Origin of the sequence: Rickettsia rickettsii (genome assembly GCF_001951015.1) — a bacterium.
Lineage (GTDB): Bacteria > Pseudomonadota > Alphaproteobacteria > Rickettsiales > Rickettsiaceae > Rickettsia > Rickettsia rickettsii.
Genome location: NZ_CP018914.1, coordinates 1 through 57,671, shown reverse-complemented (window position 1 = coordinate 57,671; position 57,671 = coordinate 1). Strand labels below are relative to the sequence as shown.

The following is a 57,671-nucleotide window of genomic DNA, read 5'->3' as shown; positions in this document are numbered from 1 at the left end:
CCTTCAGATTATCGTAACGGTGCAAAATGGTATCATTTGGACGTTCACAAATGGATAATATTTTTAATGAGTAAAATCGGTTTAGCTTCAGAACTTGAACGTACTACAAAAGTACGTATACAGGCAAAAATGCAAGAAACTTTAAGCTATCTTAGTGAAAAACAAAAGCAAAAATTGACTTTAATGCAAACTAAAATAGATCATTTATTAGAAAATCTATGCTTAAAAATTAAAGAGCTTGAAGAATCATCTATTACTATCAAAGAACAATTTAAAAAATCTTTTGTAGAAATACAAGAATCACTTAAAAATTTAGCGGAGCAAGTAAGTGCTGCAAAGCAAATAACAGAAAAATCTTCGGAAAAACTATTAAAAATAGTTAATAAAAAAATTATTGATGCCGAACAATCTATTTATAAGCTGTATAATCAATTAAATACCTTAAAGGTATCTAATTAGGCATTATTTAAATAAAGATAGATATCGTGATTGCAAGCGGGTGTTGGTGTTTTCACATGGGTCCTGTTATGTCATGCCCGCCTACACAGGAATGACATCAGTATCCACGTGGACAACACCTTCTCACAATGACACAAACTATCATTTTTTACTTAACAAAGCCTCTAATTAGTTTCAATTTGAATGATAAAAATTTTAGGTATAGAATCAAGCTGTGATGATACAGCTGTTTCTATAATCACCGAAAATCGAGAAATCTTATCTAATATAATCATTTCACAAAATACAGAACATGCAGTTTTTGGAGGGGTAGTACCTGAAATTGCTGCACGTTCTCACTTATCGCATCTAGATAAAGCATTAAAAAATGTTTTAAAAGAAAGCAACACTAAATTAACGGACATTAGTACAATTGCTGCAACTTCCGGTCCAGGTTTAATCGGCGGTGTTATAGTTGGCTCAATGTTTGCAAGATCACTAAGCAGTGCTTTAAAAAAACCCTTTATTGCAATTAATCATTTAGAAGGTCATGCTTTAACCGCAAGACTAACCGATAATATTCCTTATCCTTATTTACTCTTGTTAGCTTCAGGCGGACATTGCCAATTTGTAGCAGTTTTAGGTCTCGGAAAATATAAAATACTAGGATCTACTATAGATGATGCCGTAGGCGAAGCCTTTGACAAGGTAGCCAAAATGCTAAACTTAGCTTTTCCCGGAGGACCTGAAATTGAGAAAAGAGCAAAACTTGGCGATCCTCATAAATATAAATTTCCAAAACCTATAATTAACAGCGGTAATTGCAATATGTCCTTTTCAGGACTTAAAACTGCCGTGCGTACTTTAATAATGAATTTAAAGGAAATTAATGACACTGTAATCAATGATATAGCAGCAAGTTTTCAATTTACTATAGGAGAAATTCTAAGTAGTAAGGTACAAGATGCTATTAGAGCATATGAACAAATAACAAATAATTTTGATAAGAAGAATATAGTTATTGCCGGCGGTGTCGCTGCTAATAAATATTTACAAAAAATATTAAGTAGCTGTGCTAAAACATATGGTTATCGGCTTATTTATCCACCTATCCACTTATGCACCGATAATGCTGCAATGATTGCATATGCAGGACTTGAGCGTTACAATAATAAGTTATTTACTCCTTTGAATTTCTCTCCAAAAGCTAGGTGGAGTTTAGAGGATATTAGTAATTAAAATTTATTTACTGATATCCTCTAAGAAGAAATATAATTTTTTAATATTGACACTTCTTAATTTAGTAGTATGATACATAATTACCATGAAACATGGCAATTATGTATATAAAAAAGAGGTAAGTTTATGAGCAATAGCAATTATGAAAACATACACAAAGCATTTAATTGTCTTTCAGAAGCAACCAATTCTGCCTATTCAGCCGTAAATACTTTTTTAACACTACCTAATGTATTTAATAAATATACTACTGTTATTTCTTTAATTTTTTCTAAAACAGCAAAATTAGACTCTAATATAACCAATATAATTAAAAACGGTGTTATTATATATGAGATATCAACAGCCTTAATAGGGGCCGTAAATACTTTTTATAAAGATAAAAAATTAGTCGATAAAATATTAAAAGACGGACAGAATGCTATTGATAAGCTTATTGAAACAACAACCTATTTATCACCAATAGTTACAGATATTACAAATTCTTACTTAGTTGATCCGTATAAAGAAGAAAAAGCACTATTATTTGACTTACAAATTCCTAACTCTACTAGTAGTGATTATTATAAATTATTAGGTACTGAAAGTATAACATTAGCTGAAATTGAATATTATTAATAGAATTTTTTTATTACTTTTTCTAGATTACCATACTCCTTTTAGTTATGGTCTTGTTGCATTGCTCGTTTTGTGTCATTCCCGCTTCCGCAGGAATGACATCAAACGCGTTTTTTGAGCTATACAACAAATCTTTTAATAGCTCGCAATGACAAAATCAATAATTATTAAACAGTGCCTTTAACAAGAATAGTGGATTATGCGATAATTCGTTATTCGGAAAAAATTAATCAACTTATTGTTACCTTCAATTCTTTATCCTTTGCATTTATTTTAACCGTTTTACCGCTACTTATTTCGCCTGCTAAAATCATTTTGGCTAAATTATTTTGTATTTCCCGCTGGATAAGACGTTTTAATGGTCTTGCTCCAAAGCTTGGATCATAACCTTTTTCGGCTAAATAATTTAATGCAGATTCATCAAATTCAAGAATAATATTTTGTGCTAGTAAAATTTTCTTTAAACTTTCAAGCTGTATCTTAACTATATCATGAATATTATTACGATTTAGGCGATGGAATAATATAATCTCGTCTAATCTGTTTAAAAACTCAGGTTTAAATACTGCTTTTACATATTCCATAACCTCATCCTTTACTTTATATGTATCTTCGTCCTTTTTCTGATTAACGAGTATCTCAGCACCTAAATTAGACGTTAAAACTATTATAGTATTCTTAAAATCAACTGTTATACCTTGACTATCTGTTAATCTTCCCTCATCAAGTATTTGCAGCATAATATTAAATATGTCGGGATGGGCTTTTTCAACCTCATCAAATAATATTACCTGATAAGGACGACGTCTTACTGCCTCCGTTAACACTCCGCCTTGATCATATCCGATATAGCCGGGAGGAGCTCCTATCAAGCGAGAAATAGCGTGCTTCTCCATATATTCCGACATATCTATACGAAGTATTGCATTACGGTCATCAAAAAGAAAACCAGCTAAGGCTTTGGTAAGCTCGGTTTTACCGACTCCGGTCGGTCCTAAGAATAAGAACGAACCAAGCGGGCGGTTAATATCTTGAATCCCTGCACGTGATCTTCTTACCGCATCACTAACACCTTTAATTGCCTTATCCTGGCCTATTACCGATTCTCGTAATTTCTGCTCCATCACAAGCAGACGCTCACGTTCACTTGATAGCATCGTATCAATTGGAATACCAGTAATACGAGAGATAATACTTGCTATATCACTTTCCGATACAATTTCTTTTAACAGCCCTTTATTATCAATACTTTCGGCTTCCTGAATCTTTTTCATAATCTCAGGTATAATTCCGTATTTTAGCTCACTAGCTTTAGCGAGATTAGCATCACGTTCGGCACGTTCAAGCTCGTTTCGGCTACGGTCTAGTTCTTCTTTAAGCTTTTGTGTTTGCTGTAGTTTAGACTTTTCAGCTTGCCATTTAGCTCCCATATCATAGGATTTAGACTCTAATTTTTCTAATGCTTTAGTTAAATGCTCTATTTTCTTTTTAGAATGCTCGTCATTTTCTTTTTTAAGTGCTGCAAGCTCTATTTTTATCTGAATAATACGACGGTCCAGCTCATCAAGCTCTTCTGGTTTACTTGATAGCTCTATTTTCATACGGCTACAAGCTTCATCAATCAAATCAATAGCTTTATCAGGTAAATAACGATCGGTAATATAACGGTTTGATAACGTCGCTGCTGCAACTATTGCACTATCGGAAATTCGCACTGCATGATGCAGCTCATATTTTTCTTTAATTCCTCTAAGTATTGATATAGTATCCTCAACCGTCGGCTCACTCACGTAAACAGGCTGAAAACGACGAGCAAGTGCCGCATCTTTCTCGATATATTTACGATATTCATCTAGAGTAGTAGCACCGATACAATGCAGCTCACCACGAGCAAGCATAGGCTTTAGTAAATTCGAGGCATCCATAACACCGTCGGTTTTTCCCGTACCGACTAATAGATGCAATTCATCGATAAATAAAATAATTTCACCGCTTGATTCTTTGATTTCGCTAAGCACTGCTTTAAGACGCTCTTCAAATTCGCCTCGATACTTAGCTCCCGCTATTAAAGCTCCCATATCAAGCTCAATAATACGGCAATTAATAAGCGATTCAGGTACGTCCTTACTAAATATTCGTTGTGCAAGCCCCTCTATTATAGCAGTTTTACCAACTCCAGGTTCTCCAATCAATACAGGATTATTTTTCATACGTCGTGATAGTACCTGCACCGTTCTTCTTATTTCTTCATCACGTCCGATGATCGGATCAAGCTTACCGCTTTCGGCAAGCTCTGTTACGTCTCTGCCGTATTTCTTTAAAGCATCATAACTATTTTCTGCCGATTCGGTATCTGCTTTTTTGCCTTTACGAAACTGTAAAATAGCTGTTGCTATTTTTTTATTATTAATTCCATTATTCGTTAAAATTTTACCGGCTATAGTATTATCATAAGTTAATGCTTCAAATATACGCTCTATGGTTACAAAGCTATCCCCACTGTCTTTAGCAATGCTACTAGCTTTTTCTAAAACTTTAAAAGCTTCAGCAGAAGAATAAACTTGTCCTCCTCCCTCAACCTGAACTTTTGGGATTTTATTTAGTTCTAGCTGAACTTGATCTTTTAATAAGTTTATATTACCGCCGGTATTATTAATAAGGGTTTGAATTATACCTGTTTCTTCACTTAAAAGACTAGATAATAAATGCAAAGGTAATATTTGCTGATGATCATTTTTAGCAGCAAGTGATTGGCTACTAGCTATCAATGATTTAGCATGTGCAGTAAATTTATCAATATTCATATAAATAATATATTTTAATTAATAAAGTTAAATATTTTTAACTAGACTATTTTTATATAATAATTTTTAATTAAAATAACAAGAGATGCACAACTACATATAGAATTTTATAATGCTTTCATCATTAAAAAAACAATTTGATAACGATAAGGAGTTTTTATTAAATCATACAAAAGAATTTTTAACCACACCCGGAATAGGCGTTACTTTAGAAACAAATAGAGCGAAAATTGAAGGGAAAAAAGGTGAAACTCCAATATTAATACGTGACGGTCGTAACAATCCCAATGAAAAAATTGTTTTAGGCACTAAAGCTTTTGAAATGCAATATTTAAATGCTATCAGAGGAGCGATAAACATAGCAAAGGGCAAAAATAAACCTGAGCTTGTGCTGAAATAAAATAAAGAAACAGTAAAATTTATTAATAGTTTTAATGCTTTGAATATGGAAAAATCACAAGAAAACATCTCAAAAAATAGGCAAGCTGAAATTGACAGTGTTGCTGAATTGCTAGGAAAAAGTGGTATTAAAAATGCTCATAAAAAATTAAATGTTGCTAAAGATTTTCAAAATTTCAATGATGAGCATTGTATATAGTCACTTTGTCAAAAGTCATCAATGATGAGGGAAAAGAGCATATTGTAGTCGAAGCGGAAGTAGCTTTTAAAGGCTTGACAGAAGAACAAAAGCAAGAATATCAAAATAGAGACGGTAAAAACTGGTATAATGTAATGCCTGAATGCGAGAGGAAGCTTGTTGATCAGTATACTGATACAATTTAAAACGGTAGGCATGTTATCCCAACCCAGTTACGACAAATTATTGGCATGAAAAACGCCTTTGAGAAAATTGGGACAATAACCGACAAAGACGGTAAAAATTTTGAAACATTGCTTACATCTAAACATGCAGGTACATTAGCCTCGATTTCAAATGATATAGATTCTAGACAAAAAATTACCGACTTAAATGCACGCCAAGCTCAAGAATGGCTTGAAGACGGCTTTACTCTTCATACTAATAAATTAAACTCAGGTCCTATAGGAGCTGGCAATGATCCCACAATTGTTGATCAGACAAAAAAATCTATGGAAAATGTCGGTGGGAAAAATACTAATACTCCTCTTAATTTATTTAGGCTTATAGGAGTAACAAATAACTTTGCAGGAGTGAGTTATACTTTAAACAAAATAGCAAAAAATTTACCGACTGAAAAAGGAATTGATGAATTAAAAGCACATATTAAACCGAGAAGCAAATTTGAACATTTTTTTAGGATAAATAAACCTACAGGAAATGAAGCAGAAACAATTAACAATGCAAATTTAACGGATCAGGAAAAAGAAATATTAAAAAAATGTAACATTAAGAAAAAATATTGAACAAGCAGATATTCCTTTTAGAGTATCCTTCGAGACAAAACTTCCTTTTATATCTTTTGATAAAGAAAATATTAATCTAAATATATCAGATGTCTTAAGTAATTTAACAGCGAAAATAAGACAAAATAAACAAGAAACTAAAACCACTAGTTTAATAAGGAAGAAATATGCACAATGTGTGCCAGCGGTAAAGATAGAGAAGGGCTTAATGAACATAATAAAATATCTCAAGCAGTATCAAAATATACCGGTATAAAAAGAAAACAGACATCGATAAACAATTACTTAAAAACTGTCATATTACTCAGCAAGCAGGTAGTATTTATGCAAGCGGTGCAACAATAGGTTGTTACGGCACTAAAAAAGAAAATAAAAGAGTCATTCCAAAAAGTAGAAAAGAAACACTTGCTGCTATAATGGCATTAACTGCTAAAACTAATAAAATTGCAGAAAATTGCAGACAAAAAAAAGTGGATAAAAGATAGATGCAGAATATGAAAAAAATCATCCTAGAGAATCTATCGCAATACGCAGTGATAGGAAAGTTGTTAAACCGTTAACTAAATGCAGTATCATAGCTTAAACTAAGTATAACCCCACCGGTTAAATTTAATAAAAGTCAAAAATATAGGTATGGAGGAATAATGTCAGAACTTACAATTGTAACAGGCGGTACTAGAGGAATAGGTAAAGCTACCGCTTTAGAATTAAAAAATAAGGGTCTTACGATAGTGGCTAATTTTTTCAGCAATTACGACACTGCTAAAGAAATAGAAGAAAAATACGGTATAAAAACCAAACGCTAGAATATTGCGGATTTTGAAGAATGTAGAAAAGCAGTAAAGGAAATTGAAGAGGAGTTTAAAAAACCGGTAAGTATTCTTGTAAATAATGCCGGTATTACCAAAGATAAAATGCTACATAGAACGAGTAATCAAGATTGGAATGATGTGATTAACGTTAATCTCAATTCTTGCTTTAATATGTCTAGTAGCGTAATGGAGCAGATACGAAACCAAGATTACGGTCATATAATAAATATCAGTTCAATTAATGCTCAAGCAAGGCAGGTTGGGCAGACTAATTACTCTGCTGCTAAAGCTGGAATTATCAGCTTTACTAAGGCCCTTGCTCGTGAAACTGCTTCTAAAAATATCACCATTAACTATATAGCTCCAGGGTATATTGCAACCGAAATGGTAGGAGCAGTACCCGAAGACGTGCTTGTTAAAATCGTTAATAGTATCCACAAAAAAAGACTAGGACAGCCGGAAGAAATAGCTAGAGCCGTGGCATTTTTAGTTGATGAAAATGCCGGATTTATCACAGGTGAGACTATTTCTATCAACGGCGGCCATAATATGATTTAAACAATTAACTAATAATAGATTAGAATATGAAAGAGATCGAATCTCTAAAGGAAGAGAACTTTTAAGTAAAAATGAATATAAGGAAGCACTTAATATATTTACCTTAAATTAAACAATATAAAGGTTTTCTAAATATCTATTATTATGAAGACATCACTTACTTGTGTTGGGGAGAGTATTATAATAATGTGGAACAAACAGACCTTTACCTTAAGGCAGTAGCTTCATTACGACAAACAGCTCTATATACATCTAAACCTAAAGATACTGATGTTTTATTAGGAAAAGCTTTTTATAAAGCAGGCAAATTAAGCGAAGCTGGTACTGTACTTAAGAAATATATATATCTTGTCCAGAGAATGAGGAAGAATTTCAGGAAATTCTCAGTCAAATAACTCCAGAACTTAATAAAACTAATAATTCACCGATGTTATCGAGAGATAGTAGTCAATTAACTTCGTTTAATAATAAAGATTCGCATGATATAATAGAAGTGAGTCAAACATTAAATGCATTAATAAGCATAATAGCTAAACATGACCACGATATAGCTCGACATGCGCAAGCAATTGCAGACATAAAAAAATGTTACAATCTGCAAATGTTGGGTATACTGCAGATATAAACAACCAAATTAAAGAATTGAAAGTCATTAACCCTAAATTAGAAGAATATTATAAATGTTTTAATATGGCTTTACAACAATGTATGTATTGCTGCTAGTGCTGTAAGTAGCGGCCTAGTAGTTCATGATGCAGGGTATTTAACGTGTGAGTGCCTCTTCTCTTATAAAATGGGTTTGTTATCTTGGCGACATAGCAGCGTCCGGTTTTTTAAATTCTATTGCCACTGCTCTAATAGCAGTTCTGCATGATGCCGGTGATAATATGTTTAACTCTAAGGAAGAAAAAAAACTATGATATGTACTTACTAAATTTTGTAAAATGATTAATAAACAATCTAATATAACCGTACCTGTAGGACAAGATCTACAAAGATTAGCTTTACTTTTTGCTAATTTAAGGAGTGTAGAAATCAAAAAAAATAATGAGACAGATTTCAGTAATTTCTTTACGACTAAATTGCCAATGCACAATAAATTTTTTCGTTATGATACCAAATAATATCAAAGAAATGAATAGTAATCCTATGGAAAAATTAGCGTTTCAAGATACTATTTCTTTGATTAGTTATATGTATCATCATGCAGAGGATATATTAAAGAGTTCTAAATCGTTGTTAAATCAAATTTTAACTACTACAAAAGAAGGTTAAGCACATCACATGGGATGATATAAAGAAAACTACTCCCGGCAATGTAGAGTACAATTTATGGCAAATGGAAAAGCAAGTACCTGAATCTGAAATAATAACTGAAAAAGCAAAAAGCGGACAGCTGCGAAGTATAAAGATATCTTGCTTTTCGGTTGATTGCTCAAAACCACTTTAAAAAAAATAGCGATTTCTTCAACCGGCATCAGAAGAGGAGTTGAAGATTTTCTTAATCAAAAATATTTTGCTGATAAATTTACTGAAGAAGAACAAGGTTGTTTTGTCTTATTCTTAGCATATAAAATATTTAGATATGGTAATAAGGTATGTCGCAAATATTTTAGCGAGCAACAGCCGGAGCTAATTACAAAAATTTTCGATGATTATCCTCATTTATTTTTTAGGAGAGAGGCAATTAACATATGTATTAAAAATAAAGATGGTAGACAAAAACCATTAGATGCAATAAAGTTAAAATCGTCAGATAAATTTCAGTATTCCCTAAGGTAGATGTTGTTGTAAACCTCATATTTGAAGAAGAACCTAAACCGAAGCACGTACCTAATGAACCTGAGCTGGTATTTAACTTAGAGCTCATACCTTTAAATATAGACGAAAATGATGATGTACTACCAACAAGTAATGTAGAAAATAACCACTAAATTTTTAAAATGACTAGCATATATCACATTCTTGACCGTGTTCCTGCTATTTATAAGCAGGACATGGAAATAGAGTATGAGCATTTGGCTATGCAATTAATTAAGTCCGGTAAATTACGGATAGATACCGATGATTGCTGCAATTTTGCAAGGTTTACCGAACCTGCTCTTAATATAAGCTTAATGGTTAGTCAAGAAGAGCTAACAAGCCCGCATTTAATCCCTGAAACTACCAAGCTTTTTCAAAATTTATACAGAAATTCCGCTTCAGATCAAAAAATAAAATCAATTTTCGATAATTTAAAAAAGCAAATACAAAAGCTACAGCCGGTTAAGAAAGAAGTAACCGAAATGCTAGCACGTATTTTTGTTCAGTCGGCTCATCCGATCGTAATAAAGTGGCTTCTTCTTAATAAGACGGAAGTATTTCTTACCTACTCACATAATATCGGCGATATGATGGATATGGTTAGCTGGCAACGAGTAGGCGGTAATAGCGGTATGCAAAGCACTAACGGCAAGGACGTAGCTATTTTTGTTTCATGCGGCGGTAATCCTTTTGCTGAAAACAATAAAGATAATCCGACTTACGGCAACGGCTTTGCTGCGGCAGCAAGACTTCAGATTATCGCAGCCCAAGAGCTTGGGCATTTTGCCGATATAAAGAGAGATGATAAAGGCAGGCAAATAACTCGCCATTCAGCTAATTTTTCCGGTACTAAAGCTACCGATAAAGTACGAATTGCTAGAAAAAATGATATAATACATTGTCATAATTTGCTGAGTAAGCTCCTTAAAGCAGGTATGAAAAAGCAATTAGATTATGAAACGAAACTTAAATTTTATAATGCAAATAAAGTTAGCGGCTTAAAAGTTTATGCTATAAAATTCATGATTTTTATATATAAATTTCGGCTTTTAAATTATAGCAGTAGGAATAATCTAATATTTGTAAGAAAATTTAAAACCGATGAATATATGGCATTAATGATTGATGCTATGTTTAAAGATATGCAAGCTAATTTATCACCGGCAGCTGACGTGTATAAAAATAAAAACCCTGAAATTGAAGAAGCGATAGCCTGCATTGAAGCCTTAGCAAGAGTACCGCAACAAACCATAAAATGGGGATATTTAACTACCAAAGAAACTATGCATGACCTGTATAAAATATATTATAACGAGGTTATACCTTCTTTAATTACTAGCTATAATGCTATCACCGGTGAAAATTATCAACGTGATTTTAAAAAGCCAAAAAGTAATTTCTTTTCTAAAATCAATATCTTTAGTAACAAAAAGTTAGTACTAAAACCGGTTAGGGAATTATGAGTATACTGATGTGAAATGAAGAATGGTAGACAAAGATTAACTTCAAAAAGAGCAAGGAATTCACAAGGCGATGAGGCATTGCTGCGTGGATATTGTTTTTTCGTCATTGCAAGGAAAATTACAAAGTAATTTGACGCAGCAATCTCAGGAGTTTGTTATTATTTCATGAGATTGCCACGCAGCCTACGGCTGCTCGCAATGACGATTTGGTATCCCGCACAGGAATGATATTTTTAGAACAATATCTTTAACTTTATGAACCTTTGGTGGCTATTATATTTGCTGCGTAAATTACAGTTATACGTTGCAAATAGCTCAATATTCTTATGAGCGGTAAGTAAACTTGCACCTACATTATAGCTGACTTTCGGTGTGCTGCTAATTGTAGTGTTCTCAAAGTAATTATCTGCCCAAATAAATCTAGCGTTCATCTTAGGTTGCTTATTGCTAAAGCTATTTTCTACAGAAGCATGTAGTCCCGGTACTATTTGAGTATCGTTTGATAATCTCTTAGGAGCGGTTAATTTTATGCCTGCAATCCCTGTAGTTAAGTTACCGGACTTACCCAGCGACATACATATTATTCACACCTGTACCGGTTTGCTGCAGTATAAGTATATCCATTAGGAACCAATCCATCTCCATTACTCATCCTCAAAATTGATAGGGCGGCTACATCATTCGCCGTGTGAGCCCCTATTAATATTAATCACAATATTTGTACAGAATGCCCTAGGGAGATTGTGAAAAACTATACCGCTTTCTCCTAAAGCATTTATAGTAATATTACCTTCAAGTACTACATCACCGATAAGAATTACGTTACGTCTAAGATCGAATGTCGAGCCATTAACGTTAGCATTACCGTTAATTGTAATGTCCTGAGTGCGAATATTATAAGTTCCCGAATCAAAATTAGTTTGTCTAGAATGAATATCATTATGCAATTTGTGTTCATGATTACCTTCAAACATCACTTTAGAAACTTGTTTGGTTTGTTGAGCCGATTTCATAAATATCAGGAATCTTTACGAAAGTTACCTCTCCTCTAATAGTTTTAGTAGTAGTAATATTACCGGTAAAACCTTTATTAACCCTTACCTTCCCAAAACTTATAAACTCTAAATTCCCTGTATCTATTACACTGCCGTTGCGATGTTTCATATCAACTTTTTCTTTAAATACAAGCTCAATAGATTCAACGGCACTAATATCATTACCGGTAATGGTTAGCTCAGAACCTGTTCCATTACCGCTTATAAGCTTTAGCTTTGCTTCTGCATTATTATTAGCGCCATATGCAAGAGGTGCTACTAAAGCATTTTGAACTGCCCTTTGAGTTTGCAGATTGTCAACGTTAGTTATATTGTTAATACTAACTCTTGTAGTTGGATTGCCTTCAATAATAGTAAATACCCCATTAAAACCATAAAGATTAATATCATTAATATTAATATTTTGGGCAACATTAACCATATGGTTATTTTCTGCGATAATAATATTGTCATTATCTTGTGGAAGATAATGGTTGTGATTATATCTTCAATCATTCATCGTACCTATATTAGAAGATGGATTTCCCGCCGGAATAATATCCGCCGCAAAGCCTCCCATGCTTGCAAGCAGCCCAATACTACTGGTTGCTAGTAAAAGTTTATTAAAAAAATTTTGTTCTTATTAGTTATAATTTCCCCTATAATTTATTGCTTTTAATGATTTTACCACTTAACTTATCGGTCATTATACACTATTTATTTACGACGCACAATAATTAATAAATAAATTTACTATTAGTTAATATTTATTAATTATTTACGATGGCATGATTTATGAAATTTAAGGGAAATAGGCTGGTTTAATGAAAGGTAGGGGTTATGGTGTTTGTTTGGTAGGTAATCGTCATTGCGACCAGGCATTGCCCGTGTGGATCAGTTTTCCGGTGTCGTCCCGTGGTCAAACCACGGGATGACACCGAGTGCGTTTTTCGATCCGCACAATAATGTCGTAATTTCCTCGCAATGACGTCAAAATAACATCCTATTCATCATCTATATTAGAAAGCTCATCTTGTAATTCTCGAGAAAATACACCCTCATCATCGTTAGAATCATTAGATTTCTTAAGAGAGTTTTTGAAATTATTTAGGTCTTTATTTCCAAATATTTCAATAGATTTTAAAGTCTCGTTTGGAATTATAACTATAATATTTTTACTTAATTTATCTAAATAATCAGTGGTAACGGCAACTTTCAGTACTCCTCCATATTTGCTCTGTTTGCTACTTACTACAAAATCTTTTAAAGATTTACTTTTAAAATAGTTTTCAGAAGTAAAGATCATTGTTATAAAAAATAGTACTAACGAGATAGTAGTACCTACGGCAAATCCTGCTAATAACCCTAAGAATCTGTCAATAAAACCGTTTCTCATAAATGAAATTATAGCAAGAAATTTATAAACTATAAAAACACATAAAATTAAAGCAATAACATAAGATATAACACCGGCAATAATTATGCTTATAACCTCATTATCCATATATTTCCCGATTAGGTCAGAAATATATGGATATAAAAAATATCCTAACATTATAGAAGTAATAAAACCGAGTATTCTAGTTGCAAACCCGATTATGCCTTGATATAAGCCGCAAAATGAGAAAAGAGTAATAATAGCAAAAATAGTAATATCAAAAAATGTGATCATTATTGTTAACTTCTATTGAATAATTGGATTTAAATCTTATATATTATATAATTAAAGTTTAATTTATGAGCGATAAAATTTTTCATAACTTATCCGGTAAAACACTAGTTGCTACACCGCATGTCATTACAAAAGGCATTTACCATAAATCCTTAATTTATATGTTATCACACACGGAAGAAGGAGCAATAGGATTAATATTTAACCGCTTAGTAAATCATATAGATTTAAAATCGTTTTTTAAAATAAAAAATGACGAAATAACAACCCCGGTTATGGTTCCTATATATCTTGGCGGACCCGTAGAACATGAAAAAGGGTTTTTTCTTCATTCTAGCGATTATAATAAAAATTTGTTATTGGATTTCCATAATGATTTAGCAGTAAGCTCTAATTTAGAAATTTCAGAAGATATAGCTTTCGGTAAAGGACCTAAAAATAGCTTATTCATTGTCGGTTATACAGCATGGAAACCAGGGCAGCTTGAAGAAGAATTAGAGACAAATCTATGGCTGGTTATGGATTGTAATAAAGAATTTATTTTTGCCGATAATCCTGAAAGTAAATGGCATAATGCATTAAAACACTTAGGCATTGATGAAATACATTTCTCATCACAAATAGGAAATGCTTAGAGATTATCTGTTAACCATTTTTCGGTAAGCCTAAGCAATAATGCTTTAAAAATTTTCCCTGACTGCTAATTAAATACACAAAATTAGAATGTTGTAATTCATATTTGTTTGTTTTTACATCAAATATTTTGGATGTATAGAAGACCTTAAATTGATCTGCTAATTGTTCAATATCTTCGACTCTCCCTGTTAAACCTATAAAATTATCATCTATTTTTTCTAAATATTTTTTTAATACTTCACTTGTATCATGCTCAGAATCTAGAGTAATAAAAACTACTTGTACTAAAATATTCTCTTTCTTCAAAATCTTAATAATATCTTCTACTCTTTTTAGTGTTTGATTGTCATATAAGGAATAGGTAGTACCAAAATAAATCAAACTTAAATGACCTTGCAAATGGGTACTATCAAATTTCTTTCCTTCTTGATCTATAAGAGTAAACTTAATTTTAGGCGAATCGTCCATACTACTAGTTTTCGCACCAATCTTAAGCTTAGACGGAGTTAATGAAGAATACAATAAACATAAAAATATTATGCCCGTAATCATAGCTAGGGCTATAAAAATTTTTATAATATACATTTGGTTTTTATTATTTCTCATAACCTAAGTAATTATTAATATTTATTTATAATAAAACTTATTCTTATCATATATGCAATAAAAATCATCTTTCAGTATATTAAATATCGTAATATCTAAATTGTGATATTTTTAGTTAAAATTAATTAATTTATTAACTAAATTGAAATTTTTTGAGTTAAGATTATTAAATAAAAAACAACTAAGAAACGGATTAATTATGTACAATTATACCGTTTATGTAAAACGTTTAAATGATAACTTTAAAAAACAAGAACATACGAAAATAGTAGATAGTACTATTTCAAATGCTAAATGACAACAACAATGCAACTCAACTGATACAAACACTCCTAAATCAAAATTCGTTTGAAATAACAAATAATATTGAACACAATAAAGCAGAAAATATGAGGGATATAATGATGTTGAAAAAAGAAGAAATAAAGGAAGCAGAAATGGAACATTTTATATCCAATATGTAAAGGATAAAAATTTTATCGACTTAATTAATAAAGATAGTGAGAAATATGAATCTATTATTGATAGGAGTAATAAAGCTATAATTATATTAGGGCAAGAGAAAGAAGATTTAAAGCTCATAGCTAATTTTCTTAAAGACGGTGAATTAATATTAGAAAGTAATGAGTATGGAGATTGGGACTGCTCAAAAAAAGTCTAACCACAAGTTCAAATATTTTAGATAGTTTTTATATAAAAAATGCAAAATATTTAACATATAACAGTTCTTATTTGGATGCTGCTAATTCATCCTCTGAATCTACTATTGACAAATTTTTCCTACAAAAAATTCTAAGTACGACTCCTACTAAATTTATATTAGTAATAAAAAATATTGAAACCAAAAACTCTAACTTTTCCCTTGTCAAAACCAATCTAGAAAAACTTGTCGGTATATTTGAACAATTTACTAAATTATATTGATATAAATAAAGGTAATTTATCTATAGTAGTGACTGATAGCCCAAGCAAGCAATAATCATACTCGTATATCTAAAATTATTGATGACACTATAAAACTCGGTAATTTTAGCGATGAACAAAAGAGTATCATTAATAAAATAAAAGATTCTATTTTTACTTCAAGCTAGCAAGCAAGCAAAAGACTATACAAAGCTATTAAAGATTAGAGATGATAATTATATCATTCTAGATGAATATAATAAAATAACAATCGACGGCGAAAATTTAACATATATTTTAAATTCTATAAATATAATTAATAAAGAAGTACCAATTATAGTATCAATGAGCTTAAAACATATATAGAAAATAATTAATTTAAGTTTTGAAGATGTTTTGCCTAAAACAGACAAATTGAAACAATTAATAGATATAGTAAATTATTATAAACAGTTAGAAGACAATGCCAAAACTATAGGCAATTTCTTAAAAATCGTTAAAAAATTAAATCAGCCTTTAGAAACACCGAAATCAGAAAATAAATTAGAGAATCTTCTAAATTACCTTAAATATTTATCTAAAATCAAATTTTCCAAAAAAGAAAATTTGGTTACACTTAATTCTGCAAAATGGTTTAACGATTTATTTACCTCGAGGCATATAATATAAAAGAAAAGTTATTAGAATCATTTAAGCATACAATATGCAAAGATAAAGATTCATTTTATAACAAATTAAATGAGACTATTGAAAATTTTATGAAGATATCAAAAATAACGATGTTTTAGACTTAAAAGCAATCAATAATATATATATAACTTAAAAAACTTTTTACAGCATATTAACAATTCTAGCACTGATGTTGAAAATTTAGATAATATTAAATTATTTTTAACAAAGAGTTTTAAGAATTTTAACAAAATATTAGGTATAACTATAAATAATAGCATTAGTAATTTAGAAAAACTAATAGGCTCAGTCAGCAAGCAAGAGGCTAAATCTCTTTGGAAGTATATTACCGCCTCTAAATCTATTACAGCAATATCTCAAAATCTCGATAAAGTAATATATGATAAGCTTTTACATCAGCCTGTGTTACCTGATCAAGCGCTACCTATTTATAATTTATTAGAAAAATTACTAAAAGAAACTCACAAATCTATTAATGATTGTTATAAAAACGAAAACTTATATAAACATCAATTAGCAAAAATTTATTGTCAACAAGCACAAATCTGTACACCTAATGGCTCAACAAAACTATCTAAAGACTCAATAGGATTGTATGAAAACGCTGCTAACCTTGGTTCTGAAGAGGCAAATATAAAACTTGGGAAGATTGAATTTAAGAGCGGAAATTATGTAAAAGCTTTAGAATATTTTAAAAATACTACTCATATATCTTATGCAAAAGAAGCTTTTAATGAATTATTACATCTAAAAGAATCAGAACTAAAAAAGAAAATACAGCAAAAGAAGCTAAATTAGCATCAGAAATAATTGAATTATATTCAAGCCAAGGTGATTTTTATAACCAATATAATCTAGATATATCAGAAAAAAGTCTGCAAGATTCACTAAAAGTATTTTGTCTTAATACGAAAGCTCTCATAGAAGAACAAGGAAGACCTAAACCTTATGGAATATTATATGATTTGTCTAAAGAGTTAACATCAATAATTTCTTCACCGTGTAGTCAACTTAAATTTATACAAAAAACTGAAAAATATAAAAATTTAGCAGAAAAATTTAAAGAAGAAAAACTAGAAACTAATTATACGAATATTACGACAAGCCGGTCACATGATTCATACTTTAAAGAACCTTTATTTAAGTTCGATTATTTACACCTTAATTCTTCATTTAGACCATATTATGATAATAATGAAGATTCTAGCAATATGTTAGGTGCTTGTTATAATTCCTCAGAGTTAGCCTCAATGAGAAAAATTTAATATCTCTTAATACAATTTTAATAGACAAGCAGAAATGTGGTGCTAGTATAAGAATAGCTATATTTAACGATGAATTAGATTATGACAAATAATCAATTTTCCGAAGATACCAAAAAAATTGCTGATCAAATAAAAGATGCATTAATGGGTATTAGTGACGATCTTGTACTTGAAAGTAAAGAGGTAGAGGAAATTTTTGAAGAATTAAGCCAAAATGAAGAATTTGAGTATGAGATGGAACGAATGCTTTCTATCTTAAATGAACAAACTATGGATTTAACTCAACTGCAAAGTCGGATTATCTTATTAATCCGTAAGTATTTAGGTAAAACTAAAAACTTAAAGCTTAAAATGGATGAGAAGCTCATTAACAAGAATGTTGCCGAAGTCAGTAATTATTTAATGCATCAGCATTCTAAAATAGTTAGAGATGCTAATAAAAACCTTACAAACCCAAAAGACAAATTACAAGGTTTAACCAAACAAGCTAGAATAGACTTAAAACGTTTATTAAAAAGCTTTGCCGTTTACCAAATTTATATGTTTATGAACCCAAAAAGAATAGCAGGCGAAACGAAGCTAATGAACTTCGCCTATAATATGATCAAAGGGGGCATGAAACTCGCTAAAAAATATGAAGGTGGCAAGGAAAAAGAAATTAAATCATATTCACCTAGACTTATTAAAAAACTTGAAAAAGCTCATGTCGGCTTTAAAAAAAGTGGCGGTATATCAATTTAACTATTGTATCTTTTTATACAGAGCTTATACTAAACTAACATTAATATTATGATAGGTATCAAGCTTTCAACTTAAATTATTCATGTAAACTTAATATTGCGGAACTAATAACTTGGGTACATCTTGGCTGCAGTACTCAAGAAAAACACCACGCTCAACCTGTAAAAATTAACATAAACTCTTTCTCTCAACTCCTCCCCTTGCTACTGTAACGGATAATATAAACGATACTGTTTGTTATGCAAAAATCGTACGGCTAGTACAAAAACTTTCTCAAGAAAATCACTTTAATCTTATCGAGTATTTAGCCGCACAAATATATGTGATATTATTTATCAAAATTTTATCGAATCTAAATTAGAAAAGATTTTTCTAAACGTAACAGTTACTAAATTAAAATCACCGGTTTCAGGAGTGCATGGCGGCGTTTCTTTTTCTTATTCAGGAAAGGAGACACTATGATTTATATTTCTATAGGCAGTAATTTAGGTAATAAACTTTTAAATATTAAAAAAGCTCTAAATTCACTAAAAAGTTGTAATTTTATATCGCTTAAGCAATCTATTATTTTTGAAACACAAGCTATTCTACAACCTGATGCAGATAAAGCTTGGGATAAATCATATTTAAATATGGTGGTGCAGGGCAAAAGTACTTTAACGCCTAGTAAACTTCTAATTGAGCTTAAAAAGATTGAAAAACAACTAGGTCGAGCAAGCTCTTACGATAAATGGTCTCCAAGAGTTATTGATTTAGATATCCTACTTTGGAATAATTGCCATATAGATTTACCTGATTTAAAGATACCGCATCCTGAATTATTAAACAAACCGTTTCTTATTCATCTTCTTATTCATCTAATTGCAGGTTTAAGCTTGGAATGTCGTTATTCATGTCCGATCAATAATTTTTACAACAATAAAACCTTTGCAGAAATAGCACATTTAATTGAAAATCAAGGAGTTATAGGCTCTCTTGTTTTAAATCCTCAATTTGTCGGTATTTTAAACATTACTCCTGATTCTTTTTCTGATGGAGGATTGAGTTTTCATAATGAAGGGGCTACAATAATTGAGCTTGGATCACAATCAACACGTCCTTCTGCTTTAATTATTAATGAAGATGAAGAATATGCAAGGCTCAATAATGTTCTTGAAGAGCTTAAGGAAGTTATAAAGGAAAAAGAAGTTATAGTCAGTATTGATAGTTTTACTCCTGAAGTAATTAAACGTGTTTTAAAAAAATACCCTATTTCCTATATCAACTTGGTTAAAAATAATCTAGATGATTATACATTACGATTAATTGCCGATTATAATTGTAAAATTATTACTATGCATTCATTAACTGTTCCACCGCAAAAACAAAAATGTCTTGATTTCGATAAATCTCCGCTTGCTAGCTTAAATATATAGACAGAGCAAGAAATAACAAAATTAGAAAATGTGGATTTGATAGAAAAAATATCATTCTTGATCCTGGAATTGGTTTTGGAAAATCCGTTTATCAAAATTTATATATTACAATATATTAAAGAATTTAAAAATCTAGGATGTGAGATATTGTTAGGACACTCACGAAAATCTTATATTTCCGCTTTTTATAATTCCAAAGCATCGGAAAGAGACTTAGAAATAATAGCAATATCAAAATATTTATGGAAAACGTAGTTGATTATTTACGAGTGCATAATGTTATAGAGCATAAAAAATTTTTTGTAGCAGACCATATGATTAACTATATCTTATGAAAAATAGAAAAATCATCGGTATAATGGCATGTGACCCACAAGGGGTGATAGGTAATAAAGGTCAGATGCCTTGGTCTTATACTAAGGAGTTTGAATATTTTTATCAGACGGTAAAAAATAATATTATAGTCATGGGACGAAAAACCTTTGACTCTAGACCCACAAAGATTTTAAAAAATTGTATTTGTATTGTTTTTTCAAGAAATACACCATTACAATCTTATAATAATATATTTTTTATTAAATCCTTAGATGATTTTTGGCAGGTAATAAAACCTTTTACTGATAAAAAAATTTTTATGGTTGGAGGGACAGAAATAGCAACTCTTTTCCTAGAACAAAATCTTATTGATGAATTTTTACTTACAAAAATAAATAAAAATTATGATGGAGATACTTTTTTGCCTCTTAATCTTTTAGCAGAATGGCATTCTGTAATAATAGATAAAACAAACAATTATCAGATTTATAAATTTACTAAGAGGAGGTAAGATGAAATTTTTAGAACAGCTTAATATAAAAATCTTGAGCAATATAACCTCTTAAATCATCCATTTTTCAATTATGGCATATGGGAAAACTTACTCATTCTACTTTACAAATTTACACAAAAGAATATTATCATCACGTTACAGCGTTCCCACGTTATATTAAGTGCAATACATTCCAAATGTAGTGATATACAAGCTAGACAAATATTACTTGGTAATCTTATAGAAGAAGAACAAGGTGAATCACCCGGAACTATGGAAACGTTTTGCTAAAGGACTTGGATGTTTAAGAAGCCAACACACTTCAGAACCTAAATTAGACTCAACTCAAAAACTTGTTCAAGATTATTAAATTAACAAAGGAATCTTTTGCTATAGGTCTTGGAGTACTTTATGCTTATGAGCGTCAGACTCCTAAAGTATCTGACTCTAAAATTCAAGGATTACAAAAATTTTATGGAAATTCAGATTACAGAACTTTACAGTTTTTCATTGTTCATAGTAAAGTTGATCAATGGCATACACAAGAATGTGCAAATTTGATTAATAATTTAAGCTCAAAAGAACAAACATTAGCATATCAAGGAGCAAAACTACTATGGCAATTTCTAGACGGTATAAATGCAACGTATCAATAATTTAACTATTATTCTTTCATAAAATGAAAAATATCTTCCTACATTCCTTAAGTCTTGAAAATTATCGTAATTTTAAAAATCTTGAACTAAAAACAGATAATACACCAATAATTTTAATAGGTGAAAACGGTAGCGGTAAAACTAATATTTTAGAAGCTATATCGCTATTTTATCCAGGAAGAGGGCTGAGATCAGCAAAACTTGCCAATGTATGCAAAACTTCAGAAGATCATTGTCTAGTTAAAGCTCTATTGCAAAGTAAGCTAGGACTTGCAGAATTTACCACCCAATTTAAACGTAGTTCTAATAGAAGGATAACTGAGTATAACGAAAGTAAAATAGCCAATAATGAGTTAAGTAAATTCACTAGCATGGTATGGCTGACTCCACACATGGAAGGAATCTTTACAAGCGGTAGCAATGATAGAAGAAAATTTCTTGATAGAATAGTTTATAATTTTGATCCAAAGCATGCAGAGCTAGTGAGTAAATACGAATATTACATGCATGAGAGAAATAAAATTCTAGTAGAAGATATAAGAGATGATAATTGGCTTAAAATTATTGAAGAAAAGATGGCTGATATTTCTAACCATATTGCTAATAATCGCTTAAAAACCTTAGAATTTATGCAGCAAGCAATAGATGATCTTGAAAATGAATTTCCAAAAGCCGATTTATCGATTGACGGCATTGTTGAACAAAAAATATTAAACGGCAAAGAAAATATTGTTAGTTTTATTACTGCAGAACTTTATCAAACAAGAAGCAAAGATAAACTACTTGGTCGCACTAGTTTTGGAGTTCATAAAAGTGACTTTTTAGTAAAGCATCAAAAGAAAAATATCTTAGCCAAATTCTGTTCTACCGGTGAACAAAAAGCTATATTAATTGCAATAATCCTTGCTGAAATGAATTATGCTATAAAGCTAACTAAAATAGCACCGATTTTACTTTTAGATGAGGTCTTTGTGCATTTAGACGACAAAAGACGTCAATATTTAATCGAATTTTTGACCGGCTTAAACATGCAACTATGGGTTACCACTACCAATCTAGAGGGAATAGAAAATTTTGCAAATAAAGCACAATTGATTAAGTTATAGTTTGTTTAATAATGTCATTCCTGCGGAAGCAGGAATCCAGAAAAAAAGTATTAAATACAGCAAATTTTTGAAATTAAAAGCTCGATTTATCTCGCTTTATGCTGGATTCCTGCTTCCGCAGGAATGACATTGAACACTTTTCTCACACCATGTAACAACACCCGCTAAAAGCGGGAATGAAATCAAGAGTATTTTCTGATCCATACAATAAAGCACTATCCCAATCAGATTCACAAGAAAAATTTCATCCTTCTTGATTTTTATCGCACCTCTTAAAAAACCAAAATAACTATTATTATTTTTCATAAAATAAAATTGCACTTCACTTACATATTATATGAGCATTAGTTAAATTTAAAGTTTTTTATAAATATATTGCTTAATCTTTTGAAAATGCTTAAAATTGATTTTTAATTTATGTAAATACTATGACAAAACAAGCTAATAAAATATCCTATGATGAAGTACCTTATTCTCCATTTACTTTCAGTTATACCTCCCCACCTTATTTAAGAACTATCGGCAAGCTATTCGGGCTAAACCCTCCACCTCTTGAAACTGCTAAAATACTTGAACTCGGTTGTGGAATCGGTGTTAATCTGCTTAACTTTGCTGAAACATATCCTAAATCACAATCTCTAGGTGTTGACTTATCCAAAACACAAATAGAATTAGGTAAAAAAATTATCAGTGATTTGAAAATAAAAAATGCCGAACTAAAGGCATTATCTATATTGGACCTTGATGAGTCATACGGTAAGTTTGATTACATAATTTGTCACGGCGTATATTCATGGGTACCTGAAGAAGTACAAGATAAAATACTCAAAGTCTGTAATAAACTGCTAAATCCGAACGGCATAGCTTTTGTAAGCTATAATACGCTCCCGGGCTGGAATATGCAGAGCACAATACGTGAAATGATTATGTTCCATTCAGAGCTATTTAATACTAGCCATGATAAATTACAGCAAGCTAAATTACTTTTAAAGTTCATCAATGACTCATTAGAAAGCTCCACAACGCCTTATTCTAATTTCTTACGAGATGAAACAAAATTATTATCTGCATATACGGACTCATATGTGTTACATGAATATTTAGGCGAAATTAATACAGGTATATATTTTCACCAATTCATAGAAAAAGCTCAAAAAAATCATCTAAATTACTTAGGTGATACGTCGCTTACTGCAATGTTTATCGGTAATTTACCTACTCAGGCAGCAGAAAAGCTACAAGCAGTTAATGATATTGTTCGTACTGAGCAATATATGGATTTTATCACTAATAGAAAGTTCCGCTCGACATTATTATGTCATCAAAACATACCTATAAACAGAAAAATTGAATTTAATAATTTAAAAGAGTTTTTTACTAGCCTTAATATTAGACCGGTAATTCTAGAAAAAGCTGTTGATTTAACTAACGAACAGGAAAATGTTAGCTTCTATTACGAAAATTTACCTGAGCCTTTTATTTCAACCACTTCGCCGATCATGAAAGCTATTTTATATGTATATGCCGAAAATATTAGCAATCCGATAAGCTTAGAACAAGTAGCAAAAGAAGCTTTTAAAAAGCTTGGTAAATATCAATTACAAGATTTCTTAGCAGCATTAGAACAGCATTTTATCATATTCATTTTTCAAGGTTATCTCAAAATATTTGAGACAAAACCTCATGCTATAGCAACTATAACTGAAAAACCTAAAACTAGCGAATTTGCAAGATACCAAGCAAAACAAGCATATTTTAATAATGTAACTAGCGTGTTTAGCGTCACTAATAGACTTAACGATATGGTAGGTATACCGATACATGAAAAATATATTTTAGAAATGTTAGACGGTACGCATAATATTGATGATATTAAGAAAGGCGTTCTTGAAAAAATTAATTCAAAACTTTTAACTGCTCGTGACGATAAAGGACAGGAAGTAACAGATCCAAAATTATTAAAAGAATTTGTTGACTATGCAGTTAATACATCCCTTGAGAAATTCCGGATGAATTATCTGTTAGTAGAGTAATTAAAATGTTCGTGTCAAGTCTGCTTTGTTGAATGGATCAGCTTTTTCGTTATTGCGAGTAGTCGTAGACTACAGCCAATCCATAAAAAATATAATCCGAGTAAATGAAGAGTAGCCATACGAAGCTCAACTTGGAAAAGAGCAAGGAGCCTGTAAGCCGAGGAGCAGAGCGTATACTTTTAACACGTGAGCATCCGAGGATTTACAAAGACTACACAGTCAATTTTTCAAGTTGAACGAGTATAACTATGCTACTAATTTTTCACGCAATACTTCAACTAACTTATTAATTGCTTCGGTTGGGTGGATGTTTTCAAGGATAGCAAGCTCGCCTGCAAGTCTATTTAAAGCTGATTCGTAGAGTGTTCTTTCACTGTAAGAACGATCATTATCAACATTTTTATGTAAGTCCCGTAATACTTCGGCTATAGCTACAATATTACCTGAGTTAATTTTGCCTTCATATTCTTGGGCTCTTCTACTCCACATTCTATTTCCTTGTTTTGGTTTACCTTGAAGAGTTGAATATATGACATCTAAATCTTTTCTGCTTGCAACCGCTCTAAGACCAACAACCGCAGCTCTACTAACAGGCACTTTTAATGTCATTTTATCCTGCGAAAAGGAAATTACATATACTTTAATTTCAGTACCTGCAATAGTATGATATTCTATATTTGTTATTTCACCAACTCCATGTGCAGGATAGACAATTCTCTGGCCTATTTTAAACTCAGATTTTTGTTCGGATTGTGTTGTATTTGCCATTATTAATTCCTCCGTAGTGGTTTTAGTGCCTAAGAACTTAATGTTAGACTATTATTTTCTATAGCATAACACATTTTTCTTTTATTATAAAGTAGAGATTTTTATTGAAATAAAATTGATACGATCTTATTGTAGATAATATTAATAAGTTAAAGGAATAAATATGCGAAGTATTTTTACTATACTAATATTTTTATTATTTTTGAGTAGCTGTTCAGAAGAAAAAGCACAAGATAAGAAACATGAGGAAAAACAAATAATAGAGCACGAAACTCAAAATAACGAAACTTATAAAGAAACGAATCAGGAAGCCGTAAATTCTGAAAATACGGCTGAATCAATAGTTCCTGCTAATGATAATAATCAGACTGATGAAGTATCAACGCCGGCTTCACACAAACAAAAAAATCCTGCAATAAAACCTGTTAAAGTCACTTTTAAAGTTGATGATAATGATATGGTTCTTGGTAACAAAAAATCAAATGTTATAGTAGTCGAGTATTTTTCTCCTACCTGTCCACATTGTGCTTATTATCATAAAACAATTTTTCCGGAACTTAAGAAAAAATATATTGATACTAACAAAATTGCATATGTGGTTCGTGAATTTATTGCTACTAAACAAGATTTAGATGCTGCAATTTTAGCCCGCTGCAAGGGGGATACAAATAGTTTTACACAACTTCATAATATCATATTAATACAACAAGATAAGTGGGCATATAGCAATAAATACAGAGAATTATTAACTGATATAGGACAACTTGGCGGTATTTCGCCGGAAGAATATAAACAATGTTTAAATAATGATAAAATTACTGCAATACTAATTGCTAATACCAATTTTGTAGCAAAAGCACCCCAATTTATAGGTACTCCTTCTTTCTTCGTTAACGGAGTACAAACAGGAAGTTATAGCATAGATACTATTTCCACAGCAATTGATAAAGCTTTAGAGGAGCAGAAAGAAAAAGCAAAAAATGAAATGAGCTTGTAATTTAGATCGTCATTGCGAGCAGTCGTAGACTGTGCGGCAATCTCGTTAAATATCCTGAGATTGCTTCGTCGACGGCTATGGCGTCTTCTCGCAATGACGGAGATAAACTAATGAATACGGAAAAACTAAAAGATATCAAAACAAGAATTAAAGACTTAACAACTACTAAGTTTTCTAATCCTAAAATTCGGCAAGAAATTAGTCCATTCACTATCGCTGTAGATTTAGTTTCAGGTACAATGGTAGGTGTCGTAATTGGAATATTTACGGATAAAATTTTTAATTCTAAACCTTTATTTCTTATTATATTTACAATAATAGGAATGATTGCCGGCTTTAACATTATAAGGAAAAAAGTAAATAATAAAAAGTAAGGAAATGACTCATAGCCCTTTAGCACAATTTGATATCAAAAAATTAATAGACATCAAAATGTTCGGTTTTGACGTCAGCTTTACTAATTCGAGTATCTATATGTTACTTGCTAGCATCTTAGCTCTAACTTATTTTTACTTAGCTTTTTATAAGCGGAAATTAGTACCTTCTAGATTACAAGTGAGTGCTGAAATAGTTTATAATCTTGTAGCTGATATGTTAAATCAGAATATAGGAGTAAAAGGACGTAAATTTATTCCGTTAGTTTTTAGTTTATTTATTTTCATTTTATTCTGTAATTTACTTGGTATGACACCTTATAGCTTTACTGCTACTAGTCATATTATCGTTACTTTTACCTTGGCAATTCTAGTATTTTTAATAGTAACTATAGTCGGTTTTGTAAAACACGGCTTACGTTTTTTAACCCTTTTTCTACCTCATGGTACTCCTTTATGGTTAGCACCGTTGATGATAGTAATTGAACTATTTACATATTTAGCAAGACCGGTTAGTTTATCATTGCGACTTGCCGCTAATATGATGGCAGGACATGTTTTATTAAAAGTAATAGCCGGTTTTACCGTGTCATTAATGATTTACTTGAAATTTCTGCCAATCCCTATTATGGTGATACTAATTGGGTTTGAAATTTTTGTTGCAATACTTCAAGCTTATATTTTTACTATTTTATCTTGTATGTATCTTAATGATGCTATTAATTTACACTAGACTTTTTACACAACTTGCTTCTAAAGGTAATTTGTACGTCAATCCGATGCTTGAATCCTCACGTACTTTTTTGTACTCTGCAGTTCTGTGCTTCGTGTTGCCTGCAAATTCCTTTTTATTAGCTTCGTTGTGCAAAAAGCCTATTATACAGATAATTAGATAAAGTTTTTTGATTAATTAAAAGTGAGTTTTTTTATGGACATGGTTTCTTTAAAATTTATTGGTACAGGACTTATGGCTATCGGCATGTACGGTGCAGCTTTAGGCGTTAGTAATATATTTAGCTCTCTACTTAGTTCAATAGCACGAAACCCTTCGGCTACAGAAAACTTACAAAGAATGGCTCTGATCGGTGCAGGTCTTGCTGAAGCAATGGGACTTTTTTCCTTTGTAATTGCTATGTTACTTATTTTTTCTTAAAATTCATTTTTAAATAAGATGCCTCAATTTGATATTGCTACCTATTATTCACAAATTTTTTGGCTTATCGTTACTTTCGGCTTATTGTATATCTTTGTTTATAAATTTATAACTCCAAAAGCTGAAGAAATTTTTAATAATAGACAGACAAATATTCAAGATAATATTACACAAGCCGATACATTGACCATAGAAGTAGAAAAGCTAAATAAATATTATAACGAGGAAATAGACAAAACAAATGCTGAAATAGATAGACTAACAAAAGAAAAAATAGACTCTTTAGAATCAGAATTTTTAATTAAAAAAAAGAATCTGGAGCAAGATTTAAAAAACGCTATAAATCAAAACATTGAAGATATAAATTTAGCTGCTAAGCAATTTAGAACTAATAAAAGCGCAGCAATCATAAAGCTTGCCGTTAATATTATTGAAAAAATAGTTGACACTAAAGCAGATATGAATTTACTACAAAATATAAAAGTAAAATAATGAATTTCCTAGATGAGAGCTTCTGGCTTGCCGTTAGTTTTATAATTTTTTTATATTTAGTTTATAGACCGGCAAAAAAAGCCATTTTAAATTCTTTAGATGCTAAGATTTTAGAAGTCCAAGAAAAAGTTCTACAAGCTGAAAAGTTAAAAGAAGATGCTGCTTTGCTCTTTAAACACACCAACGCACAAATAAAGAAATTAGAAACTTTACGCTCTCAACTGATAGAAGAAAGTAATGAAGTTACCAAGAAAATCATTCAAGAAAAAACTAAAGAAATTGAAGAATTTTTAGAGCATAAAAAATCTGATGCTATACAGTTAATGCAAAACCAAAAATCAACCGCAAGTAAAGAGCTACAAGATGAATTTTGTGATGAAGTGATAAAACTTGTATCCGAATATTTTCAATCAGTTAAGCTTTCAGAAAGCAACATTGCTAAAAATTTAATGGATAAATCTTATTTTCCTCAGGATGAGGATAAAGCTACATAGCCACACTAACCACTAGCTAGCAATTTATTTAAAATTGTTTCATCATTAACACATATCCTTCCTAAGATTGAGAACTTACTATTCCACTTATCTTTAGCAACATTAATATATATTTTATTTAAAACATTCTTTTGTATTTTTTGTTTAATTTCTAATGTAACTTCCTCAAAATCGCCTCTTTATAATATAAACTCCCTAGTTTCATTATTTTTTATAAATTCTGGTGCAATTTTTTTGAGATAAGTTTTTAGCCTTGTAGTGACCTAAACCTAAAGTTTGACGTACATTAAATAAGATTGTTTATAGAACTCTATAGCTTCGTATGTATTATCTAATTTTCATAAATCACTCCGATATTATTAAGAGAGCTAGCAATAAAAGAAGGATGAACTAATTCTTGATCGATTTTTAAAGCTTTCTTATAATATTTTAACGATTCTTCAAATTTACATAATATATATTCATTATAATAACCCATTTTTTGATATAAATTTGCCTTTCTACATTTATCCATTTCAATATCATCATTTAATATTTTTACTACATGGGGATAAAATATTTTAGAATTTTCCCAGTCTTCACTTGGAACACCTGTTAATATTGGAAATAAATCATCTAAGATTTCTGCTAGTCTTGTATAAATCTCTTTTTCATCTATCGCATGTTCTTTATTTTATTTATATATTGCTTTGTTATAAATTGCATTAATCTATGTAATTGTAAGCCGGCTTGTCTATTTTGGTATGTTAGATTCATTATCGATAATGCTTCTAACCTTTTTATAGGTTCTTGTAGCTTTTCTTTATCTATTAAAAATAATTCTTCGAAAATCTCTATACTAATAAACTCAGGGTCTAAATCTGCAGAATATTGTAAAATATCTGCCAAGCTAAAGGTGATTTTTCTAATAATTGTAGTAATAAAACGGTTTCTATATGATCATCTTTGCTATTTTTAAAGTAATTAATGTAATCATTTACTTTAAGTAATTTATTTGCTTTTAAATATGCTACTGCTTTAGATAGCCTATAAGGTGATGCAGCATCGTTACTACCAAAGTCTTCTACTAATTTATCAATATCTTTCTTGTTTAATCTATTTTTTAGAGATTTCTTTAAATATAATATCGCTTCTTTTTTACTAAAAGACTCTACTAATATAATATTTTCTATATCATCACTTAAATTATTATTTTTAGTAGTAATTATCACTTGTGCCTTATCATTAAGTATATTAATTATACTGTTAAGATAAGGCTCTATATCTTTATGATCTTCAACATTATCAAAAATAAATAATATAGCTGAATTTAAATTAGCAATCCTCTCATGGACTAATCTTATTATGTTTTCTTCCTTTTCATCTATTACGTAAATAGTAAATTCTTTAACAAGTTGTCTATATGCTTCAAGGACTTTGTCTGCAGAATCTACGTTAATAAAACGTACTATTTTCTTTTTCGCTTGTGTTTGTCTATCTCCATATTTTATAGCTAGAGTGGTTTTACCGGCTCCAGCGAAAGCACTAATTGTTACAAATCGTTTTTCGTTTAAAGTTTCTTCTATTTGTTGTAATATTTCATTATGGACAATCAAATTATAACTTCAATTAACCTTAAAATTTGCTCTCTTAAGTCATCTACTTTAACTTTAGGTAAGTTTGTAAAGATATAATATTTGCAATATTGAGGTTCATATAGTTCTTTTATTACTTTTAACTATTGTTTTATTAAATTTGGTATTTCTTTTTTATCTATACTCAATTTGCTCAACTGTGCTAGATACCAATCACTACTGCCCTTATTATTTGTATTTGCTATATCTATTTTATACGATAATGACCTTTGTAAGAAAGTTCAAATGTTCCCTAAGGGGTTATGATCTCTTTTGATGGGCGACCTTGTGCGGCATTATTTTCTAAATGCTTATAAACATCTAAAAATTGTCCGGTTGCAATATTACCGTTTATAAGCTGATCGATTACCTCTAAGAAGCTTCCAAATGTCGTTGCAGTAGCATTTTTATATATTAGATTGCTTGCTAAAGGTAATAAATATCAAGTGCTTTATTAATATGCGGATTACAGACATTTACAAAATTTGGAGCTGATAAATAAGTTGTTATATTTAAAATTTTTACGTCAAAGGTAGTTTCATGGCTATACATACATCTGCGACTAAAGATTTTCTGTAGCTAACCCGGGCTATCGAATGTGATTGCCTTTGCTTTTGGATAATGAAAATCTCTATGAGCAAAATATAAACTAAGCTCTGCGAGCCATACACCTAAAGAATGACCTGTGAAAGATAAATTATAATTATTCTCTTCAGCATATTTGGTAATCTCCTTTGTAGCTTCATATGCGGCCGCTTGCTGGTCACTATCTGTCCACCTAAAATACTTTTAAAATGAGCTTTAAACGGTGAATTAGTTTTGAGCAAATCTAATTTTTCAAATGTAGTACCTCGATAGGTAAGTACAATTTGTTTTACTTTTTCATTTACATATGCTACTGCGTAATATCTACCTATTTCAGGCTCCAGTCTTTTAATTGTTCATTTCGGGTTTTGACCTTTTCATTATTTTCTTTTTCTACAGCAAACTCTACAATATCATTTTCCGTAGAATCCATATAAGCATGTAAACTAAATAACCCATGGACAAAGTCGGTAGGGTGGTGCTTTATAGTTTTGATTATTTAAGATCTTATATTATAGGAAAATATAGAATGGTGACCCCTACGGGACTTGAACCCGTGTTCCCACCGTGAAAGGGTGGTGTCCTAACCGCTAGACGAAGGGGCCTTAATTTTAAAGTAAGCAATATAGTTAGTCATACCGTGGCTATGACCACGGCATGACATTAAGTTAGAAGTTTTATATAACACCTTTGCAAATATTGCAAGTATAAAAATTATAGGTTTACCTTAAGCTTAACACTACCTTGATGACTTCTATAATGTTTATTTAGATAATAATTATAATCCAACGAAATAGTAGTATTTTTGATACTGCCTATAATACCCGTTCCTAAATTATAGGATGTTTTCGGTTGCTTCGGTATTAGATAATTATGTTTGAATGTATTATCAAATATTTTAACAACTCTATTTATTCTTTGGGTTTTCTCTTTAAAATTATGTTCTACCGCTCCTTGGAATGTTAGACCTAAATTATTAAATTTTAGAGCATCTTTTAAAGGTACTGTGACTTTAGTACCGACAATTCCGGACAATATATTATTCTCTTTCATTGTAAGAGCTATTTCTTGTACGTTAACACCGGTTTCATTATATACCCCATCTCGTGACTTCCCGTATCTTAAGCCGATATTCGGGGTAATAACGAGCTTGCCCTGCAAAAGATAATTATAATGCAGTAATGCTTCCGCATTATAACTATGATTACGATGTTTTACATTACTTTTAATTTTAGTATCACCATATGAATAAGTTGTTTTATCTTTAATAAAGTTTTTAGAAGCAGATACTAAAGCTTGTAGTGCAAAATTCTTCGGTAATTCTTTTTGTCCGTAAATAGAAACCACATGACTATTAATAAGTTCTTTATCATTATTTTTACTATTTTTAAATTTAAATACTGAATGAACATTACTATAAGCTATACCTACGATATTATTGTCGATTTCAGCATCGAACCCGATAGTAGCACCTTTGTTAGTACCTCTATAACCGGTCATATTCTCAACGCGTCCATGATTATTAGTGCCGTACATACCACGCATCCACAAACCTCTTTTTATATGAGACTCTTCTTCATCACCGGCTCCCACTGCCATATTATTAGACATATTCACATCTAATCTGTTACGAATCATATTATTTACAATAGTATTAACAACTTTCGCTTGATTTAAAGTAGGAGCGTTTTCTGAAATTTGCATTTGCATTTCTTTTTTTGCTTCCTGTTCAAGAGGAATAACCTTATCAACTTCCGTTATTTTAAGATTACCCCCATCGGAATCGGATAATTGTCCTATTGTTTCTTCTTCCTCTTCAAATCCTGAATCATAACTTTCTTCATCTTCGCTACCATCGCCTAATGCTAAACATTCCTTTTCTCTATCGTCACTTAATGCTAATGCACTCTCATTACTTGATGCAAGTGCAGGTAATGAAGATAATTGTCTACTTACTTCTGTGTCTTCTTGTTCTTCATCTCCTGCAGGTAAGGTAGATTCTGATTTACCATCTGCAGGTAATGAAGATAATTGTCTACTTACTTCTGTGTCTTCTTGTTCTTCATCTCCTGCAGGTAAGGTAGATTCTGATTTACCATCCGACACTAACATTTCTTGTAGCAATAACTGAGCAAGAATATCTGTAGCTTCTTCGCGAAGTAACGAAGAAATTTTTTCATCATGTTCTTGTAATTGTGAATTTATTACTAAAAGCATTTTTTCATCTAATTCCTCTACATCCTGTATACGATTACTTATATAAGCCATTGCTTCTTTAATATGATTAAGTTCCTCACTTCTAGAACTTGAGCCAGACAATTCTTCTATTTCTTGTATTTTATTGCTTAATACTCTTATATAGGTATCTACATAATCTTTATTAATTTCTATATTTAGAGTATCTACCGGAGCTACAACATCACGACTACTCAAATCATCATTAGAGAAGCTGTTTATGCTACCAACTGAAGATGAACATGAAAATACCGGCTTACTCTCAGTTACCTTAGGTTTAGATTCAGTATCTAGATCTAACCAAATCTTTTCTTTATTTAAAGTATCTAACTCCAATTCCTTTTTAGATTTTAATTCCCCTAATTGCATATTGTTTAAATCCTCTAAGCCACTAACCGAAGGTGAACGGGATAGATTTGATTCTGCACCACTAAGTACACTGCTTATGTCATCAATTGAATAGGAACGTATTGATACATCTGTGCTTGAAGACTTTTCATTTAAAGAAAATTCTGCTCCTATGGCTTTCCTTTTTGCTTTTAATTGTGATTCTTTTAAAGATAAGTCTAGTGCTTCCATAGCTAACCGCTTAAATTCTAGGTTTTCTGGATCTTGATATTGATTCAATTTGGCAATAGCTTGCTTTTCCTTAACTATTCTAGCTTCCTCTACTTCTAATAGTTTATCTTCTAAATCTAAATACTCTAATTTCTTATCAAGCTCGGCACTTCTGAATAATGGTATAGGTAATTTTCGTTTACTAGTATTCGTGTAACTTATAGATGGCTTAGGTTGCTCTGTCTTATATATTGTTTCTGATGCTAAATTCTCATCACTAACCGACTCATATATAGTAGATAAATTAGATAATGGCTGTGTACCTTTTGTAATAGTACTATCAACCAAATTTAGTCTACCTTGTGATCTATCATTTATTATAATATTTTTATGATCTTCTCGAAATTGTTGAGCTTGCGGAGAGTTATATAGTGACCCTACATTTATAGGTGGGGTTACAGCTAAATTTTTTGGTAAGCTATCCATATTAGCAGTCGGCATAGAATGACTATTTCCCCCATTTGGATTAAATCCAATATCTACATCTGTTTCTATATTATCAAAGTGTTTATCTGCTCTGCTTTTAATAGCATCCAATTTTTTTTCTGCTTTTGCATTATAAGCTTTTATATCTTCCGGTTTGCGTATTAATACCTGCTGTAATTCTTGAGAGATTTTAATTGCTTCTCGGTAATCATTTTCTATTTCCTGTAAAACTAAACTAAGTGATTTTCGTTGTGAAGGACTGGTTGTTTGCAGTATTGCGGTTCTCTTTGCATCTAAAAGGCTTATAAGCTGAGTTGCCTTTTTTGTGAATCCACTAACTACACTTAAACTAGACTCCTTATGATTCTCATTTCCCCAAGCGTGGCCAAATTCTCCCTCTTGATCTACTGTTCTTTGCTTTGAGGTTTCTCCATTTCTTTTCCTTTTTCTGTTCTCTGAATAATTTGTGTGCAAAATTGACTCTACTTTTGATACAGCTCTCTTTATTATATTACCTTGTTTTTTCTTACTAGAAACTAAATAGGTACTTTCTTCAGTTAAAGTTTCTTGAGGTGCATAATGTAAATCTAGCCCTAGATCATCCTGCACACCTAAAGTTTCTGTACGCATTTTTTCTGATTGCAGTTGTTGTATCTCCGGAATACTTCCACTTACATTATTTTTCCTCGATGAGTCACTTTTAGCAACAGTTGTATTTTGTGTTGGCGTTATTAAATCAAGAGTTTCTATAGTTAACGTATCAGATTGTTTTAGATTCTGAACGAACGCGTCGCCAGCTAAATCTAAATATTCTAATCCTCTTTTATTAAGCGTTGGACTTGAAGAATATGGTGCAGAATTTTTCCAATTGTTGTCAGATCTCAAGCTTTCATCTGTAGTTGTGGTTTGTAACAATGCTGATTTTTCTTCAAAATTTGATGATATTACACTTTTAGCTGAAGACGAGGGTGATAATACTGGAGTACTGCTTTTTCTTGAATTCTCTTCATACTCTGCATAAGACTGAGATATTTCCGCTTGCTCATATACTTTTTGAGTTTCTGGAATTCTAGCTTGCTGAATTTCATATAATTTCTCGAACAAACCTTCATATGCCTTTATACCGGCAAGATGTGCAATCTCATCTAATTTTTGACTAAATTGATCCGCACTAAACTTTCTCATTTCTGTTGCTAAACTATCTATTACACTATCTATTTGAGCTTGATTTGACTGATTTGGCTGTATTCTATTCAAATAATTAATGTATTGTGAAACCTTAGCCTCATAAATATCTTTTGAATGACTTGGAATAGGGTCCTCTATTTCTTGATTCGGCAACATTACTGTATAAGGTTGCTGCTGAACTTTTATTGGCACTAAGTACCCCTCTTCATCCTCTGGTTGTTCACCTAAAATTCTCTGAACCCCATGACTTAATGGTATAGTTGGCTTTGCTTTTGGCGACTGCTTATAAGTAGGACCGGTAGAACTATTATAAACAACAGGAGTTAATAACTTTAGATTTTCCTCTATCTTATTTAATTGTTCAGAATCACCATTCATTTTATCTTGCATGGCTCGTAATGCAGTTCTACTTGTTTCTTCTTTTGCACTAGCAGCTACTTCTTTAGCTTTATCTGATGCCGTTTTTACAGCTTTTTCTTGTTTCTTTATTTCTGATAACTGCTTTTGTGCTTCTTGTTTTTTCTTTTCTCTTTTTGTTCCAGCATTACTTTTTCTTGCATTATCTCCGCTTGATTTATTTTTATTAAATATACTTTGCCGAGCCTCATTAATTCTTGCTTGCTGTGCTTGAAACGCACTAACTTCAGTTGACGCCGTTGTAACCGGAACTGTTTCCTGCGATTTTATCGAAACTTTATTTGCTGGAATATCTATTTTTTCTATTTTCTGAAATAATCTATCTGCTTTATTGTTTTTACTTGTTAACTCTTTTTCAAGTTTCTTTATTTTATCTTTATTTTTACCTATTTTGATTTTTGTTTCTATCTCTTCAGCTCTTGACTTGAGTACTTCTGTTGTTTTTTGTGTTGAAGTTAGCTGCCTATACAACTTCTGCAATCGTTCTTTATCTTTTTTACCTGTGGTATCTTTAATAGCCTGTGTTACTTCAGCTAACTTGATTCCTATCATCTCATTAACGCGTGATATATTACTTACCATTCCTGCTACAATTTCAGTACTGCCTTTTTTTATAGGCAACGGTACAAATGTTGGCTTCGGAGGAACTTCTGATTTAACCTGTGAGCTAGATTGCACTGCCTGTTGTTGCGGGTCGCTACTGCTAAACGATAATCTTCGTGCTGCCTTTGAGTTTGTGTTTGGTGGTGTATTAGCTCCTAAACTATCATTTGGTTTAGAATCTGAAGTAGGCTGATACGGAGTCACCGGTGTTGATGATGGAGTACCAGGTGCCGTAGTATAATGTTCAGGTGATATCAGGGTAGTATTTGGTGTATTAGGTGCAGTGATAAAACTATTTGAAGCTGGGCTAACAGTAGGCGAAGACGCTGTTATTATAATCTCTGGTTTTTGAGGCATTTGTTCTGTCGATTCAGGAGTATAAGTATTTTGACTTTGTTTTGTTTTTTCAATGCCTGCAAATGTTTTGCGTCTAGTAATTGGTCGTACTTTTCTTGCTTTCCCGACATCAGACTTACTACGTGCTACCACTTTATAATGATCCTCTATAGGAACATCTTTTAATGGATTAGATGCCTTAGGTTTGTTAGATATTTTCATTTCTCTTATTTCAGATGGAGTATATGTGTTTATTTCTGGTTCCGGTACAATTACTGTTCCTATCTGCTTCCTATCTGCTGCGGGGTATTTGTCGTATCTTTGTGTCCTTTTAATTGTGACACGTGATTCAACAATTTATTACTGAGATCGATACGAAATGCTTCTTTACTCATCGCCATACCCTCAAAAGGTATTGCAGCTCCTACTGCAATAGAGGCAAGCAGAGAATATTTTAAAAATCTTGATTTTTTTAGTAAATGTTGTTCTGTTAACTTATTCATTACAAATATCTCAATTTAAATTAAAATTTCATGTACATATTGTAATAAATAAGTTAATAAAAAGCAATATATTTGTTAATTTATCTTAACTTATAATTACAAGAGAATTTTGTTCTAATGATTGAAAATATAACAGATATAACGTATAATGTATTTTTAACTTTTGATAGGAAACACTGCGATATTTTAAAATAACTTTGGAAACAGAGTATAATAATTTAAATATTTGGTATTTTGTTAGTTTTATTTACGGTATTATTGTTTATTTTTCGCTTGATTTTGAGTTTCCATTGACAACAATTTTTTTCATTTTTTGTGTTTGTTTAATATTAACCTTTACTAGAAATTCTAATATATTTTTACAATTTACTTACTGAATGATTATTGCTTTTATTTTTGGCATATTCATCTCTGAATATCATGTAACAAATTTACATAGCGAAATGCTTTATAAACAATTAGCGGTAAAATAGAATCGATAAAACCGACTATTATAGGAGGATAAGTAGTATTAAGTCGCATAAAGATAGAAAAAATTAATCGTAACTTACAAAAAGTTAAAAATTAGTATACCGAAAAAATATATACAAGAAATTAGGGTAAATAACCGAATTACTTTGCTTACTAAGCTCTATAAGCCACAAAATAGTATACTACCCGGGGGTTATGATTTTGGCTTTTACGCTTATCTATAGGATATTGGAGCAAACGGCTATGCGATGTCTGAGCCGCAAATTATAGAACGTAATGAAACAAATTTTGATAGTTTTATTTATAGAGTGCGTTCCTATATTTATAATAATTTAATAGAAAAGATAAAGGGAATTTTGCAGCTGCAATATTACTTGGCAAGACAAAAGGTTTAAACAGGCAAATAATGCAGGATATGAGGCAAAACGGTATATCACACGTGCTTTGTGTTTCAGGATTACATCTATCTTTAGTTGTGATGATTATTTTCCTTACTACAAGGTTTTTATTAAATCTTTCAAATTATTTGGCATATAATTTCAATATAAAATTAATCTCTGCTTATTGTTCGCTAATAGGAAGCTTTGGTTATTTAGAACTAAGCGGTATGCAAATAGCAGCGACTAGAGCTTTTATTACTGCTGCAATTTTTATTTACGGTATTATATTTATCGGACGCTCTTGCTTTCCCCTTAATTCACTTGCAATTGCGGCTTTTATAATATTATCGTTAAATCCCGAATATATTTTTCATCCAAGTTTCCAATTATCTTTTATCGCCGTATTATCGCTTGTTGTCGGTTATGAATTTTACTTAAAGAATTCATGGTTACTTGGAGAAAAGAAAGGCATTTTTGGAGCAGTAAAATTTTATACAGCCTCAAATATTTATTCAAGCTTCTTAGCAAGCATCATAACGGCACCTGTAGTAATTAATCAATTCTTTATATTTGCTACTTACTCAGTACCAACTAACCTCATTGTCGTTCCGATAACGTCATTTTTTCTTATGCCTCTTGCTTTGTTATCTCTGCCTTTTACCATGATCGGGTTTGATAACTATATCCTAAAGCTTATGGGATTCTTTATTGATATAATAATAAAATCAGCCGCCTATTTTAATAGTTTACCGGCTGCTGTATAGTATTTCGGTTATATTACCAATTTCAGCATATTACTCTTTTTTATTCGGCTTTTTTGGCTTTGTATATGGAAAACTGCTTGGCGTTTGCTTGGTCTTGCAATCATGGCAATATCTTTTATATTTATGTCCTACTCCCCAAAGCCGGAATTAATATTTGATGCAAATCATATGGCGGTAGGCGTTAAAGATAGAGAAAATAAACTAGTAATACATGCTGATAAAATACCTGCTTTCAATAGAACTTACTGGGCTAATTGGTTTGGACAAAAAGATAGTATGGTGTTACCTTTAGAGAATAATATTTTTTAACCAACTACGGACAAAAAATTGTCATTAATAAAGATAATCATTGTGAGAAAGCCGAAATTCATATTAATCTCAATTATAAATCTAAGTGCCGCGGGAGCTTAATAACGATTAATAAAGATTTTAAAAAAAGCCCTATTATACTTATCTTTTGCAATAAAAAGGAATGTACGTAAAATCTTAGTACCGGACTGTTCTTGTTCTATGTCATTCCCACTTGGCATTGTTATGTGGATACTAAGTCGTTATTGCAAGCGACTGTAAGGAGCGTGGCAATCCAGAAAAATAATAAAAAAATGTTAAAAACTAGCATTTTTTACTGGATTGCTTCGTCAAAACTTACAGTTTTTCCTCGCAATGACGACTCAGTATCCACATAACAATGCCAAGTGGGAATGACATAAACGAGCCATATAACAAGGTCCAGTTTTTAGCTAGGATGACATCAAAGTCTTTTTAAAAACTATCCAATACTTTAGGTAAAATCGAATAATGCAAGTTACACACAAAATACTAAAAATCCCCTCAAAAGGATATAGAAAAATCTTGAGTCTTTTAAATGAAAAAGGACAAGCAAGACTTATAGGCGGCTGCGTACGTGATGCGTTACTAGATCTCTTGCATAACAAAACTAATAAAGAGGAATTTGAAGGAGACACGGAACGCAGAATCGCAATGTACATAAACGTACGTGAGGATTCGAGTACCAGATCGACGTACAAATTACCTTTAGAAGCAAGTTATCCAAGAGATCGACTTGAGAAAGGTAGCCGCGATATAGATATAGCTACTAATTTGACACCTAGTGAAGTAACAAATATTTTATCTGGAGCTAAAATAAAAACTATTCCGACCGGTTTAAAATTCGGCACGATTACGGCTACTTTAAATAATGAAAAATTTGAGATCACGACTCTTAGGAAAGATATTGAATGTAACGGCAGACATGCCAAAGTAATATTCACCAACGATTTTGCCGAAGATGCCGCAAGACGAGATTTTACTATTAATGCTTTAAGCTATTGTCCCTTTAAGAACGAGATATATGATTATTTTGAAGGGTTTAAGGATTTGCAGCAGGAAAAGGTTGTATTTATAGGGGAAGCTCTAGATAGAATTAAAGAAGATTATTTGCGAATTCTACGCTTTTTTCGGTTTTCTAGCTATTATGCGAATCAGCTTGATGATGGCAGCTTTAAAGCATGTAAAGCTTTAAAAGACGGCTTAAAAACTTTATCACGAGAGCGAATTAAAAGCGAAATGGATAAAATTATTGTTTCAAAAAGAGCAGCACAAATTTTAAAAGCTATGTTTGAAATAGGAATATTAGAACTAATATTCTCTATCCAAAATTATGAAATAAAATTTTTTGAGCAGGCAAATGATTTTAAATTAGAATTAGTTACTCGATATGCACTCTTATTATATTGTCAAAAAGATTTAAATTTAAAGGTCTTTCTAGATTGGAAATTCTCAAAACATGAAGCAATGCAAATATTATCAATAACGAACTTTCTGAATGACGCTAAATTTAACATGAAAAAAATTTGGTTTGAAAAAAAGAATTATAAGGAATATTTATTAGCAGCTAGAATAATCGGTAAATTAAATCATTCACAAGTAAAAGAATTTATTCTTAAATATGATGCGTTATTACGTCCTAAATTCCAAGTAAATGGTAATGATTTGTTAAATATGAATATAGAAAAAAAAAAGATAGGAGCAAAACTAGAATATCTAAAAAATTTTTGGATAGAGCAGGATTTTAAACCTAGTAAATTAGAGTTGTTGGCGAAATTATGAGAGCTAGTAAGTCAAACCGTCATTGCGAGGAAAAATTGAAAATTTTGACGAAGCAATCTCGTGCCAAAATCCTGAGATTGCCATGCTCCTTTCAGTCGCTAGCAATGACGATTTGGTATCAATGCAAGCAAACCTTCACAGAGATGACATACCTAGCATTACTATTCCTTACATTCCTCAGCCTTACTAGCTATGCTAAGCCTAAGATAGTTGTAAGTATTACGCCAATCGGCAGTATTGTTTCGATGCTTGTTAAGGATAAAGCGGATATCGAGAGCTTAGCTATTAGTAGTGACTGTCCACATCATTATAATTTAAAACCTAGTGATTTAGTAAAAGTCAAAAATTCTGATATAGCAATTTATATTAATGAACAATTTGACGGTTTTGCCGAGAAATTAATTGATAATCATAGCAAAAACATTATAAAAATCAGTGATATTAAATCTTTAACCACTATAAAAGATAATTGGCATATTTGGCTTGATCTTAATAATGCTGTGATTTTACTAAAGGAATTTGCACAAATATTTAGTGAAAAATTTCCTGAGCTACAAGACGATATTAATAATAACCTTTCAACAGCACTTAAAGAATTAAATAAGCTACAAGAGATTAAAAATAATGAACTTGCAACGATAAAAGACGTAATTTTATTAAGTGACAGTAGCGAGTATTTTTTTCTTAATACTAATATTAAAACTGCAAAATTATATAGCGAAAGTCAAAAAAGCCTCCGATATATAAGCAAGCTAGAAGATTTAATTAAAGAGTCTAATAACAAATGTCTTGTTTTAAGTAATGAACAAAATTTACGATTATACGACAAATTAAACGCTAAAATAATAATATTAAATAGCGAAAACTGGAATGTGCAGAATATAGGTTCCAACACTTTTCAGAATCAATATTTACAAATGATTTATCAAGTTAAAAAATGCATACACTAAATAGCGAAGAAAAGACAAAGAAGCTTGCAAAGCTTTTAGCACAAAGCTTAAAACCAAATGATATAGTTTTACTTAACGGTGACCTTGGAGCAGGTAAAACATTTTTTTGTCGTGAAATTATTAAATATTTTTGCGGTGAAAATACAAGCATTATAAGCCCTACTTTTAACTTACTGCAAACGTATAAAGCATCTAACTTCACTATATATCACTATGACCTGTATCGTCTTAAATCACCTGAAGAAATTTATGAACTTGGATTTGAAGAGGCATTAAACGGCAATTTAATTTTAATAGAATGGTCTGAAATTATTAAGCATTTACTTACTCCGCCTTTAATCGAAGTAAATCTAGAAGTATTAGATAATAATAAACGTTTATGTAGTATAATAACAAATCATAAAGAAAATTCACAAGAATCTTCCCTTATTGATTTTTTACAAGATTCTCCGCTATTCGATACAAAACTTGATATTCAAAGAGATAAAAGCCCTACTAGAAAAGTTAAGTTATAATTATGAACTATTTAATTTTTCTTTTAACTAATTTATAAACTTCTCCATCATTTCTTTTTCCTATAAGAAAGATATTTAATATCTTATTTAAAAAATCCTTACTCTCTTCCTCTAATAAAAAACCACTTTTACTCGCATTTTTTGCTTGCATTGCCCAATACATATCTTCAAGCTGATTAATTTTCTCATATTCTTCATGTGATATAAGAACAACTATGAGCTTACCGTATTATTAAATATCTAACTAATCAATTGTCATGTAATAAAAACGCCTTTTCAATAGGAAGTAATTTTAATTCCGGTAACATCGGCATAATTAAATCTATTCCGGCTTTTTCGTTACTATTACCGTGTACCAATATAAAAGAACCATTTTGAACTTTTTCGCCTTTAGCAAGCCATGCATTACTCCCAAGCGGAATAAGTCCCAAATCTTTTAATTTTTCTATTAATGTTTGATCGGAAACTAATCCAGGAAAACGAAAGAAAGGTGACGGAGCAATATTATAACTTACTAATATTTTCCCTACTTCTAATACTTCATTTTCAAAATCATCTTTATTGGAAAGAAGGAAATTATCTTCAAGAGGTTTATCTTTAAAATAAGGATGACTAAATGAATGATTAACCCATGTTATTTGTAAATAACCGTTTTCTTGTTGTTTTAATAACCATAAGAATTCTTCTGTATGCTTATTAAGCCATAATCCTGAAACACATATAGCAATCGGAATAGGTTTATTTAGTTTGATCGATAATTCTACGAGCTTTTTAAAAAAATCTTCTTCAAAGCTTTTGGAAGAAGGACACATGTCAATTGTCAAGAACTGTCCTTTTACTTTATACATGCTACTCGTAGCACCGTAATTTTGTTGTATATAAGGTGTAGAGCTATATTTATTTAAAACTTTAATATACGGAGTTTTACTTAATTTTTTTAGAAGATTTTCTTTTTCTATTTTATTCGTAGGTAAAATTACCAGCTCTTGTAGGGCTATTTCAGTTTTAAAAGAATTCGGATCTACTAAAACAAAATATGATTTTTCATTATTTAAATAAGAACGAATAGCAATTCTTATTTTTTTATTTTCAGCAATTACAGGCAAAAATACCGGTTTATAATCAGTTATAATTACTGCTTTTTCACTTGCATAGCTTAAACTAAAAAACAATATTACAAAAATAAAACTTAAAATTCTTTTAATTTATTCGTCTCCATAACGCTCGTATAAAATTCCGCAATTTTCTCTTTTACAGCTAGAGGATCGTTCATTAAATTAACAGCACCTCTAAACTCTGCTGAATTCGGTAAACCGCTACTATACCAGCCAATATGCTTACGTGCAATAGGTACGCCTACAGATTCACCATAATAATCAAGTATTGCCTCATAATGCTTGGTTACGATATCTAGCTGCTCTGCTATAGAGGGAGCAGATTTTTCTTCACCTGTTTTAAGATAATGATCAATTTGTGAAATAAGCCAAGGTTTGCCATATGCTCCTCTACCGACCATAATACCGTCTGCACCGGATTTTTGTAGGGCTTCTTTTGCCTTAGCAAAATTAGTAATATCACCATTAGCAATAACCGGAATCTTTACCGATTCTTTAACTGATCGTATAAAATCCCAATCGGCATTACCGGAATAAAACTGGCATCTAGTTCTACCGTGAACGGTAATCATCTGAACACCTGAGCTTTCAGCAATTTTGGCTAAAGTCGGAGCGTTTTTCGTATTATCATCCCAACCCATACGCATTTTAACGGTTACCGGCAGCTTAACCGCTTCAACGGTAGCTTCAAAAATTTTAGCTGCCAGCTGCTCATCCCTCATTAGAGCCGAGCCTGAATAACCGCCTACTACTTTTTTCGCCGGACAGCCAAAATTAAGATCGATAATTTTTGCCCCCATACCCTCATTCATTTTAGCAGCTTCTGCTATCACATTCGGCTCACAGCCTGCTAGCTGTACGCAAGCACTTGTTGCATCATCACGCATAATGGCACTTTTTTTTAGTGACTGCCTAGATTCCACAATCATTGCTCTACTTGCTACCATTTCAGAAACTACAAGCCCTGCACCAAATCTTTTCACTAATCTTCTAAATTCCAAATCCGTAACACCCGACATTGGAGCTAGTATAATATTTGAAGAAAGCTCAATATTGCCGATTTTGATCATAAAAACCGTTATAAAAATAAACACTCATGATATCATAATTAAGTATTTTTGTCTAATATTACTAATTAAGAATAGACAAAAGCCGATTAATCTATTATAAGCTTAAGTTATATTGCCTTATACCCTAATAAATGAAAGAATAGTATAGACGAAGATCAACTTGGAAAAGATCAAGGAGTCTGTAAGCCGAAGAGCAGAGCGTACTAATACGTGAGTATCCGAGGACTTACAAAAACGACGAAGCCAAATTTTCAAGTTCATCGAGTATATACGGCCACGTAGCTCAGTCGGTAGAGCAAAGGACTGAAAATCCTTGTGTCGTTGGTTCAATTCCAACCGTGGCCACCACTGTTCCTTACTTTAAATCCCGTTACGTTATTTTATATCTTCAATTAAATTTCTATTGCATCTGTAAACTTATTTTTGTAATTTTAATTAACTTTAGGTTAATAAGGATAAATTATGTTTATACGTATAAAAAAATTTTTGGAATGCATAAAGAATCAACACCTGAAGAATCAGATGAAATATTATATAATCAACTAATATCTTTACTAGAAAAATTAACGTGTGTAATACACGCAAAAGATGAAGATAAAAAAGAAGTTGAAAAATTAATTGATAAAATAAAAAATACTAATTTATTTAATCAATCCGATGAGGATGGTAATACAGCCTTAATTTTAGCTGCTGATGCAGGTTTAGAAGAAGGTTGTTTAAAACTTATTCCCAAGATGTCTGACGAGGCTATATTAATACGATCGAGAATATACGTGGTCAGCCTGCATTAACAAAGGCTATGTGACGTGATTTAGATAATGTTTGTATAGAGCTTATTCCAAGAATGTTTGAGGAAAATATTAACTCTATTGATAAATTCGGAATGACATTGTTAATGCTTGCATCCAAAAAAGGCATAATAGCAGTTTCTCTAGAGTTTATTAAGCTGCTGCCACCTGAGATGATTATTCGTGCTGATAATAATGGGAATATGGCTGCAAGCTACGCAGATACGGACAAAGCATTTGCCGAGGTAAGGGAATTATTGCAAGAAAAACAACAAAACTTATTAAAAAATTTAGCTTCATTTCTAAATAAAACTTTTTTATAACAATGGTTTAGATAATTTTTTTAAAATTGCATATGCTACAAAATTCTATAAAAAAGTGAAAGTAAATAAGGAACTATTAGCATCTTATTTACAAGAACAAAATAATAATCCTGAATCTATTATAATAACTATGAATAATTTTATGAAATTATTCCCATTTGCCATTGCAGGAGTATATACAACCGGAAATTCAATAGGATTCTAACCCCCCTTTTTTACATTTATCATGCTTACCAAATGAAGCAATATGTTGTATTATCTCCCACTTAGAAAATGAAAAATGGGAGATAGATGTTGAGTTGTCTGGAAAAAGTAGCGCTTTAATAAAAAGGGACAATTTTGCCTTCATCTTTAATTTTTATGATGCTTATAAATTTTGTTATACAAAAAAGTATTACTTAATATACTGTCGCTTAGTGGAGCAAATCGTCTATACTCTTCTGCTTTCAAAAATTGCTCTTTCATTTTATCAAGGATTCGCATCCTCACCCCTCAAAATAAAATTCAATTCTTGAAAGCATTTGAGTATACTTGCCTCCACCATTTAAATTCTGCTTATTTAATTACTCCCAGTTAATCAGTTTTTTAAAGTAATTAATTTTAATATAACAAAAAGTAAATTTCATTACTTTTTAAAGCTCTTATGTTCAATACAAAATCATTCTTATCATAGATAAAAAATTTAACTAAGTTTAGATATAATACAGTGCCAAGAATAATTGAACGAAATAAACCAAGCAATGCTTTTAAAAGTTGTTTATCGATTATAAGTATAATTTTCGGTATGGTAAATTGAATAAATTTCTAATTAATTTTGTAGTAAGAATATTATGTGTAAAGTTTTTTAACTAAAATAAATTCTATTCTTAATTCCCTATTTATACCCTTTGGATAAATTTCATGTAATTAAGTCTTTGTCTTTAATAAAAAAATCTAGATATGGCTCAATAATAGCTATTTCTACTGTTTTAGTGTTCATAACGGCTTAGTTCTCATTAGTTAAACTTAAATGATTCAAATTTGATCACCAAGAAGCTAAGTTAAAGCCCGATTGGTGATCAGGGAGTTAGAAACACCGTCAACAAGAACAGCTGAGTAGTTTTTAGGCTTAAAGTTAATACTCTAAGCCCTGAACATGACTACTACCTCCCCGACCGTAAAATATCGAGGAATAAACCAATTTAACGGTGATTTTACCACCTGTTGATGGAGGTTTCTATACTCCAGAACAACCTTAGCTGTTCCAAGATGATTCTAAGCAAAACTTTAAACAAGTCAATATGATTATTGATTTCAAAAATTGGTATTGCTCGCATGACTCGTTTTATGTCATTTCTGCGAAAGCGGGAATGACATCGAGTGGGTTTTTCCCATGCAACAAAGCTTACAGTCATTTGCAATGACGATATCAATCTTTATTTTGTAATACCTTTTATGCTATCTGTAAAACAAGATTAAAGCGAATAGCGGGTTATCCACTCGCGTTGTTATAATACAAGGCTATCATTAATCGTTTACTCCTAGTCCTGCAAGCATTATATTATCCATTCTCATCACATAGTCATAAGTTGCAGAATAACCTGAATTTATTAATGCTTCTTTTTGTTCAGCTGTGATATCAAAACTTAAAGCTGATATATTATGATCATCAATAAAAACTGTTCTATCATGATTCTGAAAACAACTTATCAAGTCAAAGCTTGTGAGAACTTCAGCTAATGCATATAGTTGATCCACAACATTAGTAGTATCCACAAACTGTTTAGTTCTGTACCATTCTGATAAGCTTCTAATATTTCTTTATTGATTGGTTTAAACCCAAGAGTTTTATAATTTTTATTATCTGTTTGAGGGAGGCTTCGTGCTGCAATTTTATCATCAAACATCTCAACCAGGTAATTATTCGTAACTCCACCATCCACATATGTTGAAACTACTTCTTGAACAGTTTTTTGTACGGGCTGAAAATATATAGGAAAAGCCCCTGAAGCGTATACGAATTTTACGACTTTCTCATCAGGAGCATTTTCATAAGATAGAATTTCCGGAAATTGAGTACTGAGATTAGTACACACTACGTATAAATCTATATTTGTTTTTTGACTGTCATGTAGCTGTTTAAAAGTAATATCGGGGTCAAATCCCTTGTTTTCCTCAAAAATTCTTCTAGATATTTCTCAGAATTTAACCCTCCGTAGAATACAAGATTATACATTTGGTGCTATTTACTAGTATGATCTGAAAATTTATTAAAATCAATTTTCTTAAGTATATCCTCAATTTCTTCCGGTTGATATCCTAGTGCTATGGAGAAAGCAGCTATTGCACCACCGGAAGCTCCAACTACTTTCTGGATATTTTTTTAAACAATCTTTGTCTTTTAATGCATTTAGAGCCCCTGCATACGCGATAACTTTTACTCCACCACCTACAAAGGCTAAGTTCTTTATTTCTAACATTTTCAATACCTACATTAATTTAATTCTTCTTAATAAAACGTAAATTAATATTTGTGACTTTTTATCTATTTTTTTCCCAGATCTTACAATCAAGTAGACGTTGTTGCGTGGATCGGTTTTTCCGTCATTGCGAGGAATTTGCATAGCAATTGACGAAGCAATCTCAGGAGTTTGTTATTATCATGAGACTGCCACGCAGCCTACGGCTGCTCGCAATGACGACATCATTCTTTACTTAGCAATACCTTTTATTCCACCTGTAAATTTTGTTGCATAATAAAACTATCACTTATATACTGTCGCTAATGATTAATTTGCTTAAAGTTATATGGTAAGTAGTAATTTTTATAAAAATCTAGGGCCACGAAAACTAACAGCAATTATAGATTTTTTACACGATATTATAGCACCTCCTAAGATTGAAGATATAGCTATTCATGATATTAAAATTCTGCAGGAAGCATCACCAAATGATATTAGCTTTTTAAGCAATCCTAAATACTCCGAATTTTTAAAAACTACCAAAGCTGCTGCTTGTATAGTGCCGAAAAATTTTACGGGAGAAGCAAATCCAAATACTGTTTTATTACACGCCCAGAACTCATATTTTGCTTACGGCAAATTAATAGATTTTTTTTATGCTCCTATTAAATCATACCCTACTAAAATAATGAAATCCGCTATTGTTGCAGATTCAGCGACTATCGGAAAAAATTGTTATATAGGTCACAATGTAGTTATTGAAGACGATGTTATTATAGGTGATAATAGTATTATAGAAGCTGGAAGTTTTATAGGTAGAGGAGTAAATATCGGCAGAAACGCTAGAATAGAACAACATGTTTCAATAAATTATGCAATTATAGGCGACGACGTCGTAATACTTGCAGGTGCAAAAATTGGACAGGACGGGTTTGGATTTTCTACCGAAAAAGGCGTACATCACAAAATATTTCATATAGGAATAGTTAAAATCGGCAATAATGTTGAAATTGGTGCAAACACTACTATTGATAGAGGATCACTTCAAGATACAATTATAAAAGATTTATGCCGCATAGATAATTTAGTACAAATAGGGCATGGCGTCAAAATAGGTAAAGGCTCTATTATCGTAGCACAGACAGGTATAGCAGGAAGTAGCACGATCGGTAAATATTGTGCTCTTGGAGGGCAAGTAGGAATCGCCGGACATCTAAATATAGGCGACGGGGCACAGGTAGCGGCACAAGGCGGTGTAGCACAAAATATAGAAGCAGGTAAAATTGTCGGCGGCAGCCCTGCAATTCCTATTATGGATTGGCATAGACAATCTATTATTATGAAACAATTACTAAAGACCTCTAATAGCAAATTAAAAAAGTAGCTTGCTATTGAAAAGAGCTTTGTTGTTGCATGAATACCTGAGTCGTCATTGTGAGCAGCCATAGGCTACGGTGGCAATCCAAAAAAATTAGCAAAAAGTGCTGATTTTAGTACTTTTTACTAGATTGCTTAGTCAATTATTTCATAATTTCCTCGCAATGACGGAAAATTTACATTAAAGAAGAGATCTAAATAAATGATCATAGATATTACCGAAATCATGGATTGGATACCTCATCGCTATCCATTTTTATTAGTAGATAGAGTACTTAAAATCGATCCTAACAAATCAATAACAGGTATTAAAAACGTTACTGTTAACGAACCGCAATTTACAGGACATTTTCCGGCAAGACCTGTTATGCCCGGTGTTCTAATGGTTGAGGCTATGGCACAATTAGCTGCTATATTAGTTGCTAAATCTTTAGGTTCTACTAAGAATAAAGAAGTGTTTTTAATGACTATCGAAAATGCAAAATTTCGTAGAATTGTTCAGCCGGGGGATACTATGCATATCCACGCTGTTATTGATCAGCAAAGAGCTAACGTATGGAAATTTTCAAGTACGGTTACGGTCGAAGGTGAAATAGCTGCAGAAAGCAAGTTTACCGCAATGATTAAAGATAAAACATAGGGACAAGTGTCAAATTCTAATATCCATACTACAGCTGTAATTGCAGAAGGTGCAAAGCTTGGTAAAAACGTAAAAATCGGACCGTATTGTATTATAGGTCCTGAAGTTGTGCTTAATGACAATGTCGAGCTAAAATCCCATGTAGTAATTGAAGGGATTACCGAAATCGGCGAAAATACCGTAATCTATCCTTTTGCATCAATAGGTCAACCTCCACAAATCTTAAAATATGCTAATGAGCGATCAAGCACAATAATTGGCTCTAATAATACTATTAGAGAATATGTTACGGTACAAGCAGGAAGCCAAGGCGGCGGAATGATGACAAGAGTAGGAAATAATAATTTATTTATGGTCGGCGTCCATATAGGTCATGATTGTAAAATCGGCAATAATGTAGTATTTGCTAATTATGTAAGCCTAGCAGGTCATATTGGGGTAGGTGATTATGCAATAATTGGCGGACTGTCTGCCGTACATCAATATGCTAGAATCGGTGAATATTCGATGATTGGCGGGCTATCGCCGGTCGGAGCAGATGTAATACCGTTTGGGCTTGTAAGTAGCAAACGTGCGGTGCTTGAGGGCTTAAATCTAATCGGTATGAATAGAAAAGGGTTTGATAAAGTAAAGTCTTTAAGTGCTTTAAAAGCTATCGAAGAAATCTTCTCAGGTGAAGGTAATTTTGCTGAGCGTATAAAACAAGTTGCTGAAAAATATAACAATAATTCTATAGTAATACAAATTATCGATTTTCTTAATCAAGATAGTAGTAGAGCATTTTGTCGTTTTGAGAAGTAAATTTATTTAACTAGCGATATGTAACACTTTGTGTTACAATATCCTGATGCCAACTTATGGTTAAAACACAATGAAGAAAGTTGGTTAGATGAATGGAAATAATAGAAATTAAAAAAAGATATATTGTTGCTTGGTGTAATATCTGGAGATTATGGTAAACCTCACCCCGCTGTTGTTGTTCAATCTAATTTATATAAAAATCATCCCAGTATAACAGTTTGCCTTCACAACAGATTTAATAGATGCCCCACAACTTTTCACCTGTTATTGACTCCTACAGAGCTAAATGGTTTTAATTTAGAATCTCATATTATGGTTGATGAAATTAGTGCTATAAGAAGTGATAAAATTCAAAAAAATTGGTGAATTATCACCTGAACAACTAGAAGAGTTAATTGAAGCTATTATATTAAATTATGGATGAATTAGCCACTAATTTTCTCATTTTTTCTTGCAAAGAGTTTTGGCGTAAACGAGTTTTCAAGCTCTTAAAATCAACTATTTCTGCATTTTGATTTTGCTGGCTACATGCAAAAATATATTTCTGCTCTCCTTTAACTTTTTGAATACATTGTCCGCAAATTCCTTTCATCATACATTGCATCGATGAATTAACGCTAACTATTATTTTTGTATTTTCACTGAATATTTCATTTTTTAGACTTTGCAATTCTTCTATTATTTCAGGAGAAGCATTAATTATTACTATATCCACTGAAACTAATTTACGGATTTTTATATCAGGATAGGTAACAAATATAACTTCATTATTATTTTCTTTTAGAACTTTTAATAAGCCTATATTACCGACTTCGAAATCAACAATAACTATTTTTTTATTTTGAGGTATTTCTAGCGGCGAACCTGTCGGTCCCATTAAAACTACTTTCTCATTTTCGGATAATGTTTTACATAAGCTAGTAGATTTACCGACTTCAAAAACTATAAAGCTAATTAAGCCTTTTTCTACATCAATATCGATAGGGCTTAAGGCTACAGGCTCTATTAACTTAGCAGCATCTTCAGAATAATTTTGTAAGCGAAAAAACTGTCCGAACTTAAAATTTTTAGCAGCAAGCGGCGAATGAATTATCAACTCAAAAGTTTTATCATCTAAAATATTTATTTTATTAACCCTAGAAGTCAGCAAATAATCAAGCTGCGTACAAAAATCTTTATAACTACCTTTAAAGCTAGGATTATTATTTATAAGCTTTTTGTTAATAGCGTCGTACCCTTCTTTGGTACTAGCAAGAGCCTTCACTACACTACCCGAATATTTAGGATTACAATCACCGAAATAGCTATATTTATCCTCATCGAATTGAGTGTTATTTTCTATACCGATTGCCATAATCACGGTTTTGGTTTTGATGTCATTGCGAGGAAATGCGTAGCATTGACGCGGCAATCTTGTTAAGCCAAACTCATGAGATTGCCACGCAGTCTTTGACTGCTCGCAATGACGGTTTCGATTCTCAAACTCCACAGATTCCACATGACCGTATTTATCAACATTAATCCTTAAAGGTTGCATATTTTCCTTAAAATCAACACCGAGTGCTAATGCATATATTAGCTCCTCGTGATTTAATTTATATGCCGGCGAATCTTGCAATCTTCCACGATAGTAGACAGTAGCACCCCCAAGCTTATTAAAAACCTTTCTTAATTCTTCATTATTCTTAGCTTCTTTAAACAATTTTGCATGAGCAATAAATTCTTCAGCCATTTCTTTATCTTCCTCTGCTAAATCTTTTTCTATATAATCTTCGGCAAATTCCTCTACTTGTTTTTTATAGTAATATAAACTTTCCGTTGCTGCGTCTAAGGAAGTAAGACCGCCGCCTATTACCGCAATCGGCATCCTAATTACCATATTAGTACTAGAATTTTTCAAAAATGCCCCTCCGTTTTGCAAAGTCATTAAGAAATCAGAAGCCGTTTTTACGCCCTTAGCTTCAAAATTTTCTATATCCAAAACTTTCGGCTGACCTGCTCCAATGCAAAAAGCTATATAATCAAAACCCAAATCGAAAGCTTGTTCTTTCGTTATATTAAAATCTAAAGCTACTCCGTCATAATATTTGAAATTATTATTTCTCTCTAATATTAGCCGCAATATATCGAGATTGTTTTTATCCCACCGAACAGTAATTCCATATTCCGCTACCCCTCCAAATCCTCTTGGCATTCTTTCCGATAACAAATTTTTATATTCATGCCAAAATTTTATAGGCTTATGAACGTCAAAAGGCAGTAGAGTAATTCTTAAACCGTCAATAGCCACAACATTATGACCTGACCGTAATAAATAATAGCTAAGACTAAAACCTGCAGGACCAAGACCGGTAACTAAAATATTATAATTAGTAGGTTCTTTCGGAAGCGGTGCATAAATATTAAGCGGATTCCAACGAGTAAGCAGTAAATATATCTCTAAGCCGTAAGGTAATTTAAGTGTTTCTTCTAAAATATTTGATTCTATTAATGGGATATTTACCGGATCTTGCTTTTGGTAAATACAAGCTTTTGAGCAATCATTACAAATTCTATGACCTGTTGCTGCAACCATCGGATTATCAATAACGATAATAGCAAGAGCACTTAGGTTAAAACCTTGTGCCTTAACATAGTTCATTTCAGAAATTTTTTGTTTTAACGGGCAACCTTGTTTTAAATCCGTCATTGCAAGCAACTGCAAGGAGCGTGGCAATCTCGTCAAATCTCCTGAGATTGCCACGTCGCTTTGCTCCTCGCAATGACGATTCTGAGGTTGCAGTAATCCCTTAGAACAACTATCCTTATCTTGCTTATGGCAATAAATACAATAATGAGAATGGTTTAAAGCTTCATCTAGATTTAAAAAAGAATCTGTATAGTCAAAATCTACTCTCTCATTTTTTTGATATTTTAATATTTTTTTATCGTCTATTAGATTTTCTTTATCTAGTTTTTGTGGGAGGTTGAATAGGATGTTATCCTGTGGCTTGATACTCTCACACAAATAAACCCTATACGCAGCATACCTAGCTGCTATGTCTAATTCTTCTGCAAAACTTTCTTCTGCCTGTTGCCATATAATTATTTGTTTTGCAAATTCTCTAGAAGTAAAATTCGCACCTATTAAATCAGTTAGTTTTAAATACACATCTTCAAAATCAATATCTTTTATTTTTTCCAGTGGATATTTTTTTACGGCAACACGTTGAACAAATTTTCTTTTACATTCATAAATAATATCAAAATCTTTATGTTTTAACCTTGATATCGTTACTTCTTTTGAAATACAAAATAACTCTGCTAAAAAATCGTCTAAATGAGGGGAAATTTTTAGCAAAAATTCGGAATAATCTTTTGGAATAATGGAGAGAGGAGTCGATCTAAATAACATTAAATCTTTATGCAAAGATCTATCAGCTTTAAAGAGATAATCTAAAAATATTTGATCTAATTTTTTAAGTCCGGTTAAATCTAATTCATTAAAATCTAGATTAAAACCAAGTTTCATAAATAATAAATAACTCTTTTAGAAAATTGTCTATAAATTAAATAACTGATACAAACAGTAATAAATGCAACTATAATAGACTTAACTATCAGCATCATATCCGGTAATGTTCCGTCAATCACCAACGCTTGTACGGGTCTTATAACTAAAAAGAACGGATTAAATTCAAAATATATCTTTTTAGACTCCGGAATTAGCGAATATGGATAAACTATCGGTATACTCCAATAAATAACTCCAAGAATAACACTCAACATTTGCGGAATATCTCGAATATACGGCGTTAAAAATGCTACTGCGATAGAACCACTAATCACACATATTATTAAGGGCAAAATTAATATCGGCATAAATATTATTTGCCAAGAAAATTTTTCTGGAAATAATAAAATAAAAGCAAAATACATTGCCGAAAATGAGCAAATTAAAGTATATAATTGCCCTAAACTATCCGCAACAGGAAAAAAAGTCTTAGAAATTCTAACTTTTTTTATTATTTGATCACGTGTAACTAAAGAACTTGAACAAATCGTTAAGCTGCTTACTATAAAACTCCACAAAGGAATACCGCCGACTAAGTTCATGACAATAAATTCTCTCGGCTGTCTTAATAAAAAACCGAAAAAATATGAAATTACCATTATGTGAATAAAAGGCTGAATTAAACTCCATAAAGAACCTAAAAAAGAATCTTTATTTTGCCTAATTATAGAAGCTTTAACTAGTAATGCTATTGCCCGCCAGTATTTTTTAGAAAAAAAATACTTTATCATTTATGAATTTCCTTGTTGTTGGTTATAGATTTTAAACATTTCCGATGGTGTACCATCACCTATAATATTGCCGTCTTTTAATAAAATACATCTATCGCAATTATCTTTTATAATTTCTTCTTGATGGCTTACTATTATTGAAATAGGAGTATTTTTAAATTTATTCTTCATTAAACTAAGAGATTTTTCTATAAAATAGCTATCGCCTGCCGCAAAAACTTCATCAAGTAATAGAATCTGCGGATTTTGAAATATTGATACAGAAAAAGCAAGACGTGATAACATACCGGAGCTATAAATTTTTATCGGTAAATCAATTTTACTACCAAGTTCTGAAAAATCTATAATTTCTTTTTCAATTTTTTTGCTATATTTATCCAGCATATTATTATATAGCATTAACATTTTTATATTTTCACGACCAGTTTGCTCAGACTCAAAACCAACTCCCATATCTATAATTGCCGCAATATCTCCATGAACTTTGACTGTACCGGATTTTAACGGATATATTCCGGCGATTAACTTTAGAAACGAACTTTTTCCCGAACCGTTACTCCCTATAAAAGCTATTTTTTCTCCCTCATAACAAGAAAAATTAATATTGTTTAATATAGGTATATTTGGAGAAAGAGAGACTCCTTTTTTCAAGAAGAAATGCTTTAAACCTTGAGCTCTTTTATGAGTATCAATACCTTCAACATAACCATTAGTTATCTCTATAAATACTTTTGGATGGCTAAGTGACATAAATAAATATTAAATAGATTTATTAATCCAATCTAAAAGAGAATTTTTTTGTTGCAAACCTATTTTAGTATCTTTTTGTTCACCATTTTTAAATAACATTATCGTTGGAATACTACGAATACCGTATTCTGAAGGAGTGTTAGGATTTTCATCAATATTCATTTTAAGTACTTTTACTTTGCCTTGTAATTCTTTACTGATTTCATCTATTATCGGTGTTAACATTTTACACGGTCCGCACCATTCTGCCCAAAAATCAACCAGTACAGGTAAATCCGATTCTAATACTTCCTTTTTAAAAGAGTTATCCTTTACGTTATTTGCCATAAATTCCTCTATGTTTTTGTAGCATTGTCCATATGGCTTTTATGTCATTCCCGCTTTTAACAGCCTTATTGCATGACTCGTTTATGTCATCCCCGCGTGTAGGCGGGGATGACATTGAGTAGGTTTTTCAATCTATACAACAAAGTCGCTTTTAGCTAGGAATGACATAGTGTTGCTTTCGGATTCATATGGACAACACCTATATTCATAAATAAAATTATAAAGTACAGGCTTCTACTTGTAAATAATGAAAATCTTTTTATTTATTATATTTATTTTTTCTATTATAATATATTCGCATTATTAAAGCTGCTGTTTCCTCTATTGATCTAGTTGAAACATCAATTACCGGCCAATTTCTTTGATCACAAATTTTTCTGACTTCTAGGCACTCTTTTTGTACTATATTAAAATCCGTATAGCTTTTATTTTCGTTAATTTGTAATAGATTTAATCTAGCTTCTCTTATCTCAATTAACCTATTTGGATTAATAACGAGTCCTACTACCAATTGATCTATATCTTTTTCTATAAAATCAGGAAAGGGGCAATTATAAACATAAGGAATATTGGCAGCTTTTAAACCGTTATACGCTAGAAATACGGAAGTCGGTGTCTTAGAAGTTCTAGAAGGACCTATTAATATTATATCAGCCTCTGATAATTCATTAAGCATTTGTCCGTCATCATGTCTTATAGCATAATCTATGGCATTAAGTGTATCAAAATAAGTTTTATCAAATTTATAATTGTAATTCTGTTCTTTTTCTATTTCAATACCTGAAAAAACAGACATTTCTTTAATAATTTTACCTATTACAGAAATACATGGAATTTTTAATTCATAGCAAAATTTCGTTAAAGTTTTTCGGAGTTCTTGATCGGCAATCGTGTATAATACTATCCCATGTTTATATTCTATTTTACTTAATACTTCATTTAGCAATTCCAAATTTCTAATCATTGGCCAATGATATAATTTTGGTTTTACGGAAGTAAATTGTGCAAGGGCAGAATTTGCTGCATATTTTGCAGTTTGCACGGAAGAGTCTGAAACTAAGTGAATAATTAGCTTTGTCAT

The 57,671-nt window shown here is 31.4% G+C and carries 64 protein-coding genes, 2 tRNA genes and 5 pseudogenes (1 of these 71 running past the window's edge); 47 read left to right on the top strand and 24 right to left on the bottom strand.

The genetic code is table 11. From position 1 onward, the window contains the following. From BTU51_RS00375 to BTU51_RS00365, 3 genes are all read left to right on the top strand, one after another. A protein-coding gene (locus BTU51_RS00375; protein ID WP_012150290.1) for a fatty acid desaturase crosses the window boundary here: on the top strand, nucleotides 1-459 show its 3' portion. The gene continues 735 nt to the left of window position 1, outside the view; the window shows 459 of its 1,194 coding nt (coding positions 736-1,194); its start codon lies off the left edge, out of view; it ends in the stop codon at nucleotides 457-459. A gap of 183 nt (nucleotides 460-642) precedes the next feature. Then, nucleotides 643-1,677: a tRNA (adenosine(37)-N6)-threonylcarbamoyltransferase complex transferase subunit TsaD gene (gene tsaD, locus BTU51_RS00370; protein ID WP_012150289.1), complete on the top strand. Its 1,035-nt coding sequence runs from the start codon at nucleotides 643-645 to the stop codon at nucleotides 1,675-1,677. A gap of 126 nt (nucleotides 1,678-1,803) precedes the next feature. Then, a complete protein-coding gene (locus BTU51_RS00365) occupies nucleotides 1,804-2,295 on the top strand; it encodes a DUF5424 family protein (RefSeq protein WP_012150288.1) in 492 nt (163 codons plus the stop codon). 230 nt (nucleotides 2,296-2,525) lie between these two features. On the opposite strand, the gene clpB is transcribed toward BTU51_RS00365, so the two are convergent. Continuing rightward, complete coding sequence (gene clpB, locus BTU51_RS00360) at nucleotides 2,526-5,099, bottom strand: ATP-dependent chaperone ClpB (RefSeq protein WP_012150287.1); 2,574 nt, start codon at nucleotides 5,097-5,099, stop codon at nucleotides 2,526-2,528. Nucleotides 5,100-5,211: 112 nt separating this feature from the next. Here clpB and BTU51_RS00355 point away from each other — a divergent pair, with 112 nt between their 5' ends. The 8 genes and pseudogenes from BTU51_RS00355 to BTU51_RS00325 all read left to right on the top strand — a co-directional run bounded on the left by BTU51_RS00355 (nucleotide 5,212) and on the right by BTU51_RS00325 (nucleotide 8,477). Continuing rightward, on the top strand, nucleotides 5,212-5,499 hold the full coding sequence (locus BTU51_RS00355; protein WP_230453509.1) for a hypothetical protein: 288 nt from the start codon (nucleotides 5,212-5,214) through the stop codon (nucleotides 5,497-5,499). Between the two features lie 45 nt (nucleotides 5,500-5,544). After that, nucleotides 5,545-5,697: a hypothetical protein gene (locus BTU51_RS08985; RefSeq protein ID WP_230453508.1), complete on the top strand. Its 153-nt coding sequence runs from the start codon at nucleotides 5,545-5,547 to the stop codon at nucleotides 5,695-5,697. A 5-nt stretch (nucleotides 5,698-5,702) separates the two neighbouring features. Further along, nucleotides 5,703-5,882, top strand: coding sequence for a hypothetical protein (locus BTU51_RS00350; protein ID WP_230453507.1), 180 nt, complete (start codon nucleotides 5,703-5,705; stop codon nucleotides 5,880-5,882). 45 nt (nucleotides 5,883-5,927) lie between these two features. Continuing rightward, the gene (locus BTU51_RS08745) at nucleotides 5,928-6,482 is read left to right on the top strand and encodes a hypothetical protein (protein ID WP_230453749.1); all 555 of its coding nucleotides are present in this window, start codon (nucleotides 5,928-5,930) and stop codon (nucleotides 6,480-6,482) included. 174 nt (nucleotides 6,483-6,656) lie between these two features. Then, nucleotides 6,657-6,827 carry a hypothetical protein gene (locus tag BTU51_RS08465; protein ID WP_012150286.1) on the top strand — a complete coding sequence of 57 codons (171 nt, stop codon included), beginning with the start codon at nucleotides 6,657-6,659 and terminating at the stop codon, nucleotides 6,825-6,827. A gap of 299 nt (nucleotides 6,828-7,126) precedes the next feature. Continuing rightward, nucleotides 7,127-7,852 (top strand): annotated as a pseudogene (locus BTU51_RS00335) (SDR family oxidoreductase). 161 nt (nucleotides 7,853-8,013) lie between these two features. Further along, nucleotides 8,014-8,247 carry a hypothetical protein gene (locus tag BTU51_RS09855; protein WP_014362695.1) on the top strand — a complete coding sequence of 78 codons (234 nt, stop codon included), beginning with the start codon at nucleotides 8,014-8,016 and terminating at the stop codon, nucleotides 8,245-8,247. A gap of 32 nt (nucleotides 8,248-8,279) precedes the next feature. Continuing rightward, on the top strand, nucleotides 8,280-8,477 hold the full coding sequence (locus tag BTU51_RS00325) for a hypothetical protein (RefSeq protein WP_004996895.1): 198 nt from the start codon (nucleotides 8,280-8,282) through the stop codon (nucleotides 8,475-8,477). Between the two features lie 177 nt (nucleotides 8,478-8,654). Here the strand turns inward: BTU51_RS00325 and BTU51_RS08010 are convergent, their stop codons facing one another. Further along, nucleotides 8,655-8,891, bottom strand: a complete 237-nt coding sequence (locus BTU51_RS08010) for a hypothetical protein (RefSeq protein ID WP_155105192.1) — start codon at nucleotides 8,889-8,891, stop codon at nucleotides 8,655-8,657. A 71-nt stretch (nucleotides 8,892-8,962) separates the two neighbouring features. Between BTU51_RS08010 and BTU51_RS08460 the strand changes: the two genes are divergently transcribed. From BTU51_RS08460 to BTU51_RS00305, 3 genes and pseudogenes are all read left to right on the top strand, one after another. Beyond that, nucleotides 8,963-9,127 (top strand): hypothetical protein, encoded by a 165-nt coding sequence (locus BTU51_RS08460; protein ID WP_012150283.1) that lies wholly within the window; start codon nucleotides 8,963-8,965, stop codon nucleotides 9,125-9,127. 152 nt (nucleotides 9,128-9,279) lie between these two features. After that, nucleotides 9,280-9,786: pseudogene (locus BTU51_RS08980) on the top strand (hypothetical protein). A gap of 9 nt (nucleotides 9,787-9,795) precedes the next feature. Beyond that, nucleotides 9,796-11,118, top strand: a complete 1,323-nt coding sequence (locus BTU51_RS00305; protein ID WP_012150280.1) for a DUF2748 family protein — start codon at nucleotides 9,796-9,798, stop codon at nucleotides 11,116-11,118. Between the two features lie 233 nt (nucleotides 11,119-11,351). Here the strand turns inward: BTU51_RS00305 and BTU51_RS00300 are convergent, their stop codons facing one another. The 3 genes and pseudogenes from BTU51_RS00300 to BTU51_RS00290 all read right to left on the bottom strand — a co-directional run bounded on the left by BTU51_RS00300 (nucleotide 11,352) and on the right by BTU51_RS00290 (nucleotide 13,824). Then, nucleotides 11,352-11,693 (bottom strand): autotransporter outer membrane beta-barrel domain-containing protein, encoded by a 342-nt coding sequence (locus tag BTU51_RS00300; protein ID WP_012150279.1) that lies wholly within the window; start codon nucleotides 11,691-11,693, stop codon nucleotides 11,352-11,354. Between the two features lie 5 nt (nucleotides 11,694-11,698). Continuing rightward, nucleotides 11,699-12,594: pseudogene (locus BTU51_RS09850) on the bottom strand (hypothetical protein). 561 nt (nucleotides 12,595-13,155) lie between these two features. Continuing rightward, nucleotides 13,156-13,824 carry a CvpA family protein gene (locus BTU51_RS00290; protein WP_012150275.1) on the bottom strand — a complete coding sequence of 223 codons (669 nt, stop codon included), beginning with the start codon at nucleotides 13,822-13,824 and terminating at the stop codon, nucleotides 13,156-13,158. Between the two features lie 65 nt (nucleotides 13,825-13,889). Between BTU51_RS00290 and BTU51_RS00285 the strand changes: the two genes are divergently transcribed. Next, nucleotides 13,890-14,459 carry a YqgE/AlgH family protein gene (locus BTU51_RS00285; protein ID WP_012150274.1) on the top strand — a complete coding sequence of 190 codons (570 nt, stop codon included), beginning with the start codon at nucleotides 13,890-13,892 and terminating at the stop codon, nucleotides 14,457-14,459. Nucleotides 14,460-14,469: 10 nt separating this feature from the next. Here the strand turns inward: BTU51_RS00285 and BTU51_RS00280 are convergent, their stop codons facing one another. Next, a complete protein-coding gene (locus BTU51_RS00280; protein ID WP_012262186.1) occupies nucleotides 14,470-15,066 on the bottom strand; it encodes an SCO family protein in 597 nt (198 codons plus the stop codon). Nucleotides 15,067-15,353: 287 nt separating this feature from the next. Here BTU51_RS00280 and BTU51_RS08450 point away from each other — a divergent pair, with 287 nt between their 5' ends. The 14 genes and pseudogenes from BTU51_RS08450 to BTU51_RS00210 all read left to right on the top strand — a co-directional run bounded on the left by BTU51_RS08450 (nucleotide 15,354) and on the right by BTU51_RS00210 (nucleotide 24,683). Continuing rightward, nucleotides 15,354-15,530, top strand: a complete 177-nt coding sequence (locus tag BTU51_RS08450; protein ID WP_012150271.1) for a hypothetical protein — start codon at nucleotides 15,354-15,356, stop codon at nucleotides 15,528-15,530. Nucleotides 15,531-15,702: 172 nt separating this feature from the next. Continuing rightward, complete coding sequence (locus BTU51_RS00275; protein ID WP_012150270.1) at nucleotides 15,703-15,990, top strand: hypothetical protein; 288 nt, start codon at nucleotides 15,703-15,705, stop codon at nucleotides 15,988-15,990. A 375-nt stretch (nucleotides 15,991-16,365) separates the two neighbouring features. Then, nucleotides 16,366-16,638: a hypothetical protein gene (locus tag BTU51_RS00270; RefSeq protein WP_012150269.1), complete on the top strand. Its 273-nt coding sequence runs from the start codon at nucleotides 16,366-16,368 to the stop codon at nucleotides 16,636-16,638. Nucleotides 16,639-17,061: 423 nt separating this feature from the next. Then, the gene (locus BTU51_RS00260) at nucleotides 17,062-17,457 is read left to right on the top strand and encodes a hypothetical protein (protein WP_012150268.1); all 396 of its coding nucleotides are present in this window, start codon (nucleotides 17,062-17,064) and stop codon (nucleotides 17,455-17,457) included. 167 nt (nucleotides 17,458-17,624) lie between these two features. Further along, nucleotides 17,625-17,924 (top strand): hypothetical protein, encoded by a 300-nt coding sequence (locus BTU51_RS00255; RefSeq protein WP_012262183.1) that lies wholly within the window; start codon nucleotides 17,625-17,627, stop codon nucleotides 17,922-17,924. An 81-nt stretch (nucleotides 17,925-18,005) separates the two neighbouring features. Further along, entirely contained in the window at nucleotides 18,006-18,665 is a 660-nt protein-coding gene (locus BTU51_RS00250) for a DUF5394 family protein (protein WP_012150266.1), read from the top strand. Nucleotides 18,666-18,885: 220 nt separating this feature from the next. After that, nucleotides 18,886-19,026 carry a dihydroneopterin aldolase gene (locus BTU51_RS08965; protein ID WP_329517985.1) on the top strand — a complete coding sequence of 47 codons (141 nt, stop codon included), beginning with the start codon at nucleotides 18,886-18,888 and terminating at the stop codon, nucleotides 19,024-19,026. A gap of 97 nt (nucleotides 19,027-19,123) precedes the next feature. Continuing rightward, on the top strand, nucleotides 19,124-20,080 hold the full coding sequence (gene folK / locus BTU51_RS00240) for a 2-amino-4-hydroxy-6-hydroxymethyldihydropteridine diphosphokinase (protein ID WP_012150265.1): 957 nt from the start codon (nucleotides 19,124-19,126) through the stop codon (nucleotides 20,078-20,080). Next, nucleotides 20,077-20,199: a dihydropteroate synthase gene (locus tag BTU51_RS10110; RefSeq protein ID WP_155105214.1), complete on the top strand. Its 123-nt coding sequence runs from the start codon at nucleotides 20,077-20,079 to the stop codon at nucleotides 20,197-20,199. The genes folK and BTU51_RS10110 overlap by 4 nt, the downstream gene beginning before the upstream one ends. Beyond that, nucleotides 20,156-20,415: pseudogene (locus tag BTU51_RS09845) on the top strand (dihydropteroate synthase). Before BTU51_RS10110 ends, BTU51_RS09845 begins: the two are co-directional and overlap by 44 nt. After that, complete coding sequence (locus BTU51_RS00230; RefSeq protein ID WP_012150263.1) at nucleotides 20,412-20,906, top strand: dihydrofolate reductase; 495 nt, start codon at nucleotides 20,412-20,414, stop codon at nucleotides 20,904-20,906. The pseudogene BTU51_RS09845 and the gene BTU51_RS00230 overlap by 4 nt, the downstream one beginning before the upstream one ends. A 335-nt stretch (nucleotides 20,907-21,241) precedes the next feature. Beyond that, nucleotides 21,242-21,544, top strand: a complete 303-nt coding sequence (locus BTU51_RS07675) for an iron-containing redox enzyme family protein (RefSeq protein ID WP_012262181.1) — start codon at nucleotides 21,242-21,244, stop codon at nucleotides 21,542-21,544. Nucleotides 21,545-21,567: 23 nt separating this feature from the next. Next, complete coding sequence (gene recF / locus BTU51_RS00220; protein ID WP_012150261.1) at nucleotides 21,568-22,650, top strand: DNA replication/repair protein RecF; 1,083 nt, start codon at nucleotides 21,568-21,570, stop codon at nucleotides 22,648-22,650. Between the two features lie 428 nt (nucleotides 22,651-23,078). Further along, a complete protein-coding gene (locus BTU51_RS00210; protein WP_012150259.1) occupies nucleotides 23,079-24,683 on the top strand; it encodes a methyltransferase regulatory domain-containing protein in 1,605 nt (534 codons plus the stop codon). 246 nt (nucleotides 24,684-24,929) lie between these two features. On the opposite strand, the gene BTU51_RS00200 is transcribed toward BTU51_RS00210, so the two are convergent. Further along, nucleotides 24,930-25,451, bottom strand: a complete 522-nt coding sequence (locus BTU51_RS00200) for a CarD family transcriptional regulator (RefSeq protein ID WP_010976718.1) — start codon at nucleotides 25,449-25,451, stop codon at nucleotides 24,930-24,932. Between the two features lie 163 nt (nucleotides 25,452-25,614). On the opposite strand from BTU51_RS00200, the gene BTU51_RS00195 reads away from it, so the two are divergent. The 6 genes from BTU51_RS00195 to BTU51_RS00165 all read left to right on the top strand — a co-directional run bounded on the left by BTU51_RS00195 (nucleotide 25,615) and on the right by BTU51_RS00165 (nucleotide 28,961). Continuing rightward, the gene (locus tag BTU51_RS00195) at nucleotides 25,615-26,448 is read left to right on the top strand and encodes a DsbA family protein (RefSeq protein ID WP_012150258.1); all 834 of its coding nucleotides are present in this window, start codon (nucleotides 25,615-25,617) and stop codon (nucleotides 26,446-26,448) included. A gap of 110 nt (nucleotides 26,449-26,558) precedes the next feature. Continuing rightward, the gene (locus BTU51_RS00190) at nucleotides 26,559-26,822 is read left to right on the top strand and encodes an AtpZ/AtpI family protein (RefSeq protein ID WP_014362443.1); all 264 of its coding nucleotides are present in this window, start codon (nucleotides 26,559-26,561) and stop codon (nucleotides 26,820-26,822) included. Between the two features lie 4 nt (nucleotides 26,823-26,826). After that, on the top strand, nucleotides 26,827-27,555 hold the full coding sequence (locus tag BTU51_RS00185; protein WP_012150256.1) for a F0F1 ATP synthase subunit A: 729 nt from the start codon (nucleotides 26,827-26,829) through the stop codon (nucleotides 27,553-27,555). Between the two features lie 195 nt (nucleotides 27,556-27,750). Further along, nucleotides 27,751-27,975, top strand: coding sequence for a F0F1 ATP synthase subunit C (locus BTU51_RS00175; RefSeq protein WP_010976714.1), 225 nt, complete (start codon nucleotides 27,751-27,753; stop codon nucleotides 27,973-27,975). 18 nt (nucleotides 27,976-27,993) lie between these two features. Then, entirely contained in the window at nucleotides 27,994-28,467 is a 474-nt protein-coding gene (locus tag BTU51_RS00170) for a F0F1 ATP synthase subunit B family protein (RefSeq protein ID WP_012150254.1), read from the top strand. Next, nucleotides 28,467-28,961: a F0F1 ATP synthase subunit B gene (locus BTU51_RS00165; protein WP_012150253.1), complete on the top strand. Its 495-nt coding sequence runs from the start codon at nucleotides 28,467-28,469 to the stop codon at nucleotides 28,959-28,961. Before BTU51_RS00170 ends, BTU51_RS00165 begins: the two co-directional genes overlap by 1 nt. 331 nt (nucleotides 28,962-29,292) lie before the next feature. Here BTU51_RS00165 and BTU51_RS00160 read toward each other — a convergent pair whose 3' ends face one another. The 6 genes and pseudogenes from BTU51_RS00160 to BTU51_RS00130 form a co-directional block, all read right to left on the bottom strand. Then, a complete protein-coding gene (locus BTU51_RS00160) occupies nucleotides 29,293-29,475 on the bottom strand; it encodes a tetratricopeptide repeat protein (RefSeq protein ID WP_010976710.1) in 183 nt (60 codons plus the stop codon). 140 nt (nucleotides 29,476-29,615) lie between these two features. After that, entirely contained in the window at nucleotides 29,616-29,849 is a 234-nt protein-coding gene (locus tag BTU51_RS00155) for a hypothetical protein (RefSeq protein WP_012150252.1), read from the bottom strand. Further along, nucleotides 29,816-30,556, bottom strand: a complete 741-nt coding sequence (locus BTU51_RS00150) for an NB-ARC domain-containing protein (protein ID WP_012150251.1) — start codon at nucleotides 30,554-30,556, stop codon at nucleotides 29,816-29,818. The genes BTU51_RS00155 and BTU51_RS00150 overlap by 34 nt, the downstream gene beginning before the upstream one ends. 597 nt (nucleotides 30,557-31,153) lie before the next feature. Next, nucleotides 31,154-31,303 (bottom strand): lipase family protein, encoded by a 150-nt coding sequence (locus BTU51_RS08960; protein WP_230453565.1) that lies wholly within the window; start codon nucleotides 31,301-31,303, stop codon nucleotides 31,154-31,156. A gap of 386 nt (nucleotides 31,304-31,689) precedes the next feature. Further along, nucleotides 31,690-31,764 (bottom strand) — tRNA-Glu (locus BTU51_RS00135). 109 nt (nucleotides 31,765-31,873) lie between these two features. Beyond that, nucleotides 31,874-37,485: pseudogene (locus BTU51_RS00130) on the bottom strand (autotransporter outer membrane beta-barrel domain-containing protein). Between the two features lie 886 nt (nucleotides 37,486-38,371). Between BTU51_RS00130 and BTU51_RS00125 the strand changes: the two are divergent. The 5 genes from BTU51_RS00125 to tsaE all read left to right on the top strand — a co-directional run bounded on the left by BTU51_RS00125 (nucleotide 38,372) and on the right by tsaE (nucleotide 42,674). Next, nucleotides 38,372-39,100 carry a ComEC/Rec2 family competence protein gene (locus BTU51_RS00125; protein ID WP_012150245.1) on the top strand — a complete coding sequence of 243 codons (729 nt, stop codon included), beginning with the start codon at nucleotides 38,372-38,374 and terminating at the stop codon, nucleotides 39,098-39,100. 102 nt (nucleotides 39,101-39,202) lie between these two features. Then, the gene (locus BTU51_RS00120; RefSeq protein WP_014362268.1) at nucleotides 39,203-39,409 is read left to right on the top strand and encodes a hypothetical protein; all 207 of its coding nucleotides are present in this window, start codon (nucleotides 39,203-39,205) and stop codon (nucleotides 39,407-39,409) included. Between the two features lie 489 nt (nucleotides 39,410-39,898). Continuing rightward, complete coding sequence (locus tag BTU51_RS00115; protein WP_012150244.1) at nucleotides 39,899-41,209, top strand: palindromic element RPE1 domain-containing protein; 1,311 nt, start codon at nucleotides 39,899-39,901, stop codon at nucleotides 41,207-41,209. Beyond that, nucleotides 41,206-42,159 carry a metal ABC transporter solute-binding protein, Zn/Mn family gene (locus BTU51_RS00110; protein ID WP_012262174.1) on the top strand — a complete coding sequence of 318 codons (954 nt, stop codon included), beginning with the start codon at nucleotides 41,206-41,208 and terminating at the stop codon, nucleotides 42,157-42,159. Before BTU51_RS00115 ends, BTU51_RS00110 begins: the two co-directional genes overlap by 4 nt. After that, on the top strand, nucleotides 42,147-42,674 hold the full coding sequence (tsaE, locus tag BTU51_RS00105; protein WP_012150242.1) for a tRNA (adenosine(37)-N6)-threonylcarbamoyltransferase complex ATPase subunit type 1 TsaE: 528 nt from the start codon (nucleotides 42,147-42,149) through the stop codon (nucleotides 42,672-42,674). The genes BTU51_RS00110 and tsaE overlap by 13 nt, the downstream gene beginning before the upstream one ends. Nucleotides 42,675-42,681: 7 nt before the next feature. Here tsaE and BTU51_RS08740 read toward each other — a convergent pair whose 3' ends face one another. The 3 genes from BTU51_RS08740 to dusB form a co-directional block, all read right to left on the bottom strand. Beyond that, nucleotides 42,682-42,825, bottom strand: a complete 144-nt coding sequence (locus BTU51_RS08740; protein WP_193385864.1) for a hypothetical protein — start codon at nucleotides 42,823-42,825, stop codon at nucleotides 42,682-42,684. Nucleotides 42,826-42,922: 97 nt separating this feature from the next. After that, nucleotides 42,923-43,879, bottom strand: a complete 957-nt coding sequence (locus BTU51_RS00095; RefSeq protein ID WP_155105191.1) for a polysaccharide deacetylase family protein — start codon at nucleotides 43,877-43,879, stop codon at nucleotides 42,923-42,925. After that, a complete protein-coding gene (gene dusB, locus BTU51_RS00090) occupies nucleotides 43,864-44,859 on the bottom strand; it encodes a tRNA dihydrouridine synthase DusB (RefSeq protein ID WP_012150239.1) in 996 nt (331 codons plus the stop codon). Before dusB ends, BTU51_RS00095 begins: the two co-directional genes overlap by 16 nt. 272 nt (nucleotides 44,860-45,131) lie before the next feature. Here dusB and BTU51_RS00080 point away from each other — a divergent pair. The 3 genes from BTU51_RS00080 (at nucleotide 45,132) to BTU51_RS00070 (ending at nucleotide 45,970) form a co-directional block, all read left to right on the top strand. After that, nucleotides 45,132-45,207, top strand: a tRNA-Phe gene (locus BTU51_RS00080). Between the two features lie 143 nt (nucleotides 45,208-45,350). Next, nucleotides 45,351-45,650, top strand: coding sequence for a hypothetical protein (locus BTU51_RS08955; RefSeq protein ID WP_012262172.1), 300 nt, complete (start codon nucleotides 45,351-45,353; stop codon nucleotides 45,648-45,650). Between the two features lie 53 nt (nucleotides 45,651-45,703). Beyond that, the gene (locus BTU51_RS00070; RefSeq protein WP_012150237.1) at nucleotides 45,704-45,970 is read left to right on the top strand and encodes a hypothetical protein; all 267 of its coding nucleotides are present in this window, start codon (nucleotides 45,704-45,706) and stop codon (nucleotides 45,968-45,970) included. Between the two features lie 1,506 nt (nucleotides 45,971-47,476). Here the strand turns inward: BTU51_RS00070 and BTU51_RS08950 are convergent. The 3 genes from BTU51_RS08950 to BTU51_RS10105 all read right to left on the bottom strand — a co-directional run bounded on the left by BTU51_RS08950 (nucleotide 47,477) and on the right by BTU51_RS10105 (nucleotide 48,278). Then, nucleotides 47,477-47,707, bottom strand: coding sequence for a hypothetical protein (locus tag BTU51_RS08950; RefSeq protein ID WP_012150235.1), 231 nt, complete (start codon nucleotides 47,705-47,707; stop codon nucleotides 47,477-47,479). Then, nucleotides 47,686-48,060 (bottom strand): patatin-like phospholipase family protein, encoded by a 375-nt coding sequence (locus BTU51_RS08945; RefSeq protein ID WP_329517983.1) that lies wholly within the window; start codon nucleotides 48,058-48,060, stop codon nucleotides 47,686-47,688. The genes BTU51_RS08950 and BTU51_RS08945 overlap by 22 nt, the downstream gene beginning before the upstream one ends. Nucleotides 48,061-48,191: 131 nt before the next feature. Then, nucleotides 48,192-48,278: a hypothetical protein gene (locus BTU51_RS10105; protein ID WP_350223204.1), complete on the bottom strand. Its 87-nt coding sequence runs from the start codon at nucleotides 48,276-48,278 to the stop codon at nucleotides 48,192-48,194. Between the two features lie 479 nt (nucleotides 48,279-48,757). On the opposite strand from BTU51_RS10105, the gene lpxD reads away from it, so the two are divergent. The 4 genes from lpxD to BTU51_RS00030 all read left to right on the top strand — a co-directional run bounded on the left by lpxD (nucleotide 48,758) and on the right by BTU51_RS00030 (nucleotide 51,595). After that, entirely contained in the window at nucleotides 48,758-49,795 is a 1,038-nt protein-coding gene (gene lpxD / locus BTU51_RS00045) for a UDP-3-O-(3-hydroxymyristoyl)glucosamine N-acyltransferase (RefSeq protein WP_012150232.1), read from the top strand. A 195-nt stretch (nucleotides 49,796-49,990) separates the two neighbouring features. Further along, nucleotides 49,991-50,428 carry a 3-hydroxyacyl-ACP dehydratase FabZ gene (fabZ, locus tag BTU51_RS00040; protein WP_004997000.1) on the top strand — a complete coding sequence of 146 codons (438 nt, stop codon included), beginning with the start codon at nucleotides 49,991-49,993 and terminating at the stop codon, nucleotides 50,426-50,428. A gap of 6 nt (nucleotides 50,429-50,434) precedes the next feature. Next, a complete protein-coding gene (gene lpxA, locus BTU51_RS00035; protein WP_012150231.1) occupies nucleotides 50,435-51,229 on the top strand; it encodes an acyl-ACP--UDP-N-acetylglucosamine O-acyltransferase in 795 nt (264 codons plus the stop codon). A 126-nt stretch (nucleotides 51,230-51,355) separates the two neighbouring features. Further along, entirely contained in the window at nucleotides 51,356-51,595 is a 240-nt protein-coding gene (locus BTU51_RS00030) for a type II toxin-antitoxin system PemK/MazF family toxin (protein WP_012150230.1), read from the top strand. Nucleotides 51,596-51,638: 43 nt separating this feature from the next. Here the strand turns inward: BTU51_RS00030 and BTU51_RS00025 are convergent, their stop codons facing one another. The 5 genes from BTU51_RS00025 to BTU51_RS00005 form a co-directional block, all read right to left on the bottom strand. Further along, nucleotides 51,639-54,740 carry an FAD-dependent oxidoreductase gene (locus BTU51_RS00025; protein ID WP_012262166.1) on the bottom strand — a complete coding sequence of 1,034 codons (3,102 nt, stop codon included), beginning with the start codon at nucleotides 54,738-54,740 and terminating at the stop codon, nucleotides 51,639-51,641. Further along, nucleotides 54,737-55,513: an ABC transporter permease gene (locus BTU51_RS00020; protein WP_012150228.1), complete on the bottom strand. Its 777-nt coding sequence runs from the start codon at nucleotides 55,511-55,513 to the stop codon at nucleotides 54,737-54,739. The genes BTU51_RS00025 and BTU51_RS00020 overlap by 4 nt, the downstream gene beginning before the upstream one ends. Then, the gene (locus BTU51_RS00015; RefSeq protein WP_012150227.1) at nucleotides 55,514-56,263 is read right to left on the bottom strand and encodes an ABC transporter ATP-binding protein; all 750 of its coding nucleotides are present in this window, start codon (nucleotides 56,261-56,263) and stop codon (nucleotides 55,514-55,516) included. It lies immediately after the preceding gene. Between the two features lie 9 nt (nucleotides 56,264-56,272). After that, complete coding sequence (gene trxA, locus BTU51_RS00010; protein ID WP_012150226.1) at nucleotides 56,273-56,590, bottom strand: thioredoxin; 318 nt, start codon at nucleotides 56,588-56,590, stop codon at nucleotides 56,273-56,275. Between the two features lie 259 nt (nucleotides 56,591-56,849). Further along, nucleotides 56,850-57,671 carry a pyruvate, water dikinase regulatory protein gene (locus BTU51_RS00005; RefSeq protein WP_012150225.1) on the bottom strand — a complete coding sequence of 274 codons (822 nt, stop codon included), beginning with the start codon at nucleotides 57,669-57,671 and terminating at the stop codon, nucleotides 56,850-56,852.

Bases quoted from the DNA above. Each gene is read 5' to 3' on its own strand.
- tsaD (WP_012150289.1), top strand. From the start codon at position 643: ATGATAAAAATTTTAGGTATAGAATCAAGCTGTGATGATACAGCTGTT.
- BTU51_RS00365 (WP_012150288.1), top strand. From the start codon at position 1,804: ATGAGCAATAGCAATTATGAAAACATACACAAAGCATTTAATTGTCTT.
- clpB (WP_012150287.1), bottom strand. From the start codon at position 5,099: ATGAATATTGATAAATTTACTGCACATGCTAAATCATTGATAGCTAGT.
- BTU51_RS00355 (WP_230453509.1), top strand. From the start codon at position 5,212: ATGCTTTCATCATTAAAAAAACAATTTGATAACGATAAGGAGTTTTTA.
- BTU51_RS08985 (WP_230453508.1), top strand. From the start codon at position 5,545: ATGGAAAAATCACAAGAAAACATCTCAAAAAATAGGCAAGCTGAAATT.
- BTU51_RS08745 (WP_230453749.1), top strand. From the start codon at position 5,928: ATGAAAAACGCCTTTGAGAAAATTGGGACAATAACCGACAAAGACGGT.
- BTU51_RS08465 (WP_012150286.1), top strand. From the start codon at position 6,657: ATGTGTGCCAGCGGTAAAGATAGAGAAGGGCTTAATGAACATAATAAA.
- BTU51_RS00325 (WP_004996895.1), top strand. From the start codon at position 8,280: ATGTTATCGAGAGATAGTAGTCAATTAACTTCGTTTAATAATAAAGAT.
- BTU51_RS08460 (WP_012150283.1), top strand. From the start codon at position 8,963: ATGATACCAAATAATATCAAAGAAATGAATAGTAATCCTATGGAAAAA.
- BTU51_RS00305 (WP_012150280.1), top strand. From the start codon at position 9,796: ATGACTAGCATATATCACATTCTTGACCGTGTTCCTGCTATTTATAAG.
- BTU51_RS00300 (WP_012150279.1), bottom strand. From the start codon at position 11,693: ATGTCGCTGGGTAAGTCCGGTAACTTAACTACAGGGATTGCAGGCATA.
- BTU51_RS00290 (WP_012150275.1), bottom strand. From the start codon at position 13,824: ATGATCACATTTTTTGATATTACTATTTTTGCTATTATTACTCTTTTC.
- BTU51_RS00285 (WP_012150274.1), top strand. From the start codon at position 13,890: ATGAGCGATAAAATTTTTCATAACTTATCCGGTAAAACACTAGTTGCT.
- BTU51_RS00280 (WP_012262186.1), bottom strand. From the start codon at position 15,066: ATGAGAAATAATAAAAACCAAATGTATATTATAAAAATTTTTATAGCC.
- BTU51_RS08450 (WP_012150271.1), top strand. From the start codon at position 15,354: ATGCTAAATGACAACAACAATGCAACTCAACTGATACAAACACTCCTA.
- BTU51_RS00250 (WP_012150266.1), top strand. From the start codon at position 18,006: ATGACAAATAATCAATTTTCCGAAGATACCAAAAAAATTGCTGATCAA.
- folK (WP_012150265.1), top strand. From the start codon at position 19,124: ATGATTTATATTTCTATAGGCAGTAATTTAGGTAATAAACTTTTAAAT.
- BTU51_RS00230 (WP_012150263.1), top strand. From the start codon at position 20,412: ATGAAAAATAGAAAAATCATCGGTATAATGGCATGTGACCCACAAGGG.
- recF (WP_012150261.1), top strand. From the start codon at position 21,568: ATGAAAAATATCTTCCTACATTCCTTAAGTCTTGAAAATTATCGTAAT.
- BTU51_RS00210 (WP_012150259.1), top strand. From the start codon at position 23,079: ATGACAAAACAAGCTAATAAAATATCCTATGATGAAGTACCTTATTCT.
- BTU51_RS00200 (WP_010976718.1), bottom strand. From the start codon at position 25,451: ATGGCAAATACAACACAATCCGAACAAAAATCTGAGTTTAAAATAGGC.
- BTU51_RS00195 (WP_012150258.1), top strand. From the start codon at position 25,615: ATGCGAAGTATTTTTACTATACTAATATTTTTATTATTTTTGAGTAGC.
- BTU51_RS00190 (WP_014362443.1), top strand. From the start codon at position 26,559: ATGAATACGGAAAAACTAAAAGATATCAAAACAAGAATTAAAGACTTA.
- BTU51_RS00185 (WP_012150256.1), top strand. From the start codon at position 26,827: ATGACTCATAGCCCTTTAGCACAATTTGATATCAAAAAATTAATAGAC.
- BTU51_RS00175 (WP_010976714.1), top strand. From the start codon at position 27,751: ATGGACATGGTTTCTTTAAAATTTATTGGTACAGGACTTATGGCTATC.
- BTU51_RS00170 (WP_012150254.1), top strand. From the start codon at position 27,994: ATGCCTCAATTTGATATTGCTACCTATTATTCACAAATTTTTTGGCTT.
- BTU51_RS00165 (WP_012150253.1), top strand. From the start codon at position 28,467: ATGAATTTCCTAGATGAGAGCTTCTGGCTTGCCGTTAGTTTTATAATT.
- BTU51_RS00160 (WP_010976710.1), bottom strand. From the start codon at position 29,475: ATGGATAAATGTAGAAAGGCAAATTTATATCAAAAAATGGGTTATTAT.
- BTU51_RS00125 (WP_012150245.1), top strand. From the start codon at position 38,372: ATGAGGCAAAACGGTATATCACACGTGCTTTGTGTTTCAGGATTACAT.
- BTU51_RS00120 (WP_014362268.1), top strand. From the start codon at position 39,203: ATGGCAATATCTTTTATATTTATGTCCTACTCCCCAAAGCCGGAATTA.
- BTU51_RS00115 (WP_012150244.1), top strand. From the start codon at position 39,899: ATGCAAGTTACACACAAAATACTAAAAATCCCCTCAAAAGGATATAGA.
- BTU51_RS00110 (WP_012262174.1), top strand. From the start codon at position 41,206: ATGAGAGCTAGTAAGTCAAACCGTCATTGCGAGGAAAAATTGAAAATT.
- tsaE (WP_012150242.1), top strand. From the start codon at position 42,147: ATGCATACACTAAATAGCGAAGAAAAGACAAAGAAGCTTGCAAAGCTT.
- BTU51_RS08740 (WP_193385864.1), bottom strand. From the start codon at position 42,825: ATGCAAGCAAAAAATGCGAGTAAAAGTGGTTTTTTATTAGAGGAAGAG.
- dusB (WP_012150239.1), bottom strand. From the start codon at position 44,859: ATGATCAAAATCGGCAATATTGAGCTTTCTTCAAATATTATACTAGCT.
- BTU51_RS08955 (WP_012262172.1), top strand. From the start codon at position 45,351: ATGCATAAAGAATCAACACCTGAAGAATCAGATGAAATATTATATAAT.
- BTU51_RS00070 (WP_012150237.1), top strand. From the start codon at position 45,704: ATGTTTGAGGAAAATATTAACTCTATTGATAAATTCGGAATGACATTG.
- lpxD (WP_012150232.1), top strand. From the start codon at position 48,758: ATGGTAAGTAGTAATTTTTATAAAAATCTAGGGCCACGAAAACTAACA.
- fabZ (WP_004997000.1), top strand. From the start codon at position 49,991: ATGATCATAGATATTACCGAAATCATGGATTGGATACCTCATCGCTAT.
- BTU51_RS00025 (WP_012262166.1), bottom strand. From the start codon at position 54,740: ATGAAACTTGGTTTTAATCTAGATTTTAATGAATTAGATTTAACCGGA.
- BTU51_RS00020 (WP_012150228.1), bottom strand. From the start codon at position 55,513: ATGATAAAGTATTTTTTTTCTAAAAAATACTGGCGGGCAATAGCATTA.
- BTU51_RS00015 (WP_012150227.1), bottom strand. From the start codon at position 56,263: ATGTCACTTAGCCATCCAAAAGTATTTATAGAGATAACTAATGGTTAT.
- trxA (WP_012150226.1), bottom strand. From the start codon at position 56,590: ATGGCAAATAACGTAAAGGATAACTCTTTTAAAAAGGAAGTATTAGAA.
- BTU51_RS00005 (WP_012150225.1), bottom strand. From the start codon at position 57,671: ATGACAAAGCTAATTATTCACTTAGTTTCAGACTCTTCCGTGCAAACT.